The organism is Ruegeria sp. CDSA246, from assembly GCF_059611225.1.
In genome coordinates, this window is record NZ_JBXWPD010000014.1 from 1 (window position 1) to 57671 (window position 57671).

At 54.7% G+C, this 57671-nt stretch carries 48 protein-coding genes (1 of these 48 running past the window's edge); 22 read left to right on the forward strand and 26 right to left on the reverse strand.

Translation table 11 applies throughout. The features are described 5' to 3' along the window. Positions 1-380 precede the first annotated feature (380 nt). The 4 genes from xylA to xylF form a co-directional block, all read right to left on the reverse strand. Positions 381-1688, reverse strand: a complete 1308-nt coding sequence (gene xylA, locus AC2FI9_RS17235) for a xylose isomerase (RefSeq protein WP_496769336.1) — start codon at positions 1686-1688, stop codon at positions 381-383. Between the two features lie 8 nt (positions 1689-1696). Further along, positions 1697-2500 (reverse strand): ATP-binding cassette domain-containing protein, encoded by an 804-nt coding sequence (locus tag AC2FI9_RS17240; RefSeq protein ID WP_496738333.1) that lies wholly within the window; start codon positions 2498-2500, stop codon positions 1697-1699. Then, a complete protein-coding gene (locus AC2FI9_RS17245) occupies positions 2500-3798 on the reverse strand; it encodes a sugar ABC transporter permease (protein WP_496769339.1) in 1299 nt (432 codons plus the stop codon). Before AC2FI9_RS17245 ends, AC2FI9_RS17240 begins: the two co-directional genes overlap by 1 nt. Positions 3799-3861: 63 nt before the next feature. Continuing rightward, entirely contained in the window at positions 3862-4881 is a 1020-nt protein-coding gene (xylF, locus tag AC2FI9_RS17250) for a D-xylose ABC transporter substrate-binding protein (RefSeq protein ID WP_496769341.1), read from the reverse strand. Positions 4882-5032: 151 nt separating this feature from the next. Between xylF and AC2FI9_RS17255 the strand changes: the two genes are divergently transcribed. Then, positions 5033-6250, forward strand: a complete 1218-nt coding sequence (locus AC2FI9_RS17255) for an ROK family protein (RefSeq protein ID WP_496769343.1) — start codon at positions 5033-5035, stop codon at positions 6248-6250. Next, positions 6240-7751, forward strand: a complete 1512-nt coding sequence (locus AC2FI9_RS17260; protein ID WP_496769345.1) for a CRTAC1 family protein — start codon at positions 6240-6242, stop codon at positions 7749-7751. The genes AC2FI9_RS17255 and AC2FI9_RS17260 overlap by 11 nt, the downstream gene beginning before the upstream one ends. Here the strand turns inward: AC2FI9_RS17260 and AC2FI9_RS17265 are convergent, their stop codons facing one another. From AC2FI9_RS17265 to AC2FI9_RS17280, 4 genes are all read right to left on the reverse strand, one after another. Further along, the gene (locus tag AC2FI9_RS17265) at positions 7752-9053 is read right to left on the reverse strand and encodes a cytochrome-c peroxidase (protein WP_496769347.1); all 1302 of its coding nucleotides are present in this window, start codon (positions 9051-9053) and stop codon (positions 7752-7754) included. Between the two features lies 1 nt (position 9054). Then, entirely contained in the window at positions 9055-10002 is a 948-nt protein-coding gene (locus AC2FI9_RS17270; RefSeq protein ID WP_282120643.1) for an aldose epimerase family protein, read from the reverse strand. Beyond that, positions 9999-11456 (reverse strand): xylulokinase, encoded by a 1458-nt coding sequence (gene xylB / locus AC2FI9_RS17275; protein ID WP_282120642.1) that lies wholly within the window; start codon positions 11454-11456, stop codon positions 9999-10001. Before xylB ends, AC2FI9_RS17270 begins: the two co-directional genes overlap by 4 nt. A 231-nt stretch (positions 11457-11687) precedes the next feature. Further along, on the reverse strand, positions 11688-12467 hold the full coding sequence (locus AC2FI9_RS17280) for an MOSC domain-containing protein (protein ID WP_496769350.1): 780 nt from the start codon (positions 12465-12467) through the stop codon (positions 11688-11690). Between the two features lie 386 nt (positions 12468-12853). Between AC2FI9_RS17280 and AC2FI9_RS17285 the strand changes: the two genes are divergently transcribed. From AC2FI9_RS17285 to AC2FI9_RS17335, 11 genes are all read left to right on the forward strand, one after another. After that, on the forward strand, positions 12854-14173 hold the full coding sequence (locus tag AC2FI9_RS17285; protein ID WP_496769352.1) for an ABC transporter substrate-binding protein: 1320 nt from the start codon (positions 12854-12856) through the stop codon (positions 14171-14173). A gap of 79 nt (positions 14174-14252) precedes the next feature. Beyond that, positions 14253-15200, forward strand: coding sequence for a carbohydrate ABC transporter permease (locus tag AC2FI9_RS17290; protein WP_496769354.1), 948 nt, complete (start codon positions 14253-14255; stop codon positions 15198-15200). Then, positions 15197-16135: a carbohydrate ABC transporter permease gene (locus tag AC2FI9_RS17295; protein WP_010442361.1), complete on the forward strand. Its 939-nt coding sequence runs from the start codon at positions 15197-15199 to the stop codon at positions 16133-16135. The genes AC2FI9_RS17290 and AC2FI9_RS17295 overlap by 4 nt, the downstream gene beginning before the upstream one ends. Then, entirely contained in the window at positions 16132-16320 is a 189-nt protein-coding gene (locus AC2FI9_RS17300; RefSeq protein ID WP_058274732.1) for a hypothetical protein, read from the forward strand. The genes AC2FI9_RS17295 and AC2FI9_RS17300 overlap by 4 nt, the downstream gene beginning before the upstream one ends. 2 nt (positions 16321-16322) lie before the next feature. Then, positions 16323-17420 carry an ABC transporter ATP-binding protein gene (locus tag AC2FI9_RS17305; protein WP_496769356.1) on the forward strand — a complete coding sequence of 366 codons (1098 nt, stop codon included), beginning with the start codon at positions 16323-16325 and terminating at the stop codon, positions 17418-17420. Further along, positions 17413-18405 carry an ABC transporter ATP-binding protein gene (locus tag AC2FI9_RS17310; RefSeq protein WP_496769358.1) on the forward strand — a complete coding sequence of 331 codons (993 nt, stop codon included), beginning with the start codon at positions 17413-17415 and terminating at the stop codon, positions 18403-18405. The genes AC2FI9_RS17305 and AC2FI9_RS17310 overlap by 8 nt, the downstream gene beginning before the upstream one ends. A gap of 11 nt (positions 18406-18416) precedes the next feature. Then, on the forward strand, positions 18417-20039 hold the full coding sequence (locus AC2FI9_RS17315) for a dihydroxyacetone kinase subunit DhaK (RefSeq protein ID WP_496769359.1): 1623 nt from the start codon (positions 18417-18419) through the stop codon (positions 20037-20039). A gap of 37 nt (positions 20040-20076) precedes the next feature. Then, a complete protein-coding gene (locus AC2FI9_RS17320; protein WP_496725589.1) occupies positions 20077-21105 on the forward strand; it encodes a LacI family DNA-binding transcriptional regulator in 1029 nt (342 codons plus the stop codon). Positions 21106-21132: 27 nt separating this feature from the next. After that, a complete protein-coding gene (locus AC2FI9_RS17325; protein WP_496769361.1) occupies positions 21133-22188 on the forward strand; it encodes a sugar phosphate isomerase/epimerase family protein in 1056 nt (351 codons plus the stop codon). Further along, positions 22188-23342 (forward strand): Gfo/Idh/MocA family protein, encoded by a 1155-nt coding sequence (locus AC2FI9_RS17330; protein ID WP_496769363.1) that lies wholly within the window; start codon positions 22188-22190, stop codon positions 23340-23342. Before AC2FI9_RS17325 ends, AC2FI9_RS17330 begins: the two co-directional genes overlap by 1 nt. A gap of 130 nt (positions 23343-23472) precedes the next feature. Further along, entirely contained in the window at positions 23473-23934 is a 462-nt protein-coding gene (locus AC2FI9_RS17335; protein WP_496769365.1) for an SDR family oxidoreductase, read from the forward strand. 288 nt (positions 23935-24222) lie between these two features. Here the strand turns inward: AC2FI9_RS17335 and AC2FI9_RS17340 are convergent, their stop codons facing one another. The 17 genes from AC2FI9_RS17340 to AC2FI9_RS17420 all read right to left on the reverse strand — a co-directional run bounded on the left by AC2FI9_RS17340 (position 24223) and on the right by AC2FI9_RS17420 (position 45627). Then, the gene (locus AC2FI9_RS17340) at positions 24223-25278 is read right to left on the reverse strand and encodes an ABC transporter ATP-binding protein (protein ID WP_496769367.1); all 1056 of its coding nucleotides are present in this window, start codon (positions 25276-25278) and stop codon (positions 24223-24225) included. Further along, entirely contained in the window at positions 25278-26525 is a 1248-nt protein-coding gene (locus AC2FI9_RS17345; RefSeq protein WP_496769369.1) for an MGH1-like glycoside hydrolase domain-containing protein, read from the reverse strand. The genes AC2FI9_RS17340 and AC2FI9_RS17345 overlap by 1 nt, the downstream gene beginning before the upstream one ends. Positions 26526-26530: 5 nt before the next feature. Next, positions 26531-27739 (reverse strand): carbohydrate ABC transporter permease, encoded by a 1209-nt coding sequence (locus tag AC2FI9_RS17350; RefSeq protein ID WP_496769371.1) that lies wholly within the window; start codon positions 27737-27739, stop codon positions 26531-26533. Next, complete coding sequence (locus AC2FI9_RS17355) at positions 27739-28974, reverse strand: carbohydrate ABC transporter permease (RefSeq protein WP_496741223.1); 1236 nt, start codon at positions 28972-28974, stop codon at positions 27739-27741. Before AC2FI9_RS17355 ends, AC2FI9_RS17350 begins: the two co-directional genes overlap by 1 nt. A gap of 66 nt (positions 28975-29040) precedes the next feature. Beyond that, positions 29041-30396 carry an ABC transporter substrate-binding protein gene (locus AC2FI9_RS17360; protein ID WP_496741222.1) on the reverse strand — a complete coding sequence of 452 codons (1356 nt, stop codon included), beginning with the start codon at positions 30394-30396 and terminating at the stop codon, positions 29041-29043. After that, on the reverse strand, positions 30393-31487 hold the full coding sequence (locus tag AC2FI9_RS17365) for a LacI family DNA-binding transcriptional regulator (RefSeq protein WP_496725598.1): 1095 nt from the start codon (positions 31485-31487) through the stop codon (positions 30393-30395). Before AC2FI9_RS17365 ends, AC2FI9_RS17360 begins: the two co-directional genes overlap by 4 nt. Positions 31488-32141: 654 nt before the next feature. Beyond that, positions 32142-33095, reverse strand: coding sequence for a hypothetical protein (locus AC2FI9_RS17370; RefSeq protein WP_496769374.1), 954 nt, complete (start codon positions 33093-33095; stop codon positions 32142-32144). Then, entirely contained in the window at positions 33092-33685 is a 594-nt protein-coding gene (locus AC2FI9_RS17375; protein ID WP_496769375.1) for a hypothetical protein, read from the reverse strand. The genes AC2FI9_RS17370 and AC2FI9_RS17375 overlap by 4 nt, the downstream gene beginning before the upstream one ends. A 360-nt stretch (positions 33686-34045) precedes the next feature. Further along, a complete protein-coding gene (locus AC2FI9_RS17380) occupies positions 34046-34693 on the reverse strand; it encodes a glycine-rich domain-containing protein (RefSeq protein WP_496769377.1) in 648 nt (215 codons plus the stop codon). A 403-nt stretch (positions 34694-35096) separates the two neighbouring features. Beyond that, complete coding sequence (locus tag AC2FI9_RS17385) at positions 35097-36614, reverse strand: M81 family metallopeptidase (RefSeq protein WP_496769378.1); 1518 nt, start codon at positions 36612-36614, stop codon at positions 35097-35099. Then, positions 36611-38260 carry an amidohydrolase gene (locus tag AC2FI9_RS17390; protein ID WP_496769380.1) on the reverse strand — a complete coding sequence of 550 codons (1650 nt, stop codon included), beginning with the start codon at positions 38258-38260 and terminating at the stop codon, positions 36611-36613. Before AC2FI9_RS17390 ends, AC2FI9_RS17385 begins: the two co-directional genes overlap by 4 nt. 11 nt (positions 38261-38271) lie before the next feature. Continuing rightward, positions 38272-39195: an oligopeptide/dipeptide ABC transporter ATP-binding protein gene (locus AC2FI9_RS17395; RefSeq protein ID WP_496725604.1), complete on the reverse strand. Its 924-nt coding sequence runs from the start codon at positions 39193-39195 to the stop codon at positions 38272-38274. Beyond that, positions 39192-40172 carry an ABC transporter ATP-binding protein gene (locus AC2FI9_RS17400; RefSeq protein ID WP_496725605.1) on the reverse strand — a complete coding sequence of 327 codons (981 nt, stop codon included), beginning with the start codon at positions 40170-40172 and terminating at the stop codon, positions 39192-39194. Before AC2FI9_RS17400 ends, AC2FI9_RS17395 begins: the two co-directional genes overlap by 4 nt. Continuing rightward, positions 40169-41026: an ABC transporter permease gene (locus AC2FI9_RS17405; protein ID WP_496725606.1), complete on the reverse strand. Its 858-nt coding sequence runs from the start codon at positions 41024-41026 to the stop codon at positions 40169-40171. Before AC2FI9_RS17405 ends, AC2FI9_RS17400 begins: the two co-directional genes overlap by 4 nt. 12 nt (positions 41027-41038) lie before the next feature. Beyond that, a complete protein-coding gene (locus AC2FI9_RS17410) occupies positions 41039-41977 on the reverse strand; it encodes an ABC transporter permease (protein WP_170765187.1) in 939 nt (312 codons plus the stop codon). Positions 41978-42063: 86 nt separating this feature from the next. Beyond that, positions 42064-43629, reverse strand: coding sequence for an ABC transporter substrate-binding protein (locus AC2FI9_RS17415; protein ID WP_496769382.1), 1566 nt, complete (start codon positions 43627-43629; stop codon positions 42064-42066). A gap of 21 nt (positions 43630-43650) precedes the next feature. After that, positions 43651-45627: a CocE/NonD family hydrolase gene (locus AC2FI9_RS17420; RefSeq protein ID WP_496769384.1), complete on the reverse strand. Its 1977-nt coding sequence runs from the start codon at positions 45625-45627 to the stop codon at positions 43651-43653. A gap of 129 nt (positions 45628-45756) precedes the next feature. Between AC2FI9_RS17420 and AC2FI9_RS17425 the strand changes: the two genes are divergently transcribed. Next, positions 45757-46518, forward strand: a complete 762-nt coding sequence (locus AC2FI9_RS17425; protein WP_496769386.1) for a helix-turn-helix transcriptional regulator — start codon at positions 45757-45759, stop codon at positions 46516-46518. Positions 46519-47180: 662 nt separating this feature from the next. Here AC2FI9_RS17425 and AC2FI9_RS17430 read toward each other — a convergent pair. Then, positions 47181-47816, reverse strand: coding sequence for a TetR family transcriptional regulator C-terminal domain-containing protein (locus AC2FI9_RS17430; protein WP_496769389.1), 636 nt, complete (start codon positions 47814-47816; stop codon positions 47181-47183). Between the two features lie 127 nt (positions 47817-47943). Between AC2FI9_RS17430 and AC2FI9_RS17435 the strand changes: the two genes are divergently transcribed. The 8 genes in view from AC2FI9_RS17435 to AC2FI9_RS17470 are tightly spaced (at most 60 nt apart) and all read left to right on the forward strand, a layout consistent with a single transcriptional unit that may run on beyond the window. Continuing rightward, positions 47944-48813, forward strand: a complete 870-nt coding sequence (locus tag AC2FI9_RS17435; RefSeq protein ID WP_496706694.1) for an ABC transporter permease — start codon at positions 47944-47946, stop codon at positions 48811-48813. Continuing rightward, positions 48810-49598 (forward strand): ABC transporter permease, encoded by a 789-nt coding sequence (locus AC2FI9_RS17440; protein WP_496690593.1) that lies wholly within the window; start codon positions 48810-48812, stop codon positions 49596-49598. The genes AC2FI9_RS17435 and AC2FI9_RS17440 overlap by 4 nt, the downstream gene beginning before the upstream one ends. Continuing rightward, positions 49595-50692: an ABC transporter ATP-binding protein gene (locus AC2FI9_RS17445; RefSeq protein WP_496769392.1), complete on the forward strand. Its 1098-nt coding sequence runs from the start codon at positions 49595-49597 to the stop codon at positions 50690-50692. Before AC2FI9_RS17440 ends, AC2FI9_RS17445 begins: the two co-directional genes overlap by 4 nt. A 17-nt stretch (positions 50693-50709) precedes the next feature. After that, positions 50710-51771 carry an ABC transporter substrate-binding protein gene (locus AC2FI9_RS17450; RefSeq protein WP_496769394.1) on the forward strand — a complete coding sequence of 354 codons (1062 nt, stop codon included), beginning with the start codon at positions 50710-50712 and terminating at the stop codon, positions 51769-51771. 60 nt (positions 51772-51831) lie between these two features. After that, positions 51832-53892 carry an oxidoreductase gene (locus AC2FI9_RS17455; RefSeq protein ID WP_496769396.1) on the forward strand — a complete coding sequence of 687 codons (2061 nt, stop codon included), beginning with the start codon at positions 51832-51834 and terminating at the stop codon, positions 53890-53892. Then, positions 53892-55124 carry an aromatic ring-hydroxylating oxygenase subunit alpha gene (locus AC2FI9_RS17460; RefSeq protein WP_496769398.1) on the forward strand — a complete coding sequence of 411 codons (1233 nt, stop codon included), beginning with the start codon at positions 53892-53894 and terminating at the stop codon, positions 55122-55124. The genes AC2FI9_RS17455 and AC2FI9_RS17460 overlap by 1 nt, the downstream gene beginning before the upstream one ends. Continuing rightward, entirely contained in the window at positions 55117-56679 is a 1563-nt protein-coding gene (locus AC2FI9_RS17465; RefSeq protein WP_496769399.1) for a trimethylamine methyltransferase family protein, read from the forward strand. The genes AC2FI9_RS17460 and AC2FI9_RS17465 overlap by 8 nt, the downstream gene beginning before the upstream one ends. After that, a protein-coding gene (locus AC2FI9_RS17470) for an aminotransferase (RefSeq protein WP_496769401.1) crosses the window boundary here: on the forward strand, positions 56672-57671 show its 5' portion. It continues 362 nt past the right edge of the window; 1000 of the gene's 1362 nt are visible here — the first part of the coding sequence; its start codon is at positions 56672-56674; its stop codon lies off the right edge, out of view. The genes AC2FI9_RS17465 and AC2FI9_RS17470 overlap by 8 nt, the downstream gene beginning before the upstream one ends.

A 57671-nucleotide genomic window follows, 5' to 3' on the forward strand; every position in this document is an offset into this window, starting at 1 on the left:
TCAGTTTAAGACGCAGAGGCCAAAATCAATTGATGTCCAACATCGGGGGTGCCTTCCGATGTCGAACGTTCACCCCGTTTCTGGTCCAACTGTGACGGTTGGGTCAGGTTCGTGTGACGTTCAATAGTAAATGTGGAACGTCACTGATATTTGACTCAATCGACGGCCAAAACCTCATTAAATCGGTCAATCACGTCATTCATTTCTGACCCAAACGTCAAGCATTTGTGACCCAAAAAGAATTGCGGCCGTTTGACCAGATCAAGGAAAGGATTTGTCTTTATGGACGGGCTATGAACAAAACCTCCCCTCGCGTCCTCAGAACCGAGGGCGGCTTGGCGTGACTTTTGACAACAGCGGAAAATACCTAAGTTTGGCAGTTAAACAAATCTGTTCAAATAATTCTCTAGTATTTCCTGGCGTCCAGATTGCGGCTCTGGGTTTATTCCGTCACTTAAAACGCGAGCGAAAATTTCATCCAGGCTGCTGCTTAACATGGACTCCGCTTTTGGAGATTTCCAACCGGAATACCGTTGCGAAAGCGCGTTTTCCAAACCTCCATCTTCAATCATTGCAGCCGCTGCTTTCAAACCGCGCGCGCATATGTCCATTCCACCGATATGAGCCGCCACCAGATCGACGGCGTCAATCGATTGTCGGCGAATTTTGGCGTCGAAATTAGTGCCACCGGTGGTAAAACCACCGGCCTTCAAGATGTAATAGTAAGCTAGGGCAACTTCCGGTGTATTGTTCGGGAATTGGTCTGTATCCCATCCAGACTGATAGTCGTTGCGGTTCATATCAATCGAACCCAGCATCCCTTCTGCGGCCGCGACCGCAATTTCATGCTCAAAGCTATGCCCAGCAAGAATCGCATGGCCCTGCTCGAGATTCAGTTTCACTTCGTTCTCCAACCCGTACTTCCTGAGAAATCCGATGCAAGTAGCTGCGTCATAGTCGTATTGGTGCTTGGAAGGCTCCTGAGGTTTCGGTTCTACAAGAATTGTACCTTTGAACCCGATCTTGTGCTTGTACTCTACGACCATGTTTAAAAATCGGCCCATGTGGTCCAGTTCGGTTTTCAGATCCGTGTTCAGCAGGGTCTCATAGCCTTCACGTCCGCCCCAAAGAACATAGTTTTCGCCGCCAAGCTTGTGGGTCGCGTCGATACAGGATTTTACTGTCGCTGCGGCGTATGCAAAAACGTCAGGGTCTGGATTAGTACTGGCGCCGGACATCCAGCGACGATGGCTAAACATATTGGCCGTACCCCAAAGAAGCTTGGTGCCTGAAACCTGCATCTTTTCACCGATGTAATTGGTGATCTCTTCCAAGGCATTGAGGTTTTCAGCAAAGTTGCCTTGCTCGGGACGGATGTCAGCGTCGTGCCAGCAAAAATAGGGTTGACCCAAAAGTTCAAACATCTCGAAAGCGATATCGGCCTTCATGCGGGCCCGTCCCATGTCGTCCTGCGGATGCCATGGGCGCTCCAGGGTGGGTCCTCCAAAGGGATCCCCCCCTTCCCATGCAAAGGAATGCCACCAGGCCACTGCAAACCTCAGATGGTCTTCCATGCGTTTACCCAAAATCACTTCATCGGGGTTGTAATGCCGGAAGGCCATTGGGTTTTGACTATCCACGCCCTCATATTGGATCCGTTCGATCCCATTGAAAAATCCGCTTGTCATACCTGACCCTATTCTGCTTTTTGCGTTGGCTGTTTGCCGAGAATGATCATCGACAAAAGGTCGTCATCAGTGACGTCTGCGATATCGACCGTGCCAACCAGTTTTCCGTTCTTCATGACCGATGCGCGGTCGCACAGTTCCATGACGGCATGCACGTCATGATCGATCAGGAATATCCCAATGCCTTGCGCCTTTAGCTGGTGGATCAAATCCGCCACCATCTGAGTTTCATGCGGCCCAAGCGCTGCTGTCGGCTCATCCATGATCAAAATACGTGCGTTGAAGTAGACAGCCCGAGCGATCGCCACTGATTGTCTTTGCCCCCCTGACAAGGCGGAAACCGGATCATTGAACTTCTGAAAGTTCGGGTTGAGCTGCGCCATGATTTTTCGGCACTCGGCCTCCATGGCTGCGTCGTTGACCAAACCAAAAGGCGTCGTCATCTCGCGCCCCAGGAACAGGTTTGATGTCGCGTCCAGATTGTCGGCCAAGGCGAGCGTCTGATATATCGTTTCGATATTGTTTGCCCGGGCGTCACGGGGATTGCCAATCTCGACCGGCTTGCCATCGATCAGGATCTCGCCGTGATCCATCTGATAGGCACCGGACAATACTTTGATCAACGTGGACTTTCCGGCCCCGTTATGGCCAAGTAGACCAACGACTTCACCCGGATAGAGATCGACCGACACATGGTCGACGGCCTTGACCCCACCAAAGGAAATCGAGATATCGCGCATCTCGACCAACGGCGGCGCGCCTGAACCGCGCCCGGTGCCGGAAGGTTTTTTCTGCATATCCTGTGCTTGCATCATTTTGCCCCCAGTCGTTTGCGATAAACGATGTCGATATAGACAGCCAACACGAGGACGCTGCCGACCACGATGTTCTGAAACGGCGCGTCAACGCCAACCATTGCCATGCCCGATTGCAGCGCCTGCATGATCAATGCGCCAAGGATCGCGCCATAGATAGTGCCGATGCCGCCGGACAATGCGGTTCCTCCGATCACTGCAGCGGCGATGACGCGCAGTTCGTCCAGCGTGCCAATGTCGTTTGAGTGGTTTGCCAGACGCGCCGAGGCGACCACAGCAGAAACGGCGCACAGGAAGCCCATAAGCGCAAAAATCTTCACGGTCAGCAGCCGAGTATTGATGCCAGAAAGCTCTGCCGCATCCGGGTTTCCGCCGGTGGCAAAGATGTAGCGTCCAAACCGGGTTTTTCGCGCCACAATTGTCAGCGTGACGGCCACGATAATCAGAATGAGGACAGAAATCGGTATGCCGTATCCTACAACCAGCTCCTCTGGCATTGTCTCGCCGCGCGCTTCGAACATACGTTGCAGCCGGCGCGTCGGAATGGCGTAGCTGTTTACGATGTAAACGTACCCAAGGATAGCAATTGCGATTATCCCGGCCAGAGTGGCCTCGGCCCAAACAGGTTTTACCGGGAAACCATGTGACGCTTTTGCGCGGCGACCACTCCACAACGCCCAGATCGCGATCGCGGTGGCGAACAACCCAAACAGCCAGCTTGTCGACGTGCCCAGTGTTCCGTTGGTCCCGCCAAACATCAGGAATGTACTATCCAGAGGACCAATCGTCTGGCCGCTGGTCAGATACCACGCCACGTTTCTCCACACCAGAAATCCACCAAGCGTGACGATGAAGGCTGGTATCGTCAGATAGCCGACCATCCAGCCATGAAACGCACCAATCAGTGTGCCGACAAACAGGCCAACAACAATTGTGATCGCCCAGGTTGCCGGATTGTTCAAACCCATCCCAAGTATTTGCGGCAAAAGCTCGGTTTGCGTCATAGCCATCACAGCCGAGGTTGTTGCCAGCAGCGCTCCTACCGACAAGTCGATGTGGCGAGTGACGATAATGAACACCATTCCGCACGCCATAATGGCCACTGAAACCGTCTGGATGGAGAGGTTGAACAGGTTCCGAGGCGTCAAGAACCGTCCGTCCGTGAAGATGTTGAACCCGATACACAGGATGACAAATGCGCCGATCATTCCTAAAAGCCGCATATCCAGTTCCAGTTGCTGGAACAGGCTGGGTTTCGCTTTTTCAGGTATCGGCTGAGACGAAGTTTCGGTCATTTCCGATCTTTCATATTCAGCATTTGCCCCAGGCCCAGACTAAGAGGCCTAGGGCTGAGTGATTTAGTTACAAGGGGCAGGTCCGTTTTCAACGCCCTGGCAAAGATCTTCCAGCGGGATCCATCCGGCATCAACAACCACGGACAAGTTGCCCTTAGTGATTGGAACAGGCGCTAGGAAAACCGAGTTCATCTCGGTTCCACCTGGTGACGTCCAGCTCACTGCACCTTCGACATCAGTAGGGCTTGTCCCACCGCTCAACGCAACAGCAATTTCGCCAGCGGCCTTTCCAAGTTCGCGAGCATCCTTCCAAACCGAAACCGTCTGAGTTCCCAATGCGACACGGTTCAATGCTGCGTGGTCGCCGTCCTGACCGGAAACCGGAATGCCTTCCATGCCCTGCGCGGTCAGCGCAGCAACAACACCGCCTGCAGTACCGTCATTCGACGCAACGACTGCATCCACGTTGTTCTCGTTCGCGGTCAGGATTTGTTCCATGTTCCGCTGGGCGTTCGCGGGCAACCAGCCATCGGTATAGGCTTCACCAACGATTACGATGTCACCGCTGTCCACTGCTGCTCCGATAATTTCCTGCTGTCCACCCCGCAAGAAATCTGCGTTCGGATCAGTAGGAGAGCCCTTGATCATCACGTAGTTGCCTTTGGGCATGGCCTCAAAGACAGCCCGAGCCTGCATTCTGCCGACTTCCACATTGTCGAAAGTCAGATAGAACGCACGGTCATCCTCAATCAGGCGATCATAAGCAATGACCGGAATACCTTCGTCAGCCGCAGCCTGAACAGCCGGTCCGATTGCTTGCGCGTCTTGGGCCAAAATAATAAGCGCGTCTACACCTTGGGCGATCAGGCTTTCGATGTCCGATAGCTGCTTTGCGGAAGACGATTGCGCGTCCGCCGAGATGTACTCGGCACCCCCTGCTTCAAGCGCCGATTTAATAGCCGCCTCATCCGTTTTCCAACGCTCTTCCTGAAAGTTCGACCAGCTTACGCCAATTACTGGCTCTGCGAATGCGGTCGAAGCCAACAAAGTGGCCACAGCCGAAAAGCTGAGAATTCTCTTCATGATTTCCTCCCATTTGCCGAGCCATCGCATTTCGATTCGCGGCTCTCACAAATTTGAATACCATATTTATTTCAGCCAGTAAAATATTTACTCTACAAGAGGCAGGCAAATTCAAATAGATTGGACCAACAGCAAGATTCGCGAGGACAAGATGCTGAAAAGCAAAGCCTCTCCGGTTTCTTTGGAACAAAGAAATACGACCCGCCTGCGGGTATTGGAGCACATCAGAGCCAAAGGGTCCGTCTCGCGGATCGATATTGCATCCGCCTTGCAAACCAGCCCTGCGACCGTCACCGCTGCCACGGCTGATCTCATCTCGGCCGGGCTAGTCAAAGAGATTGAAAGCCAGGCACAGTCCAAGTCGGGGAAGAGAGGCAGACCCAGAGTATTGCTGCAATTGGACGGCCAGATGTATCTTGTAGCCGGTCTCAAGGTGGCTCGGCAAGTGATCTCGGTTATCTTGGTCGACTTTGAAGGAAACGAAGTCGCATCCCATAAATATGCTTTGGATCACGCCAGGATGTCGCCGCAAGAATTTGTATCGGCGATCCGCGAAGCTCTTGAAGAAACCTGCAATCAGATCGATCGTTCTGTCGCTCATTTGGCAGGTGTTTCTATCGGGGTGGCTGGACTGGTCGATGCAAACAAGAATTTTGTGCACTGGTCTTCTTCGATTACTAAGAGAAACATTGATTTTAGCCACTTGCTTTCAAATGCGCTGCCCTGCCCCGCATTCGTCGACAACGACGCCAATCTTGTCGCCAAGGCCGAACAGCTTTTTGGCTTGGGCAAGGGTTTAAAGAACTTCCTCGTTGTTACGATCGAGCACGGTGTTGGCCTTGGCATCGTATTGGACGGCAAACTATACCGCGGAGAACGAGGTTGCGGCGCTGAGTTTGGGCACACCAAAGTTCAACTTGACGGGGCCCTATGCCAATGCGGGCAACGCGGGTGTCTAGAAGCCTATGTGGGCGACTATGCTTTGATCCGCGAGATGACGGTAACTGGTCATACCAACGACATGGACTCCATTTCCGACATTCATGACCGCGCCAACTCGGGTGACGCCAGAGCTTCGTCGGTGCTTGCCCGCGCAGGTCAGATGTTTGGCCTCGGGATTTCCAACCTGATCAACTTGTATGACCCAGAGTGCATTATCGTCTCGGGGGCACAAATGAGCTTTGAGCATTTGTGTTCCAACGAAGTTATGACCCGCATTCAAAGCGGCGTTGTGAATGTCGATGCACCTTTACCCCAGATCAAAGTTCATCACTGGGGTGACATGATGTGGGCCAAGGGGGCGGCAGCCTATGGAATTGAACAAATCTCAATTCTCAAGGTCAAGGAGCTGACGTCGAATGCGTCTTGAGTTTGCGATATTTGCGACTCTGGGCACAGTTGCGAATGCGGGCGCTGTTATTCCCCAGTTTACAAATGTGGAAGTACCAAAACATGTCTATGATGGCGGGTGGGAGCATTTTGTCGGCGGTGGTGTGGCCGTTTTCGATTGCAATGGGGACTCGCTGCCAGAACTCTTTTTGGCTGGCGGTTCCAACCGATCTCAACTGTTCATCAATACCTCGAAGGAACAGATAGCATTTCAGGCAAAGACGCCTGAAGATCTTTCGCTGGCCGGTGTGACCGGCGCCTACCCTCTCGACTTTGATAGCGACGGGTTAGTAGATCTGGCGATTTTGCGTGTTGGCCCAGACCTGCTTCTTCGGGGCCATCCCGACTGCCAATTCAGCCCTTTTACTGAACTCGGGTTTCAGTCCGAGGATCACTGGACCACAGGGTTCTCGGCAACATGGGAAAGCGGGCAAGCTTTACCGACCTTGGCGTTTGGCACCTATGTTGATCGGTTTGATCCCGAAGGTCCCTTTGAATCCTGCGGCCCAACCCTTTTGTACCGTCCAGAAGGCGACTCGTATCGTGAGCCGCTGCATCTTGAGCCCGGCTACTGCTCACTTTCCATTTTGTTTTCGGACTGGGCCCGAACTGGCCGCGCAGATCTTCGCGTCAGCAACGACCGCCACTACTATGTTCGCGGCGGTCACGAGCAGTTATGGGCGATGGAACCTGAGCCTCGGCAATACTCAGAAGGCGAAGGCTGGCTTCCATTTTCGATCTGGGGAATGGGGATCGCCTCTCGGGACCTTACAGGAGATGGATTTCCCGAAGTTTATCTGACCTCTATGGGTGACCAGAAACTCCAGATTTTTGACCCAGTGACAAACGGCCCGACCTGGCGCGATGCAACTTACGAAAAGGGTACGACCGCTCATAGACCGCATATCGGCGGAGACGGAAGGCCATCCACCGGGTGGCACGCACAGTTTGGCGACGTCAACAACGACGGCCGGGACGATATATTCGTGGCCAAGGGAAACGTAGAACAGATGCCCGATGCGGCTCTGAACGACCCCAATAACCTACTACTACAGAACTCCGACGGTCAGTTTATTGAAGCTGCAGCAGATGCCGGCATCGCTTCGATGACTAAATCACGCGGCGCGGCCCTTGCCGACCTAAACAATGACGGTCAGTTGGATCTTGTTGTCGTCAACCGAGGTTCTGAGCTCGAAGTCAGCCAGAACTCTTCTCAGGGTGGCAACTGGCTATTGATTGATGTCACTCAGGATCAATCCAATCAATCAGCAATTGGTGGATTTATTGAAGTCAAAACCTCGCTGGGCGTTCAGACCCGCGAGCTCACAATCGGCGGCGGTCACGCTGGTGGTATCGCTGGGTTTCAGCATTTTGGACTTGGGAGTGAGGACCAGGTGCAGGTTCGTATGATCTGGCCGGATGGATCGAAAGGCGAGTGGTTGGACTATCAGCCCAACCAAATCATACGTCTTTACCGCTGATTACTTGTCGACCGGCAACCCGCTTGGAACTTGGTCGGGCACACCTAGCCGCTCTGCCGGGTCTTCAAGGCTTGCCAGAAATCTGAGAAGAGCGTCGATTTCCTGATCCGTCAGGCTTATTTTCGACAAGCCGTTGCTTTGGGCAATCGCCTCCACGTGCTGATGGTCCGACATTGCCCTTTGATCTTTGGGGCCCGGGAAGTCCGGCAATGCGGCCAACTCGATCGAGTAGTTTTCCAACGACGAAACCGCGTCCAGATGATGCCGTACGATGTCCTCAAGTTCGGCAAAAGCTCCGTTGTGTCCGTAAGGAGCTGTCAGTGTCACGTTACGCAAAGATGGCGTGCGGAAAGCAAACGCGTCGTCGGGATCACCGGTCACGCGAAGACGCCCGTCGTCCCTGACATGGTTTTCAAATCGCGCCGCCTTTCCCGGGCCGATCTGCGGCATTGCGATCGAATGAAACTTGTGATCCGTCTGAAACCAGCCCGAATGGCAGTTGCTGCAGCCAGCCTTTCCATAGAACAGGCCCATGCCAATTTCGGCCTCTTCTGACAATTCAGCCTCACCTCGCATCGCACGATCGAAGAGGCTGTTATCCGCGCGCCACTCGAACGCGATGAAGTCTGCGATTACGTTGGCAATTGCCGTGAACGTAACTCCATCATCCGGCGCTATATCCTCAAACCTCTGCTCGTACTCTGGAATGGCCGCAACACGTTCTGCAATCAGATCCCACGCACCGCCTTGCTGTGTAAGAAAGCCAAGGCGAACCGACTTGCTCACATCATTCTCAGAATAGTGACCCGCCATTTCGTCTGGCGACAAAACCGGGAACATGGCCTGTGCGGCCAGCGCTGAATTGAAACCAGACCGCATATGAGTACCCAACGGTGTTCTGATACCATCAGGTTGCGTTGGGTCTGCCTCTAGTCGCCCATCATGGAAAAACGTCGTGAACTCAGTGGCCCCGAGGTTCCAAAGCCCTGGTGAGTTTCGAGGAATACGTTGTTCCGGGGTATTCCCTGGGTCCAATGTCCGCTCTGGACCCAACCCAATTCCCCCTTCCCCTATACCAAGGGAAACACCGTCGGACGTGCCAAGCCTGGGATGATGACAGGTCGCGCAGCTGATATTCCTGTTGCCAGACAAGATCGGGTCATAGAACAGCAAACGCCCCAGCTCAGCACTTGCAAAGTCGGGTTCGAGGAACTCCGGCAGAGAACCAAGCGATTGGGCACGCGCACCACCCACCGCTGAGATTGTTGAGCCGATAATCAAGAATAGCGAAACTGCTCTCATGTCATTCCTCAGAAACTTCTAGAATAAGTTCCTGCCGATACGGATACTCCGGAGTATAGATGATTGAAGGAAACGACGAGATATTCGGTGCGTTGGGGTAACCCGATGGCTCGATACACACACCACGCGAAGTGCGCCGCAGTTTTGTCAGCTCATAGCCCGAATACACCTGTGCTCCCGGTTGGTCAGAGTAGACTGTCAACGCAAGGCCAGAAGGTGAAGTGAGTTCCGCCACCGGAGCCTTTGGGCCGCGATCATGATCAAAGCAAAAATAATGATCGATCCCTTCGGGAGCACTGCCAATCGTTTTGGGCTTTGAAAAATCCAACGCTTTGTCGGTGGTCGCAAGCACCCTGCCCGACGGGATACCCTGATCGTCGATTTTCAGATACCGATTTGAAGCGAGTCTAAGCTTGTGCCGATCTACGCCTTCCGAGGCGCCCAAAGTGTAGAAATTGTGTTGCGCAATGCTTATTGGCGTCGGCCGGTCAGGTTGTGCAGCTATTGAATATACCAAGCGTGGACCCAGCAGGCATATCCTGACCTCGAACCTGATCTCACCCGGAAAGCCGCCCTCACCGTCGCGAGAAACATAGCTCAGAAAGACTTCGTTCTGTGCAATCGGTTCGAGTTCCCAAAACTGTTTAGACAGCCCATCGTCCCCGCCATGAAGTGTGTTTTTGCCCTCGTTGGCGTTCAGCTCAAAACTGGCGCCATCCAAGTCAAACGTCGCGCCGCTGATCCGGTTGGCAACACGCCCTACAATTGCGCCCAGGTAACGCGTATCGGTGAGATACTCATTTGGGTCCTCGAACCCAAGGATGAGCGGGACGTCCTTGTACCACCAACCCTGCGTGATTGCCCCATAGTTCAGGACCGAAACACGCATACTTCCATCGGTAAGAATAGCAGTTTCAATCTGATGGGGCTTACCCGTTTCTGGTTTCATCTTACCGCCAGCGGCGCAAGCGCCTCATAGAATTGCTTATATCTCCGGTATTCATTTTCGTAGACGTCAATCAGATCGCCGCGTGGTTCGATGCGTTCCTGAATATCCGGCGGTGTCATGACTTGCGCCGGCTCAGCGCCGTTGGCAGCACATATCGCGAGGCGCGCAGCGCCCAAAGCGGCACCGAATTCGCTGCCTTTTGGCAAATCCAGTGGAACTTGCAAAACAGTAGCCAAGGTTTCCAGCCAGAACCGAGATCGTGCTCCTCCCCCCACTGCCATAAGGCTATTTGGCTGGGTTCCGGTGCTCTTCAGTGCTTCTAGGCAATCTCTCATTCCAAAGGAAACACCCTCCATTACGGACTGGGTCAACTCAGCTGGTTCCGACGAGATGTCCACGCCCAAAAACGCGCCTCGAATATGGCTATTGTTATGCGGCGTCCGTTCTCCTGACAGATATGGCAGGAAGGTGATCGCTGTAGGTCCATTCAGTTTTTCAGGCATAGCTGAAGCGAGTCTTTCCACGGGTTCGCCCAGATTGCGAGCAAGCCAGTTCATGCTGTTCGTTGCTGAAAGCATAACACCCATTTGTATCCACCGATCAGGAACCGCATGACAAAAACAGTGCACGGCTGTTTCCGGATCAGGAGCATAGGCTTCCCGCGCAACAAGCAATACGCCAGACGTTCCGAGTGAGACAAAACCGGTGCCGTCGTTGATGCTCCCGATCCCGCAGGCAGCGGCAGCATTGTCGCCAGCACCTCCAGCCACGACAACCGGATTCGAAAGCCCCCACTCCTGCCTCAATCGGGTCTTCAACTCTCCACCCGGATCACTGCCTTCGACCAAGCGCGGCATCTGCTCGACACGCATGTGACCTATGGCTAGCGCCTTTTCTGACCACTGCCGAGTGTCAACGTCCAGCCAGGATGTTCCTGCGCCGTCAGACATGTCTGAAACATATTCGCCAGCCAGCCAAAACCGCAAATAATCTTTCGGCAGCAATACCTTGCCGACCTTTGAGAACACATCCGGCTCATTCGCACGCAACCATTCGAGTTTCGGCGCCGTAAACCCCGGGAATACGATGTTTCCCGATATTGCGCGCATCTCTGGTGTTTGATCTAGTGTCCCCGCTTCGTCGGCTGACCGAGTATCGTTCCAAAGAATACAGGGCCTCAATACTTCGCCATCATGATCCAGTAGTGTAGCGCCGTGCATGTGTCCGCTTAGGCCAATACCTCGCAATTTTGAGAATGCTTGCTGGTTGCCAATGCGAAGCTTCCCAACAACCTCTTCGCAAGCGTTGGTCCAATCCAAAGGATCCTGCTCAGACCAGCCAGGCTTAGGCGTCGAAGTGGAAATGCTGACTTCGGCATCACCGACAACGTGTCCTGTGTCATCTACCAGAATCCCGCGGAGACCTGACGTTCCCAAATCTAAGCCCAGATACATTGAGCACCACCCGCCTATATATTTTAATGATTAAAATTATTTGAAACAGGGATCTTGTCAAGGCTCCGTCAAAGGAGTGCCCTCCAATCGTATCTGGATCAGAAAGCACGAACGCGACAACCTTCGATACCCAGGATAGCCAAAAGAAAGACAGAGCAAGAGTTGAGTTTAATCGTTTGACCGAATATGGCTCAAACCTCTTAGAAAAACCACTTTGCCAGGAGGCAAGGTTTAAGCGAGTATTTCCCCAGTTTGACCGACCGTTAGCGTTCCACCATTAACCACTTCGACATAAACGCCCATATCCATATGGCCCATCAATTTCCGAATAAGGTAGGGTATATTCAAGTCGCGCTCGGCCGTTTTCGGGTTCACTTCAGTTGCTGCACACCTTTTCGTGCGTGAGAGTATCTTCAACTCGACATCGCCAAATCTTAAAACTGATCCAACTGCATCCAGCTCAGCAAACGAAGGTAAACCGTCTATCTCAATATTCGCTCGGAAGCGCGCCGGGTGGATTTCCGCGTTCAGTAGTTCGCCCAACTTTTTCACAGAGGTCAGATTCAAAACGGATATCGCGTTCATCATTTGCGTTGATACGACAGATACATCTGTAAACCTATGAGGAGCAGAGGAGACAAACTTTGGCAGCTCTGGATCTTTTAAATCGATCTCTGAAGAAAGGTACTCTGCCGCACTCCTCCTATCTTCAGACTCTCGCATGTCAAAGCGTCGTGTCTTTCCATTCGCATTGATCTCAAGTGCCTGGGACTCAATTTCAAAACCGGTCTGAATGCCTGCCAGTGCAGCCTCGTTCAACAAAACGACAAAACGATCTTTCGGCAGTGGCATTGGGTTCTGCATGTCGAAACCGGAGTTGTAGCGAGCAAATCCGAACAGGCGATCGCCCGGAATGCCCCCTCCTGCTCGCAGCGCCACTGTTCGCATAGGCTCGGAACTCAAGCCTTTTATTGGGTAGCGGTTCAATCGGACGATGGAGAGATTGTTCATACGTCTGCACCTGACCACAAAGAGTTATGCACGGTCCCGAGTTGTCCACGCTATTTGAAGTTATCTCGAGTGCTCAAAGGCGTCGACCAAGTAATCTTTGAGCGCTTCAGAAGCGGGTTCGCTGAACCTGTTGGCCGCATGACGGCTGCGCCCATTTAAGTCGATATGACCATACAATACCTCGCTGCCGAAAATACATGCGCATCAAGCCCAAAGAATAATTTCTTTAGGAATCAATGACTAAGAGACAAAATTGGCGATCTCTTTCGGGTTTATGAGGTACGAACCTCAAAATTTTCTGGACTTGAGGTGCGTACCTCAAATAGCCTTGGAGGTATGCCGCGATTCGCACATCCTCGATTGACGGCGAAAAAAGGGAGGAATGGATGACTTACACAAAACTGGCTTCGGTCAGCGCAATAGTCCTTGCCGCTACTACTCTTTCTACCAAGGCAAATGCTGAAGATCTGACACTATGTTGGGCGGCATGGGACCCGGCCAACGCGCTTGTCGAACTATCAAAGGAATTCGAAGCAGAATCCGGCCACACAATGAATTTCGAATTTGTTCCTTGGCCAAATTTTGCGGACAGGATGCTGAACGAACTGAACTCCGGCGGTAAGCTCTGCGACCTGCTGATTGGTGACAGCCAATGGATCGGCGGTGGCGCTGAGAATGGCCACTATGTCCAGCTGAACGACTTCTTCGATGCTGAAAGCATAAGCATGGACGATTTCGCACCTGCAACAGTTTACGCTTATTCGACCTGGCCCAAGGGTACACCAAATTACTACGCGCTTCCCGCGATGGGCGATGCGAATGGTTGGTTCTACCGCAAGGATTGGTTCGAAAACCCTGAAATCCAAGCCGCGTACAAAGAAGCGACTGGTCAGGACCTACGCGAGCCTCAGTCTCAGAAAGAGTTGTTGCAGATCGCACAGTTCTTCCAAGGTCGTGAAATCGACGGCAAGACTGTGTATGGGGCTGCAATCTTTACCGAGCGCGGCTCGGAAGGGATCACCATGGGTGTCACTGGGGCCCTGTATCCGTGGGGTTTCAAATACGAAAACACTCCTGGATCATATGATATGGAAGGTGCTGTAAACTCACCGGAAGCGGTTGAGGCTCTGGAGTTCTATAAAGAGTTCTACAAAACGGCGACGCCTCCGGGATACACGAACTCTTACATGGGTGAGAGCTTGGATGCATTTAAATCCGGTCAGGTCGCCATGGCTATGAACTGGTTCGCGTTCTTCCCGGGTCTTTATGCCGATCCCAATACCGGTGGTGACAAGATCGACTTCTTCGTGAACCCACCACAAAATCAGGCAGGCTCGACACTGGGCGGACAAGGTATTTCTGTTGTCAGCTACTCTGACAAACAGGACGCCGCGCTTGAGTACATAAAGTGGTTCGCGCAGCCGGAAGTTCAGGCCAAATGGTGGGAACTTGGCGGTTACTCGGCACATAACTCGGTGCTTGGAGATCCTGGTTTCGTGGACAGCCAACCGTTTGCCGGTGATTTCCTAGAAGCAATGGGTGGGGTGCAGGATTTCTGGCAAGAGCCTGCCTATGCGGAACTCCTGTTGGCAATGCAGAAACGCATCCACGACTACGTGGTTGCCGACCAAGGGACAGCTCAAGAAGCGCTTGATCTTTTGATCGAAGATTGGACGGAAGTCTTCGAAGACGAAGGCAAGCTGTAACCCGGACGCAGGCAGGAGCGGGTGCGAACCCGCTCCACCTTCTCCCGTGAGTCGTAAACCAACAAGAACTGGCAAAGAGATGTCTGACAGGACCGTAGATCGCGTTGCGCAGGCAACGCCCAAGCGAGTTGCGCGAAAAATTCGGGGGTTATCCGACCGCGCGATCGCCTGGATATTCATCTCCCCAACGATATTTCTACTGCTGGCGATCAATATCTTCCCGTTGATCTGGACCATCAAACTTAGCTTTACCAACTACAAGGCCAACCGGATTGGGCGTGAAGTCAAAGATGTCGGGCTCAGGAATTACGAGCGTATCCTGACCGACTCAGACACCTGGCTGAACATGCAGGCGACGGCGCATTTTCTATTCTGGACGATCTTCTTTCAGGTTCTGATCGGGTTCACTTTGGCGTGGCTGATCAACAAGAAGTTTAAGGGCAACGACCTTTGGACCACGATTATCGTATTGCCGATGATGCTGTCCCCGGCCGTTGTCGGGAACTTCTGGAAGTTCCTGTATCAGCCACAGATCGGCCTGTTCAACTACATCGTGTCGTGGTTCACCGGCAAAGAACCCTCGAGCTTTGAGATGCTTGGCTCAGTGACCCTGGCCCCGTGGGCGATCGTTATCGTTGACACCTGGATGTGGACGCCCTTCGTGATGCTGATCTGTCTGGCCGGGTTGCGCAGCATTCCCGACTATATCTACGAGGCTGCCGAGATCGACCGGGCCAGCAAGCTGCGGCAGTTCCTCACGATTACTATCCCGATGGTGTTGCCATTTCTGATGCTCGCGGTGCTGTTTCGTGGGATCGAGAACTTTAAGATGTTCGACTTAGTGGTTCAGCTCACCGGCGGAGGGCCGGGTTCTGTAACGGAACTCACCTCAATCAATCTCAAGCGGGAGGCGTTTGAGAAGTGGCGTACGGGCTATGCCTCGGCCTATGCGATCATCCTTTTCGTCACCGTGTTCGGCCTTGCGTCGATCTACGTAAAAGCCCTGAACAAGGTGAAACAGAGATGAGCAGCTTTTCCGTCACCGAACCTTCGAACCGGTCCAAGTGGATCGCAGGCTTCTTGGTCATCACTTATGCGCTGATCACGATGATCCCGTTGGTGTGGATCTTGCTGACTGGCTTCAAATCGCCAGCCGATGCGATCAGCTATCCACCCAAGGTGGTTTTTGACCCGACGCTAGAAGGCTATGTCAACCTTTTCACCACACGCACGCGACAAACGCAGGAGTTTCTGGAAGCCAACCCACCGCAGAATTGGGCCGATGAGATCGTACGCCAATATGACATGGTGATCGTTGGACCATCCAAGTTCGGTGAGCGCTTTATGAACTCGGTCATCATCGGGTTTGGATCAACGTTCCTGAGTATTTTTCTTGGCACTTTGGCGGCCTATGCCTTCAGTAGGTTCAAGGTCCCGCTCAAGGATGACCTTCTGTTCTTTATCCTCAGTACGAGGATGATGCCTCCGGTGGCGGTCGCTATTCCTATCTTCCTGATGTTCAGAAATCTTGGGCTCAGCGATACGCACTTAGGAATGATCCTGCTGTACACGGGCGTGAACATCTCTCTGGCAGTGTGGTTGCTGAAAGGATTCATCGACGAAATCCCAAGAGAGTACGAAGAAGCCGCTCTCATAGATGGCTACACACGCTTTCAGGCATTTTACAAAGTGGTGCTGCCACAAGCCGCGACCGGCATAGCCTCGACAGCTATCTTCTGCCTCATCTTCGCATGGAATGAATATGCATTTGCCGTACTGCTTACCTCAGCAAATGCGCAGACCGCGCCGCCATTCATCCCAACCATTATCGGTATCGGCGGTCTGGACTGGCCTGCCGTGGCAGCTGGAGCAACGATCTTCCTGATCCCGGTTATGATTTTCACCATCCTGATGCGCAAACACCTGCTGCGTGGGATCACATTCGGAGCCGTACGCAAATGAGCGAGTTTCTTACCGGATTGATGCGGCTTCGCCGTGGCCCATGGGAAATGGTCGCAACCATCCTTATCGCACTGGGTGTCTTCATGCTGATGCAGCCCTTTGTCCTTTGGGCTTTCACCTACTCTTTCATCGTAACGCTGATCGGAACCGTTATGTTCATCATCGTCAGCCACTTCCCGGAGTAGAAATGGCCCAGATCATAGTCAAAAACGTAAAAAAGATGTTCGGCGATTTCACGGCTGTACGCGAAAGCTCGTTCACGATTGAGGATGGTGAGTTCTTCATGCTGCTGGGGCCATCCGGTTGCGGAAAGACGACGACACTGCGGATGATCGCGGGCTTGGAACTTCCAACGTCGGGTGAAATCTACCTGGACGGTGAAGAAATCAGCCAGCGGCCACCCTCAGAGCGAGACATTGCCTTCGTGTTCCAGATGTTCGCGCTGTATCCACACATGAATGTGCGTAAGAATATCAGCTACCCTCTGATATCACAGGGTATGCCGCGCGCCGCCGTACATTCTAAAATCGAGGAAGTCGCGGGAATTCTAGGGATAAACGACATACTCGATAGCCCTGTAGGTGGACTTTCAGGCGGCGATCGGCAGCGCGTAGCGCTCGGTCGCGCGATTGTTCGTGACCCCAAGGCATTCATGATGGACGAACCTCTTGGTGCACTTGATGCAGAGTTTCGTGAACACATGGCCGAAGAACTGCGCGCGCTTCATGACCGTATGGGTGCGACCACTGTTTACGTTACACATGACCAGTTGGAAGCCATGCAAATGGGCGACAAAATCGTAGTGATGAACAATGCTGTGATCGAGCAATTCGGCACGCCTCAGGAGATTTACGACAAACCCGCTACGATGTTTGTAGCTAACTTTATCGGGTCTCCTTCGATGAACTTCTTGCCATTTCAGGGAAAGGTCGAACCTGGCACTGAAATGGTTGGCCTGAACGGGCATGACGAACCTGTTCCCAAACTGATGGAAGGGGCTGAAGGTGACTTGGTTTTTGGTGTCCGCCCCGAGCATGTTTTTCTATCGGATGCAAGCGCCTACCGGGCCAAGGTCCTGGCCGCAGAATATTTGGGAACCACCCAGATAGTGACATTGCAAAGCCCGAACGGTGAGCTGAAAGCCCGGATTGATGCACGCGAAGTCGTTAGCCCTGGCGAGACCGTGGGATTGGAGTTCCGCTCACCCGCAGTAACCCTTTTTGAAAAATCTACCGGACGCGCGTTGAGGTCCGCTCTGAACGACGAGGTGCTGAGCAATGGCTGAAGTCGTTTTGGAGAGTATCTCAAAGTCATTCGGCAATCTTAAAGCGGTGGATGATATCTCAATGACGATCCCCAACGGTGCCTTTGTGGTGTTGTTGGGCCCGACCGGCGCGGGAAAAACAACAACACTGAGATTGATATCCGGACTTGAGAAACTGGATTCAGGAACAGTGCGCATTGGCGGGCGTGACGTTGGAATAGATACACCTGCCCAGCGCGATGTGGCGATGGTCTTCCAGCAATACTCGCTGTACCCGCATATGACAGTGCGTGAAAACCTGTCTTTCCCTTTGCGTTCGCCGATCCTGAAGACGCCAGAGGATGAGATCGCCAGGAAAGTCAACGAAGTCTCGGAGATCCTCCAGATCCCACACAAGCTGGACAACAAAGCCACAGAACTGTCCGGCGGCGAAATGCAGCGGGTGTCAATTGGGCGGGCGCTGGTGCGTGACCCCCAGATATTTCTGATGGATGAACCCCTCAGTTCTTTGGACGCCAAGCTTCGGGCGGATTTGCGGGTCGAATTGAAAAGAATTCAGGCAGATCTGGGATCGACCTTGCTCTACGTGACCCATGATCAGGTCGAAGCGATGACAATGGCGACCCATATCGGCGTTTTGGAAAACGGCAAGTTGGTTCAATACGGGACACCCCGGGACATTTATGAAGACCCCGGCAGTGTATATGTCGCCAGCCGGTTGGGTCTGCCACGGATCAACATCCTGCCGTCCGAGTTGTTCAGAGGCGACCACAAAGGCCCGCAGATTGGTCTTCGCCCAGAAAACATCATCGAAGGCGAAGGCAGCGAAGCGCGTGTGATACGTGCCGAACACCTGGGGGATCAAACACGACTGCACCTGGACTTAAACGGTCACATGGTAGTGACCTTGATTGAGGTCCATCAGGACTATCCATCTGGAAAACTTATAAAAATCCGCCCACACAACCCGTTGTATTTTGACGCGTCCGGCGCGCGAGTGAATTAAGGAGCAAAAGCATGGCCCAGTTCCTCAACACAAAAGAAACACTGGTGACAGAGGCCATAGACGGTCTTCTCGCGTCATCAGGAGGACGGCTTACCCGATTGGATGGATACCCGCACATCAAGGTTGTCTACAGGTCGGATTGGGAAAAGTCGAAAGTCGCCTTGGTTTCCGGCGGCGGGTCTGGTCACGAACCTGCCCACGCAGGGTTTGTCGGCGCCGGAATGCTCACGGCAGCAATCTGCGGAGAAGTGTTCGCCTCGCCATCGGTCGAGGCGGTTTTGGCTGGCATTCTTGCGGTTACGGGCGAGGCTGGGTGCCTGCTTATTGTCAAAAATTACACCGGTGATCGATTGAACTTTGGACTGGCGGCCGAACGCGCCCGTGCGTTGGGCCGCAAAGTAGAGATGGTCGTAGTTGATGATGACATCGCCCTGCCCGACCTTCCGCAACCACGTGGCGTGGCAGGTACATTGTTCGTGCACAAAATAGCCGGAGCGCTTGCCGAAAGTGGTGCTGATCTCGACACCGTCACCGCCGCAGCAAGACGCATCATAGCCAAGGTCGTCAGCATCGGTATGAGCCTGGACACCTGTACCGTTCCTGGGTCTCCGAAAGAGGACAGGATTGCGCCCGGCAAAGCAGAGCTTGGCTTGGGCATCCACGGTGAACCCGGTGTACAGCAAGTCGAATTCTCGAATGCCGTATCGGCCATGTCCACAGTGGTGGAGAAGCTAAAGCAAAGGATGGGATCCGGGGATCGTGTGGCGCTGGTCAACAACCTTGGGTCCACAACACCGCTAGAAATGGCTGTCCTCACGCATGCCCTGTCTGAAACAAGTATCGCCCTCCATATCATCGGCCCGGCACCAATGATGACATCGCTGGATATGCACGGGTTTTCTGTTTCCATTCTGCCTGTAGATCGGGACGATTTATCGGCACTCGAGGCTCCTGTTGATCTGGCGGCTTGGCCCGGCGTCAATTCCATCGACCCGATAAAAGTAGCGCCCTTGCCTGATGGCCTGACCCCGATCGATCCAATTCCTTCGAACAACCCTGCCACAAGGGAAACGATCGCTCGTTTGTCTGAACTTCTCATCAACGCAGAGAAGAACCTGAACGAGTTGGACGCGAAATCCGGAGATGGCGATACGGGAAGCACACTCGCCACTGCCGCAAGAGCATTGCAAGGTAGCCTTGACCGCATGCCGCTTGCTGATCTGACGCAACTGTTTCCGGCACTAGGCAATGAGTTGAGCCAGACAATGGGTGGTTCTTCCGGCGTTATACTCGCAATTTTCTTCAACGCAGCTGGCGATGCCTGTGCGAGCGGGGCTTCGATACCGAAGTCTTTGGTCGTAGGCCTGAATCGCGTCAGCCAGGTTGGGGGTGCCAAGGTCGGTGACAGGACAATGATTGACGCACTGGCACCAGCACTTGCCGCACTACCATCTAGTCTGACGCATGCAGCCGAGGCTGCCCGCGAAGGCGCGAACAACACCGCAAATATTCGCCGTGCGAAGGCGGGCCGCGCGGCCTATGTTCCCGAAGAAAACCTAGTTGGACATAACGATCCCGGCGCTGAAGCTGTTGCATTGTTGTTTGAAGGCTTAGCACGGGAGATTGAGGGCTGAGGAACACGTGGAAGATCAAAAACAAAAACTAAAATTGGTGAAAAAGCCAACCGTCAATGACATCGCTCGCGTGGCGGGTGTCAGCCTGGCGACCGTTGATCGGGTCTTGAACAGGCGCCCCGGCGTGCGAGCAGTGACTGTACAGAAAGTACAGAAGGCGATTGATGAGCTGGGGTATGTGCGCGACACCGCCGCAGCCAACCTGGCGCGAAACCGCGTCTACAATTTCCTCTTTGTTTTACCAGACACGGACAACGAGTTTGTGGAGGCAATAAGCAGTCAGATCGCTGAACAAACACGTGACCAATTTATCCAACGGACGCGCATTGCAGTAAAGAACGTCGCTCCGTTCGAGCCGCAAGATATCGTCAATATTTTGGATGCTGTCGACAGTTTGGACGTTGACGGAGTCGCCGTTTTCGGGCCCGAGACCCCTTCTGTCCGCGACGCTGTAAAAAGGCTCAGGGAAAAAGGCGTTCCGGTTGTTGCCTTGGTGTCTGACTTGCCAAGTTCTGAGCGAGACCACTTTGTCGGAATTGATAACGTTTCGGCAGGACGAACCGCAGCTCAGCTGATGGGAAGATTTGTCCATCGCGAAGGCAAGGTCTTGGTTCTTACAGGATCCCGTTTGGCGCGTGACCACCTGGAGCGTCGTCAAGGCTTTGACCTTGTTGTGGCTGAGGAATTTCCGCACCTCAAAGTCGTAGCGTCTGTCGAGGGCCGGGATGACCCGGATCTGATTTACAGGATGATGCCCGAAATCTTTGAAACCTATCCGGATCTGGTCGGAATATACTCGTCAGCAGCGGGCAATGCGGGCCTCATTCAATTTCTTTCAGAGAACAAACTCAGCAAAGATCTGGTGATCATAGCTCATGAGCTTACTCCGCTCAGTCGTGAGGCGCTTAGGCTTGGCACATTTGACGCCTTAATCTCGCAAGACACCGGGCACATTGTTCGCTCTGCCGTCCGTCTATTGCGCGCAACTTCGGACAAGGTTCCGTTCAACAAAGCACAGGAACGTATCCGTATCGACATCTATCTGAAGGAAAATTTACCGCCATAGAGGCTTAGGTTTTGGGGAGGAAATTTTATGAAAAAAATTAAAGGTCCAGCTTTGTTTCTTGCGCAATTCGCGGGGGACGAAGCGCCGTTCAATTCGTGGGACGCGATCACTAAATGGGCGGCGGACTGTGGATACAAGGGCGTTCAGGTTCCTAGTTGGGACGGCCGGTTGTTCGATCTGGAACAAGCCTCGTCCAGCGCCAGTTATTGCGATGATTTTAAAGGCATAGCCAAGGAAAATGGCATCGAAGTCACTGAACTTTCAACCCACCTTCAGGGCCAACTTGTGGCCGTTCACCCGGCCTATGACAGCGCGTTTGATGGTTTTGCAGCCGAAAGCGTCAGGGGAAACCCGAAAGCCCGGCAAGAATGGGCGGTAGACCAAGTCAAAAAAGCGCTATCTGCTTCGAAAAACTTGGGTATTTCAGCGCATGCGACATTCTCAGGCGCATTGGCATGGCCTTATGTCTATCCTTGGCCGCAGCGCCCTGCAGGCTTGATCGAAACGGCATTTGAGGAGCTTGCTCATCGTTGGGTGCCAATACTGGATCACGCCGAGGAATGCGGCGTTGACGTCTGTTATGAAATTCACCCAGGTGAGGACCTCCACGACGGCGTGACGTACGAGATGTTTCTCGAACGGACAGGAAATCACCCACGCGCTTGCATGTTGTACGACCCGTCGCACTACGTGCTGCAATGCCTCGACTATCTGGACAATATCGACATCTACAAAGATCGGATCCGGATGTTCCATGTCAAAGATGCCGAGTTTAACCCGACCGGCCGCCAGGGTGTTTATTCCGGGTATCAAAGCTGGGTCGATCGTGCCGGGCGCTTCCGGTCGCTTGGTGATGGCCAGGTAGATTTCGGGGCGGTCTTCTCAAAAATGGCCGCGAATGACTTTGATGGCTGGGCTGTGGTCGAATGGGAATGCTGTCTCAAACACCCCGAGGATGGAGCGCGTGAAGGCGCTCAGTTTGTGTCAGATCACATTATCCGTGTGACCGAGAAAGCCTTTGATGATTTCGCTGATGGTGGGGCAGACGAAGCAGCCAATCGTAAAATGCTGGGGATTGAGTGATGGTCACAGGACGCAATGAAGAAACTTCCGGCCGCATTCGACTTGGCATGGTTGGCGGCGGGAACGACGCCTTCATAGGCGGCGTTCATCGAATAGCGGCGCGATTGGACGACAAGTTTGATTTGGTTGCCGGTGCTTTGTCTTCGACGCCAGAGAAATCTCTTGAAAGTGGTCATGCATTAGGGCTCGAACGGGTCTATGAAGACTTCAAACAAATGGCGATCAGGGAAGCCCGGTTGAAATCTGGGATCGAGGCGGTCTCAATCGTCACGCCAAATCACGTTCACTATGCAGCCGCACGTGAGTTCCTGAAACGCGGTATTCATGTAATTTGTGACAAGCCACTCACCTCGACCCTTGCCGACGCAAAGAAACTGGTCAAAGCAGCAGAAAGCGCGAATGCTTTATTCATTTTGACCCACAATTACACGGGCTATCCGCTGGTTCGGCAGGCACGTGAAATGGTCGCTAACGGAGATATTGGCAAGATCCGCGTTGTTCAGGTTGAGTACCCGCAGGACTGGCTGACCGAGCAGCAGGATTTCAAACAGGCTGAGTGGCGAACCGATCCAGAACGCTCGGGCGCGGGTGGTTCAACCGGTGACATCGGAACTCATGCTTACAACCTCGCTTGCTTTGTAACCGGGCTGAAAGCGGAAAGCCTCGCGGCGGACTTGCAGGCCTTTGTGCCGGGGCGCAAAGTCGATGATAACGCGCACGTCTTGCTTCGCTTTGAAGGCGGAGCGCGTGGTATGCTGTGGTCTTCTCAGGTGGCTCCCGGCAATGAAAACGCACTTCGTTTGCGCGTCTACGGCGAAAAAGGTGGGTTTGAGTGGTCTCAGGAAGATCCCAATTATCTTTGGTTCACGCCATACAACAAACCCAAGCGTTTGATCACCCGAAATGGAGCTGGAGCTGGTGACGCAGCCAATCGGTTGAGTAGAGTTCCTCCGGGACATCCCGAGGGATACCTTGAGGGGTTCGCGAATATCTATGGAGAGGCAGCAGAGGCGATCCAAGCCTTCCGAAATGGGATTTCACCTGACGTGTCGGTTGTTTATCCAACAGTTCATGACGGACTCAATGGTGTTAAATTTGTGGCTGCATGCGTGCAAAGTTCTTCAAGGAATGCGGCTTGGGTCAATTTAACTTAAAATCTGGTTGTGGGCATAAGGCAGAAATCTTGGAAGGCAGCGCGGGTATCTGCCAATAATCGAAGCGCACGCAACCTATAGATGAACACTCCTGAACAACAAACCGCGAACGTCCCTGAATGGGCGATATGTGAAGCGACCTTTAGTTGAGTGGGCCCCGCATCTGCGGACCAACGAACCATCACTTCACCGCGCCAGATATGTTGCCGCGCGAGAAGTGTTGCCCATGTTGGTCAAAGGCGGCTCCATCACGTTCTTTTCGGGCGTGCTCAGCCGCCGCCCATCCGCCGGGGCCACGGGCTTGGGCGCAGTTAACGCGGCGGTCGAAGCCCTGGCGAAAGGGCTGGCGCTGGAGTTGGCTGGTCGGGCGCGGGTCAATTGCATCAGCCCCGGCATGGTCGCAACCGAAGCCTACGCCGCAATGGCGGAAGATGCACGTGAAGTCATGTATGCACAGACAGGTGACCGCCTGCCCGTAGGACGGGTCGGCCAGGCAGAGAGTATTGCACAAGCCGTGGTCATGGCTATGACAAACGGGTTTTTAAGTGGCTCAATTCTGGATGTCGATGGCGGCCACCTTGTGCGTGATTGAGAATTGACCCATCTCCAACGTTAAGAACAGGGCTTGCCAATAATATTGTGACAGGACCAATCAGGGTCTTGGCTCAGCTTTTCGGCCTCTTCTTCTGACGCGGCCTCGCTCGGATCTTCGAAGAACCCGCAACACCGACATCCGAGTAGGTCCCTCGATTTGGGCTGACAACAGCAACCCGCTTTGAAAGGGGTGGCTTCGGCTTCAGTTCTTCAGGTTCGGCTGTGCACTCCCTGTGTTCTCGAGCGTCAAAGGCCAAGAATGTGTAATAGGTACCGGTGCGTTCAGCTATCCAAGCCCCAGAGCCTGCCCGTCTTTATCAAAAAAATGCAGATTGTCGGTTGGGAAGTGCAGACCAATCTGGGTGCCCGGTGTAAGGTCCGTATCGCCGTTCAGACGGACTGTGGCCTTGTCTTCGCCTCCACAATCCACAATCAGGAAAGTATCTGCACCCAGGTATTCGATCACCTCGATGACGCCGTCAGTTTGACCTTCGCCCGCAGCACCCACCTGAATGTGTTCGGGGCGGATGCCAAGCTTTGTGGCGGCTGCAGATCGTGAAAACGGGCCACTGCGGCCGTGCTCAAGTTGGAAACTGTCACCGTCGGTCGTGCAGGGCAGGATATTCATCTTTGGACTTCCGATAAACTGGGCCACGAACAGGTTCGCAGGGCGTTCATAGAGTTCTCGCGGCGTACCGACCTGAGCGATCTTGCCGTATTCTAAAACCACGATGCGGTCGGCCAATGTCATCGCTTCGACCTGGTCGTGCGTCACGTAGATCATCGTGCGCTTGAGGCTTTGGTGCAGCTTGGCGATCTCATACCTCATCTCGACTCGCAGGGCGGCGTCAAGGTTGGAAAGCGGCTCGTCAAACAGGAAAGCGGTGGGATCGCGGACGATGGATCGGCCGATAGCCACCCGTTGCCGCTGACCACCAGAAAGGTCTTTTGGTCTGCGTTCCAGGAACGGTCCAAGCTTGAGAACCTCTGCTGCGCGGTTGACCTGTTCGGTGATTTCCGCCTTGGGAACACCGGCAACCTTCAAAGAGAACCCCATGTTCTCGGCGACTGTCAGATGTGGATACAGCGCGTAGGATTGGAACACCATCGTCAGGCCGCGCTTTGAGGGCGGGTGATCCGTGACATCGCTGTCATTGATCTGCAGCGACCCGCGCGAGATATCCTCGAGCCCGCCGATCATGCGCAACAAAGTGGATTTACCGCAGCCCGATGGGCCGACGAAGACGATGAACTCGCCCTCCTCGATCTTGAGGTCCACGCCTTTGATGACCTGGGCCGAGCCGAACCATTTTTCGACTGATTTTAGTTCGATGCTACCCATCAGGCCCTCCCTGCCCAGTGAAGCCAAACCGCTGCCGTCCAAGAGAACGCCTTACCGCCAGCCGGGCTCCCGGTTATTGGATCGAAGTATTCTGCGAAACCGAAGCCCGAGATCAGATCTCCGGTTTTTTTGCGCAACTGATCTGCTTGCTCGGTGTGACCCAGATCCTGCAACCCGAAGCCAATCATCATGTTCATGAAGGCCCAAGTGGGCCCGCGCCAATAGCGGCGCGAGTCGAATTTCGGCATTTCTGGATCATAGCTTGGAACCGGATAGGGCACGGTTTCCAGCGTGGTTTTCAACCGTTTCAGCATCTTGCCTGATTCAATACCGGCATACCAGCACAAGTAAGACGCATTCGATACGCTGCCTGCCATCTCGCCGGTATGTGCGTCGCGCGCGTCAAAGCTGCCCAGCTCTTCGTTCCAAAGTGAGCGAGCACCAACTTCCAGTATTTCGATATCCGCGCTTAAGCCTTCAGCTGCCAGATCAAGCTGCTCACTGATCACCAACAAGTCCCGCGCGGCCCGTAATGTGGTGAATGTCATCGTCGGATCGGCCACCCGGAACGGGTTCAGCGACAGCAGTTCCTGCTGATCCCACCCAGCATTTCGACCGATCTGTACCAGCTTGATGTATCGGTCATAGTCGAACTTTGTCGGGCGGTCCTCGCTGTTTACATGGCTGGTATCGCGGCGTTGATAGTCTCCCACATCTGACGCATCCATGCGCGCCATAGAGTTGTCCCAGTCAGGCGCGTTGTCGCGACCCGCTTCCCAAGGGTGTGTTGTGCAAACAGCCCCGAATTCATCCAATCGCCATTTCATGATCCAGTGGTGCCAAGCTAGCATCTTGGGGAATAGCGCCTTCATCCGCGCGTCTCCAAACGAAGTATCCTGTTCCCAGATTTTGCGCGCCATCGTGGCCGCAATGGGTGGTTGGATAATGCCCGAGGAGGGGATTGGACCGTTGCAGCCCCAGACATCCGGGCCGGGAAAATACCCCTCGTCTTGCTGGTGGAACAGGATGTGCGGCACCATGCCGTTGTCCCATTGTCCGGCAAACAGCGTCTCGATCTCAGCCCAGGCGCGGTCAAGGTCGAACTGGGCAAATCCAAGCGCAGTAATCGCGCTGTCCCAGTTCCATTGGTATGGGTACAGCCCTTCGGTTGGGATCGTGTAACCGCCGCGATCATTGGCGATCAGGATATTGCGCGCCTCGCGGTCTGGGTTTGTGTGTTGGTTCATCTCGGTCATCCTTTGACAGACCCCGCTGTGAGGCCTTTGGTCATGAAACGTTCAAGCCCCAGGAACAGCGCCATGATCGGAACGGTGGCGATCACCGCACCGGCCATCAGGTGCTGACGGGGAATTTCTGAGGAGTTCAGCATCGTGACCCCTCGGGTCAGGGTGAATTTCGACGGGTCGTCCAGAAGCATGAAGGCCAGCAGGAACTCGTTCCAGGCAATCATGAAGACATAGAGCGAGACCGACGCCAGCGCTGGCAAGCTCAGCGGCAGGGTGATCTTCCAGATCACTGCCAGACGGGACAGGCCGTCCATCAGGCCTGCCTCTTCCACCTCGATCGGCAGGCCGCGGAAGTAACCTTGCAGCATGTAAAGCGCGACGGGGATTGTCGTGACCGGGTAGATCATAACGATGCCTAGGATCGAATTCCGCAGACCAGTCAGCGAGAATGCAATATAGATCGGAAGCGCCAGAACGATCATCGGCACCATGTAGATAAGCAGGATCGAGCGAGAGAACGCCTTTTGCCCCTGAAACCGGAAACGAGCCACGGCGTAGGCACCGGGTACGCTGAACAGTAGCGTGATGAACACGGTCAGCACCGAAACACAGAAAGACGTCCAAAGATAGGTGCCGAAATTGAAGTCGCGGAACAATTCAGTGTAGCTGCGGAACAGGGCGGTTCCCTGGGTTAGGTCCACCGAGAAATCCAGCGGGTTCTGCAACAATGCTTGCTGGGATTTCAGGCTGGTCATCACCATCACGTAGAAGGGGATGATCACGATCGCCGTGAAAAAGATATAGCCGAAACCGGTGCAGAACCGGATCACCGCGTCCTCGTATTCATGGCGGGTGAGCTCACCGATCGGTGTTTCCTTCAAAATCGCCGCCATCGACAGATGCATCACGACGGCAATACCGATCACAGTTACCAGCACGGCCTGCGTTGACGTGTCAGAGCCAATCAGAACCGGGCCAAATCCGGTGAGGCTGGACAGGCCCAACAGTGCTGAGATGCCCAGACGCGCGGGCGCGCGCTGTCGCGGGAACCGGACATATACGAGACCCGCCAACGCGCCCCATATCAGGCTCAGCAAGACCTGCGGCCGGAATGCGTCGCCTGTTGAGAACGACATGGTGATGGCGGCGGTGGTTGCGATCACCACCATCCAGAGCGCGCCCAGAACCGGGCCGGTAACATACCCTTTTCGCATCACAGACCCTCCTCTCGGCTGATGAAGCGGAAGAAGACAAAGCTGAAGGCAATCAGGCACATCAGGATCACCACGGCCACCGCCGCCCCTGCCCCGATGTTCGAGATCGCAAAGGCTTGTTCATAGACATTCACAGTCAGCGTGCGGGTGCCCGCATTGCCGCCGGTCAGCAAGAAGATGTCGTCGAATTTGTTGAACGTCCAAATGAAGCGCAGAAGGAACAGCACTGACAGAATGCCCAACAGTTGTGGGATGCTCAGCAGCCAGAACTTCTGGAACGGCGAGGCCCCGTCCATATCCGCCGCCTCGTACATGCTGCTGTCGATGGATTGCATTCGCGCCAGAATGAACAGGAAGGACAGCGGGAAGTAGCGCCAGATTTCGAACACTGTCACCATGATCAACGCCAAGGGGCGTTCGCCGAAAAAGTTGATCGGTTCACTGCTCAGCCCCATTTGAACCAACAGTGCATTGGCTGAGCCTGAGAACGGATCAAACAATGTAACCCAAGTGAACGCCACTGCGATCACCGGAGCGACATACGGGAACAGGTAGAGACCGCGTATGAACCCTTGGCCGCGGAAACTTTTGTTAAGCAGCAGGGCCGCGAACAACCCCATGACCAATGCCCCGATGGTTCCGAAGACGGTGTAGAACAGCGTCACCCAGAGCACGCCCCAGAACTCTGCCCCATCGAAGACACGGGCGTAGTTTTCCAGGCTGAATTCGAGGTTTGTCAGCACATTGGGGCCGCTGCCTGTGACACCAGGTTCCGACCCTTCGACCAACTCTTCGAACGCGTCAGGGTCGCCGTCAACGGTTACCGGAATACGAATTCTCTCGCGTTGGCCGCCATCCAAGATACCAAAATCGCAGAACAGGTCTTGCCCGTCCAGCACACACGGTTCCGCGATTTCATCAGTGGGTGTCATGCCCTCAGGCAGCACATCACTCAGAGTGACGCCGCCAATAGCAATCTCCTGACTGGAATTGCGCAGGCGATACTCGATCCGCAGATCATCGCCCGATCCACGCAAGCTTTCTCGGACAACCGGCGCAGGTGGGCGCAGGTCGGACAGGGTAAAAGGCTTGAAGCTGATCCAGATGATCGCCAGCAGCGGCAGGATCACAACAAGAGACACGCTTATCACGGTCGGAGCCAGCAATGCCCAAGCCAGGCGCGCTTCGCGCTTGGCAAGAGCCCCGGTTCCGGTCGGTGGGGTGGCCGAAGACATAAGAGACCTCAGAGGGTTGGGTGCAGCGGCGAAAATGCCGCTGCAGTTGCCGGTTGAGACAGAGTTTTACTGAACCTTGGCAAGCTCTTCGTTCATGGCTGCGACTGCGGCAGCAGCGTCAATCTCATCGTCGATATATTGACGAACGACACGGTTGATGGCCTGAGAGTTGATCATCTTCGACGCCAGAGAGAGCTGCCCGTCGGTTACACCCCAGCGCTGCGCGACATCCAAACCTCCGACGATCTCATCAATCATGGCCTGATCGTACAGTTCACCCAAAGGTGCTTTGCGATCCACACCTACCGGCAGTTCCGCCCAAGCGTCGGCAAAAGCTGTTGGATTGTCAGCATTTCCGCGACGTACCGGAAACTTGCCTTCGGGTGCGATGGCCAGAGTTTGCGTATAACCGTCATCCATCGCGAACTTCACAAAGTCCATCGCAGCGTCGGTATCGGCATCACTGGTGATCCCGAAATACCGCACGTCACCCCAGGCTGCACCGTCTGGATTGGATGGACCGGAGAAATTGGTGACGATCCCCGTTTTGGTTGCCAGCTCGCTCGACGTCGGGTCGTCGGAAATGGTCGGCGGGGCGCTGTCACGCAGACCGGCCAGTTCGTCCAAAATGAACGGCGACCAGATGATCATTGCGGCCTTGCCATCGAAGTACAGCTCGCGGGACTGCTTCCAATACAGCTCACCGGGGGGCGACGCTTTCGAGATCGCCTTATAGAAGTCCAGGACCTCGGTGGTTTTGGCTTCGTCCAATGCTTGGAAGCCGTCCGGGCCTACAGGGCTAACGCCGTTGGCAAGGAACACATGTTCCAGAACCTGGCTCATGAAATTCTCATCAACCTTGGTCGCGGCAACAAATCCGTACATCTCTGGCGGGTTGTGCAGTTTCTCCAAAGCAGCCAAAACGTTGGCGAATGAACTCGGGGCATCCAGTCCGGCTTCGTCGAACAGATCCTTGCGATATACGACCATCTGTGTCCAACCATCGACTGGCACGGATGCGGTTTCATCGTTGAAGGCTGCCATAGTCAGCGCACCGGGCGCGAAGGTATCGGCCCCCAGCTCTTCGATCACTTCGGTTGCGGCTTCGGTGTCCAGAATACCCGCTTCTGCCCAAGGCAAGGCGTATTGCAGCGGATGGTAGACCACGTCCGGCAAATCTCCGGCCGCGAAGGCCGCAGTAGCACGAGTGCCCAGGTCTGTTTCGGTTACCGGGATGACCTCAACTGTGGTGCCAGTTTCGGCTTTAAATTGATCCGCCATTTCCTGCTGCTTCGCCAAGCGTTCAGGCTGTTCCTCGGTCGTCCAAAAGCGAATTGTATCTGCTTGCGCAGATACCGCCGTCAAGACAATCGCGAGTGATGTTCCAAGCAGCAATCGAGATGCATTTGGTGAATGTTTCATAGGCGGTCTCCTCCCCGGTTATGATCATTGGAATTTCGTATTTTTTGCGCCAGCTCTTCAGGCGTCAGCCTTGGTGGCCCGTCAGATTTCCGTTCAATAAGAACTGCTTCTCTGATTTCGCGTAGATTTTTTGGTTCTTCACCTCTGGTCTGGCGTATGAGTAATGTAGCAAGACGCTCACCAGCACGCTGCGAGTCCACACTAAAGGTCGTCAGTCCTGGATTGACGTATTGGCATTCGGGAATGCCGTCATATCCAAGGATTGAAACGTCTTTTCCGATTTCAAGGCCAAGCTCAGCGCAAACTGGATAACACCCTAAAGCAGCTAAGTCGGTCGCAAACACGATCGCGGTTGGCGGGTGTTCCAAATTTAACAGCGCCCGCGCTTCGATCGCCCCTTCTTCGCGTGTCCGGGCACCTTCTCGGATCAATTCGGGATCATCCCGCAAACCCGCAACTTTTTGACCTTCGAGATACCCGTCGCGGCGCAGGTGGCTGTAGTTGAACTTCGGATCACTGCCGACATAACCGATACGGCTATGGCCAAAGCTGACCAAGCGAACGACCGCATTCCGGATTGCCGTCTCACCGGATATATCAAACCATGACATATCATCCATAGGATCCGATTGGCCGTATTCTGTCCGCCCGTATAGGATAAATGGGACCTGCAATTCTTTGAGGTACTTTACCCGCGCGTCGTCCACTTCGGTCCGGGGCAAAATGAAACCATCTGCCTTGCGTTCTTCGACAAGACGTCCCAACACATTGAGCATATCTTTCCCGGACTTTGCCGTGGAAATTGTCATTGTCCAGTCCGACGCACTGGCTGCTTCGCAAGCGCCTGCCAGAAAATCCTGAAGAAACGGGTTGTGCTGGTCCGGTTCTTCGCTGTTGATGACCATCGCAATAGCGCGAACTTTTCCTGTTCGAATAGCCTGCGCGTGACTGAGCGGGCGATAGCCCATCTTTCTTGCCGTGACCTCAACTCTCTTTCGCGTGACTTCTGAGATGTCTGAATACCCGTTCAATGCGCGCGATACCGTGCTCTTTGAAAGCCCGAGATGATCCGCCAATTCGTCGAGTTTCACCCGCCGTGGCGGTGAGGGGTTCCTAGACTGAGATTGGCGATTTTGCAGATTGGGATTCGTTGTCATCCTACTACTTGTTCGCTTCGAAACCGGTTTCGGCAACAAAAAAAGTCGAACGACCTCTCAGGTGACTTGATTGAAACGTTAAACGTACTGTGTTCCGACGTTCACGCCACCATCTCGACGCTTCGGTGAGTTGACGAAACCCAGTCCGCGCCGGCGAGCATTCCAGTGGCACGCAATGGTCGCTCCGGCTCGTAAATCTGGACCAGGGTTATTCACCATCCGCATTCGTACACGCGGCTTTAGGCAATCATCTTAGGCGCGTTATTTACACTCGCTCCCTGTTCCCACATGTGTCGCGAAATCCGTAACTGTTTCAGCGTGCTTGTTAGCCTATTTCTGGAACTCGCACGAAGAACCGAATAGATGGTTAAAGGCTCGGGGATTTTTCCTTTATCTCTCGACGTAAGCGCTGAAGGCAAAAACCGAAGGTCAGCTATTGGACAGCCTGATCGATCAGATTGCACCCGTAGCGAAAGGGCCTCTCCGGTTGCCAGAGCCGATGCACAAATTCTTTTGCAAAGCCGTCCTATTCCCTTCGATTGATTTTGAAGACCCAATCCGATATCCAGTCCGGCTGCGTGTTCAGTGTCAAAGCAGAGCCCAGCCCAAGACCAGCAAACCAAACGATGGAGGGTGCCATGTAGTTCTGAAACTGCATGAAAGGCCAAAGACATGGCCCACTACAAACGCAAACGTCCCCGCACCGTGCCTGGGAACGGGTACTCGCTCTTGGGTCTGAGCCGTCGTCTCGGAAAAGACCTGGATGATGTCCGGTGGCTCGGCAATTGGCCGCGCGGCCACGACATCATCTTTCACACACGTCCAACAAGACGCAAATCCAAGGCCCTTGCGCTTGGCATCCTGAAAGGCGCTGATCCTGATGACATTGCTTGGCCGGATAGCCGCAAACCCCATCACTACTACTGGTGAGCATGCACGGCGGAGCATCAGCTTGGCTCCGCCACTTGCTTTTCTTGGTTCAAACAGTCGTTGGTATTTTCGGGTTGGTCTGACGTGTAACCCCTCATCGTCAATTCCCGAACAATATCTCGTATCTCTTTCGGATTCCTGGCAGTAGTCGAGAATTTCCTTACGCGTCGCAGCATCGAACGGCGGCCCAGCGAGGATTTTGCGTATTGCCCGGCGCTTGCTCTCGTGTTCGCGCGCAGGGAGTCCGTGGCATCGCAAAGCGGCGAGCAGGCTGCCCCGGGTGCCACTGGGGACACCATGCATCTCAGTGGTTGGCAGGCCGTTCGTAAGGCGCATGTGCTCGGCATACAGGTCGATGACGTTGACGGGCAGGTCCCACCCCAATGCCCAGAACGCCTCGATCTCGGCGGCAGCGAAGTAGGCCACCACTAGGCTGTTTGGACCGGTCGGGAACGGGGCCTTTTGGCCCAGTTCGTCTCCGAACCGACTCGTGACTTCCCCGGTCCATAGGTCCTTTGCCACAAGACAGATCACACGCATGGTGCCGTCATCCATCGGGATGAACTCGAAGTCGACCGAGATCGGGCGTAGGGGTAGGTACACCGTCTTCACTTCTCCCAGCGCCAGGCTTTCAGAACCGGGTGGTCAATGTCGACAATCAGGGCCTTTCGGAACGCCAACCACATGATTGATACGCGTTCCACATCTTCCGGCCAGCGTGGTTTCTTGCGTTGAAACTCTGCAATATGCACGTCGTACTGGCCCGCATCGCGGCCCCAAGTCATACGGACCCATTGGCCTTGGCCGTCAACACAGGCTTCATGCTTGGCTTCTGTAGCCGAGTGCATGTTTCCGTCGATGTCCGCCTCTTTAACCAGCAGGAGTTGGAGCTTCATGTTAGCGGTACAGATTAGATAGCCAGTCATGAATTGCAGGCCGCCTGAACCTTCCAACTCGTCCGCAATATCGAGTGTCAGGTAGTACGGCATCCGTTCCATATCCTCGCTGGTAGGGTCTATGAAAACCGGGATACCCGGGAAGACGCCGTCATGGTGAACGCGGAACCACACCTTTGTCTTGGTGAGAACCGGTATTGGCGACGGTTGCCGGATGATGGAGGGTCTGTCGCCGGACTTAGCGCGTTCCGCACGAACCTGCTCGGCTTGGGCGAAGACATCCTTGGCGCTTGACTTGCTTTGCATTTTTTAGCGGTTTTGCACGGCTGGAATTTTTTCGAAATTACCTTGGGGTTTTTCGGGCCGTCACAGTTTTCTGAATCGCTCATGATGCACCTACCGCATGAGCGTTTAGCCAGTCGTCAAGATCGGTTGTTTTGTAGACGATACAGCCCGCTATTTTAATGAAACGAGGCCCGCCCGACCGATTGCTTTGCACTCTAAGTTTAGCGAGTTTTGACGTTGATATGCCGCAATAGGCGGCGGCTGCATGGCAGCGGAGGTATGGGGTCGCGATTTTGGGTCAATCCGATCAAGGACGAAATTTCCATTCTACGACCGTAATACGGCCCAGAGCAACCGTAGCCGGAATGAGCGACTGACGGCTCAATCGCCGCAGCCACCACCGTCGCCGGAAGCACAGTCACCTGCATCTTTGTCGGCAAAAGGGTCATCACTTTCAAAAATCAGCGTCAGCTCACTTCTGGAGGTCAGGCTATTGAGGGTGATAACAAAACAGACAAGCGGTACGCTTAGCCAAAGCACTCCAAACAAAAGATCGCCACTTTGAACAATGGAGCTGGCGCCGATGCAAATGAACACCAGCAAGAAGATCAGCATTGTGAAAGTACCAACTCTGTCTTTCCGCTTCCAAATCCCTTTTGGGGGTGTTCCAAACAGGTCCGAATAGGCTTTGACTGTGGCTTTATAGTCTTCCAGATGTTGGAGCCCGTGACCGCCGGGGTTGTGGTGTACTGGTTTGCCCAGCTTCTTGCAAAAGACATCCCAATAGTCGCGGCTGTGTTGCATGTGCAAATGCCAAATTAAATCGACCGCGCTTGAGGGAACGTTACGCTCTGGTCGCGTGGCACAAAGATACATGAACTTTTGATATTCGGCGATAGCCACATTGGCGGTATCGCGAGAGATGCGGTTTTCGGCCATTAGTTGTTCAATGAACGGCGAGCCTGCAGCATCATCAGGCATTTTATGCGTCTTAATCAGCTCCCATAGCTGAGTATTGAGAGAGGTCATCGGAGCCTCCTATGTTTTCTCTTTTTTCAATTTTTGACTAACGCACAAATATGACAAGTATGTGACACCTTGCCGATCTTCTCGGCATGTCGAAGCACTCACAGATTACGTTGGATGTCCCGCTCTTCGTTCGTCATCAAAACTTCCTCCACCCCAAATCAGGGAATTTACAGGAAGTGTCCCGAGAGCCCGTGAATACCCGCACACTTGTAAAAAGTGCCGCTTGGGACACCGTTCTCTGTTACACAATACCCCCACAATCAAGCGACAGAATTGAATCCTCGGAAATGCGGCAGTGATTAGCAACGGAATGAGGGCGCGATTTGGTATTCATTCTTTCATTGCCAAGCGATTATGTTCAAAAACTAGGGTAGCAACACACTGAGATTGGGTGGTTCAGAATTCAATAGACTTTCATTTTGTGTTGGCTAGAAGACGCACTGCGAGTGCTGGGCAACCTCCTGGTGATACAAGTGTAGGGGATTTTCTCGAGATCGCAGAGAAAGGCACCTGGCGAAGAGATCGAAAAAACATCGCTTGCAGTAGATTCGAAGTCTGCTCGGAAATGCGTCGTGCTTTTTACGCAAATCACTGAATAGTTTGTGGGATTCAGCCCTATATGGGTAAAATGCGCACGATCAAGGCATTGGTTGCGAATACTCGTCACAACGAGGTCAATCTCGGCCTCATACCCAACCAATCTTAGTGCTGCCGTCTTGCCGAGCGTCGCAACGCCGCCGCCATACATTTCTCCGGTATAGCGGCACGTGCCATCACCCACAGCAAGGACTTCAAACTCTGCCATGACCGGAACGTTGCCAGCCAGGTCAGACTTTGCGCCGATAGCCAAATTGACCAACGCGCCTTCACCTGCCACATGGGCCTGATTTGCACTTTCCGGATCATGGAACAGACCCATCAGTACGCCTTTTACCCCGCCTTCAATCAGTGCCGCCAACAGTCCAGTGGTGTCGGACGTCCCGCCTGCCCCAGCATTATCTTGAACATCTGCCAGAACGACTGGCCCTACCCGACTTTGACCGCATGTCGAAACTGCCTCCTCCAAAGACAACATCGTGCAATCAAGATCTGCTTCCCGGGCCGCAAACAAGTTGACGATTTCTTCAGCGGCGGCGGCGGCGCTATCGGCAGTGGCTGCATAAGCAATGCACGATGGCCCGGTGTCGGGGAAATCCGCTGCCGTGAATCCAAGAGCGATCTCCGCCAGAATTCCCTGCTGCTCCAACCTTGTCGGCTTTAGATAAATTTCATCGAAAGGAGGAGAACCAGTGTATTGTGCATGCAGAGGGATGAGGTAAGGCACGGTCCGGAACGCCTTGTATAGGGCTCCGCCAGTTAGCAATCGTTGCAAAACCGGAACGCATCTGGCACCTGTCTCTGCCATATCCAAATGAGGGTAAGTGCGAAAAACTGACAGGTAGTCCGCATGCGCCACCATCCGAGCCGAGACGTTGGCGTGTAGATCCAAACTTGCGACGACAGGGACAGTGGAACCCACAAGCTCTCGAATGCGGCGCAAAATCTCTCCTTCACCGTCAGCATGGCTTTCGGTGACCATTGCCCCATGGAGATCAAGATAAACGCCGTCAATCGGGCCTGCATCGCGAATGCCGTCCAACAGCATCCCGCAAATCGCCTCAAAGGCGTGATCGGTGACATGCGCGGACGGCTCGGCTGAGCACCACAGAATTGGCACAACCTCAAACCCAGCCGCTTTAGCGGTCGCAGCAAATCCTGCGATCGGTAAGTTCATGCCATCGCTTTCCAACAAGACCTTTTCGCCGCGCAACATTCCGGGCCAGGAATCCGCCATCTCGAACTCGTGCAGACCGGCCTTTGTCACACCAAAGCAGTTCGTTTCATGCTGAAACCCTGCGATCACAATACGCCTGATCGTCATTCCATACGCTCGATTACTTGTTCAGCATGCGGCACACCAAAGACAATTTGACCATTGCGGATCGTTTCAAGCACCTGTGTATCGGTCAGGTGCTCAGGAGCGATTAGTGGGTTACGCGAAAGGATAACGAAGTCAGCTACTTTACCCGGTTCGATAGACCCACGCTGATCTTCTTTGAAGACCTGCCAAGCGGCATCGATGGTCTGAGAACGCAAAGCTGACAGAACGCTGATCTTCTGATCCTCGCCCAGTACACGGCCTGAAGAGGTTTTCCGATTTACCGCGCAATGGGCCAGGTGGATCGGACGTGTTGGCGTGACCGATGCATCATTGTGGATCGTGTATCGCACGCCAAACCGTTCTGCTGATGCGGCCGGGGATATCCGCTCGGACCGCTCAGGCCCAAGGAAGGAGTCGTAATGGCGATCCCCCCAGAAATACACATGAGCGGGGAAGAAACTAACAGTAAGACCAAGCTGGGCCATGCGCTTAAGCTGATCATCCCGCAGGGCCTGACCATGGATGATAGTATGACGGTGATCTTGGCGTGGGTGCGCCTGAAGCGCTTTGTCCACTGCATCAATGAACATCTCGGCGCCGGCATCGCCATTGCAGTGGCAATGAATCTGCAAACCCGAACAATGGAGATTGCTGACATCAGCATCCAGCTGCTCTTGCGAGGTGTAAGTCATCCCACAAGGGTGTTCTGGATCAGACGGCTTGAAATACGGGGCAGTCAGATACGCGGTCTGCAGTTGAAAGGCCCCATCCGTGAACAGTTTGCGCGGACCTAGTGTGAAATGCGGGTTGCCGGGCCAGTTCGTGCCGATCCATTGGGTACTTAGCTCTGGCTCCAGATTTCCGACGGGTAACAGCTCGATATTAATTCCCGGATCATGATCGGCGGGCAGACTGGCGAAGTGATCCAGCATAGTTTGCGACGTCCAGGCATTTTGGGCATAGGTCACCCCATGGGTCAGATATTCGTCACGGCAGGCATCAAAGCCCTGCCAGAACCTTTCGCGGTCGATCAGGAAATCGGTATCGCCCATCTCGCCCATGGCCGATAACCCTTCGATCAATCCCGTTAGGGTTCCGGTTTCGGGATCACGGCCAAAGCGGCCGCCCTCTGGGTCAGGTGTGTGACGGGTTACACCGCGCCTTTCCAGCGCAAGAGAATTGGCCACACCATTGTGGCCCGAGGCATGGATTACCCAGATTGGATGACGTTGCGATACGTCGTCCAACTCGGCCCGCGTCGGCATGCGACCTTCGAAAATAGAGGTATTGTCAATCGACACCCCCATGATCCATTCACCCTCGGGCGTTGCGTTGGCCTTTTCCCGAAGCCTGTCCAACGCCTGCGCCATGGTCCGGCAATCCCCTAAAGGAGGCGACGACAAGTCAACTCGGAACAGCCGAATGAACCCCGTATCCGGGAAATGCCCGTGAGGGTCAATAAACGCGGGCATCAGAGTACGCCCCTGCAGGTTGCGTTCCTGAGTATCTGCAGGCATGCAAGCGCGCAGATCGGCCTCGGTTCCAACGTTCTTGATCTTGTCTCCTTCGGTCAGAACGGCCTCCGGCGAAGAATTCTGCGCATCCATAGTCAGGATTGTGCCGTTGAAAAAAAGTGTACTTGGCATTGGATTTCCTACTACGACAACGGCGCCAGACAACGCAGCCCGTGGCCGCCGTCCACTTCCCATTGTGGGGTCTGAGTGCAAATGTCCTTTGCAAAAGGACAGCGTTCACGGAATTCACATCCAGAGGGGCGTTTGAGCAGGCTGGGAGGCTCACCTTTTAGGGCGATCCGTTCCAACCGCGCATCCGGATCGGGTTCTGGGTTGGCGCTTAAGAGGCAGCGGGTGTATGGGTGGCGCGGATCGCTGAAAATCGTCTCGGTTGTGCCTTCTTCTACTAATCGACCTAGATACATGATGCCCATTCTGTCGGCCACGTGCCGTACAACGCTGAGGTTATGGGTGATGATTACCATCGCCAGTCCCAGCCGTTCGCGCAGATCGTTGAGCAGGTTCAAAAGTTCACCCTGCACCGACACGTCGAGGCCTGCGGTCGGTTCATCCGCGAGGATCAATTTCGGCTCCAACGCCAGCGCTCGGGCCACGCCTACTCGCCGCGCTTGCCCACCCGACAACTGGTAGGGATAGCGATCTGCAAAATGCGTGGGCAGATTGACCATTTCCAGCAGTCGCTTGGCTTCTGCATCCAGATCTTTGTCTTTCATACCCTGAATACGGTAAGGCTCAGTGATCAGGCTGCGGATTGTCAGACGCGGCGACAGGCTTCCCACCGGATCCTGAAACATCATTGCCATGTCTTTACGCAGCGGACGCATGACACGTTCCGGCGCGCCGCGAATTTCCTGCCCCTCAAAAGTGACTGAGCCGTCTTGCGCAGGCGCAAGACCCGCAATGGCGCGAATAACAGTCGTTTTGCCAGAACCGCTTTCGCCAACCAGCGCGTAAGTCTCGCCGGGTTGCACGGTAAAGCTGACACCCGCCAAAACATTGACTGGGCCATAGCTAGTTTTAAGGTCCACGACGTTCAGCAAGCTCATGTTGTGACCTCCTCGTGGTTTAGCCAGCATGCGGCGTGATGGCCTTCTTTCAATTGATCCAACGGCGGAACTTCGGTGGCGCACCGTGCCATCGCTTGATCACAACGATCGCGGAAGATGCAGCCACCCGGTAGGTTGGCCAGATCAGGCACTTCACCGGGAATGGTCGGCAAAACACGCGCTCGTTCTTTGATATGACCGGGGTCACATTCGATCAGGCGGCGTGTGTAGGGGTGTTTTGGGTTGTGAAAAATCTCACGTACGTCCCCGCTTTCGACAACCGCACCAGCATACATCACCACCACCCGGTCACAGAGTTCCGCGATCACGCCCAAATGGTGCGAAATAAACAGGATGGCACAGTGAAACTCGCGCTGCAGCTCTTGCAGGCGTTCGATGATCTGCACCTCTAACGTTGCGTCCAGCGCTGTCGTCGGCTCATCCGCGATCAAAAGGTCAGGTTCGGACATCAATGCCATTGCAATGGCGATCCGTTGGCGCATCCCGCCCGAGAATTCATGCGGATACTGCTTTAGGCGCGCCTCGGGATCAGGAATGCCAACAGCGCCCAGCATCTTGGCCGCGTGGGCCAGCTTGTCCGCCTTTGACTGTTTGGAGCGGTGCTGAATGTCCAGCATCTGCTGCCCAATGGTCAAAACCGGATTGTGCGTTTGCATCGGGTCCTGAAAAACGATGGAAATGTCCGCCCCGCGCAGATCGCGCATATGTCGTTCGGAGGCCTGCAGCAAATCTTGCCCCTTGAACCTGATCTCTCCTTCGCGGAACCGCGTATTAGGCGCTGTCAAACGCAGGATAGACGAGATCAGAGTGGACTTACCGCAGCCGGATTCCCCGACGATGCCAACGATTTCGCCCTTGTTGACGTCGAATGTAATGTCCCTCAGAGCTTTGAGGTCACCACGGCCTGTTTCGTAATCGACGCTGAGGTGGTCGATTTCCAGAAGTGTCTCAGTCATCGCTGCTTCCTCAGTTTCGGGTCAACCACGTCGCGCAGGCTTTCGCCCAGAAATGTGAAACCAAGCGTTGCCAAGATGATCGGCAGACCCCCGCCCACCACCAGCCACGGCGTTTGACGGATCAGAGAATAGCCATCCTTAAGCAAAGCACCCCAGCTGGGCGTCGGGGGTTTCACACCCAGCCCCAAAAAGGACAGGCCCGCCTCCAGCGCGATGACTGTCGGGATATCCATCGCCGCCAGCACAGCTAGAACGCCGATGATATTGGGCAGCATATGCACGCCTAGAATGCGCGCCATGCTGGCTCCCATCGACCGCTCGGCCAGAATGAATTCAGAATTGCGCAGGGTCAGCGTCTGGGTCCGGGCCACGCGCCCATAGGTCGGGATTGAGGTTGCCATGACCACGAACACCACAGTTTGCAGACTGGGTCCGACAAGAGCCACAACGGCCAAGGCGAACATCACCGTCGGAAAGGACCGGATGGTATCGAAGAACAACATCAGAAGGTTATCCAGCCATTTCGGCCCATACCCGGCAATCATGCCCAATGTCAGGCCAATCGCCATTGCACCGAACACGGCCGGCAATGCAACCTTGAGCGCAACCTGCCCCCCCGCGATGACCCGCGAAAACGTATCGCGCCCCAATTGGTCTGTACCCAGCAGATGTGCGGCGGACGGTCCTTGCAAGCGGGATTTGATATCCATCGCAATCGGATCATATGGAACGATCCAATAGGCGAAGATTGCGCAGAACACGATTACGCCGACGATGATCAGGCCCATAAGTCCAAGCGGGTCACGGGCGACGCCGATGATGATCTGCCCAAGTTCGGAACGAGATTTTTCCATAACGCTCCCTCCTCAATGAGCCGTGCGTGCGCGTGGGTCGAGCAACGCATTGATCAGGTCTGCCAACGCGGTCGACACCACGAACAACGCCGTTGATATGAGGACCGAACCCATAACAATCGGGTAGTTTCGGGTGGTGATGCTATCGATCACCAGTTTGCCCAGACCCGGTCGGGCAAAGACAATTTCTGCAAAAACGGCGGAGCTGAGAAGAAAGCCCATCCCTACCCCGATCACGGTAACGACCGGCAAAATGGCGATCCGCAGTGCATAAACCATGACCACGCGACGCTCGGCGATCCCAAAGGCGCGCGCGGTGCGCACATGGCTTTCGCCCATAACCTCGAGCATCGAAGCGCGTACAAGTCGAGCAATATAGCCGACCCAGCTGAGGCCGATCGCAAAGGCTGGCAGAACCAGATGGTCGAGACGGTCCCAGAACCCCTCTCCGGCACCGATGGCGGGAAACCATTGCAAATGCACGGCGAATACCAGCAGCGCTAAAAGCGCGACAACAAAGGCCGGGGCAGCCACGAAGCTGACGGATATTGCGGCGGCGATCCGGTCGATCAGCGTGTTGGGATGCGCCGCCGCATAGGCACCAAGTGCGATGCCCAGGCTTGCAGACCACAGGATTGACGCAAAAATCAGTTCCAGCGTGAACGGCAATTGCTGGAACACGATATCGGTCACGGAACGGCCCGAGAAAACATCGGTTCCAAGGTCACCCTGCAAAAGGTTTCCGTAAAAGATCAAAAGCTGTTTCCAGATCGGTTGATCAAGCCCCAGCGCCGCTGTGAGTTGGGCCTGAAGTTCGGGCGTGGCACGCGGGCCCAGCATGATCTGGACCGGATCGCCAGGCACGGCGCGGATCATCAGGAACATGACGGTGACCGCCACGAACAGGATGAGCAGCGACAGCCCGAAGCGACGGGTTGCGAAATTCAGCATGGCCAACTGGCTCCTTAAGGCTTGATGGCGTTAGTATTGGTACGACGGACATTTCCAGCCCGCCGTACCCATTCGAACTGGGGTGGTCAGGTCGCCTTGCCGAAATAACGAAGCAGGGACAGGCCATCTGGCCGCAGCGCTGGAATGACACGTGCGCTGTGAATAACCGGTGTCGCCTCGTGTGTGATAAAGCGGTAAGCACCGCTTTCCTCCATCAGATCCTGCGCGCGCTGATACATTTCCGCCCGCTTGGCGACATCCGTTTCAGCTGCAGCCGTTTCATGGATTTCGTTGAATTCAGGACTGTCAAAGCGTTCCCAGTTCCACTTTCCGATCTGTTCAGGCGTGAACCACGACGTCGCATAATACGGATCGGGCGTCATCGAATAGCGGTTCAAAACAAGCTGCAGGTTTTCATTGTCACCAGACGCCCAGAACGCCCCGGATTCCAGAACGTTCACCTCAACCGTGATCCCGATCTGCGCGAGCGTGGCCTGAATGATCTGAGCGGTTGTCGTGAACGTCGTCTTGTTCAACGTGTCGAGGGTCAGTGTAACGTTGGTTTCACCGGATTCCGCCAGCAGTTGCGCCGCTTTCTCAAAATCCGCCGCCGGTGGCACCAGCGAAGAAGCCCGATGCCCGGCGAGGCCCGGTGCGATGATGCCGGTCGCTGGTTCGGCAGCGCCAAAATAGGCGGCCTCCAGAATGCTGGGTACATCCACTGCGTGCTGAATCGCTTGCCGCAGTTTTTGATTTTGAAGCTTCGGATGCTCGACGTTCATGCCCATCCAGACATAGTAGAGCGAGGGCTTCTCAACCAACGATCCGCCATTGGGCACCCCGGCACGATACCGTTCGACCGAACCCAGCGACACGCGGGTGACGTCCAGTTCACCGGCCTCAAAAGCGATCTCGGCGGTGTTTTCATCGTCAATCGGATAGATCTCGACGGTGTCCCAAGTGGGCGCGTCCCCTTTCCAGTCGGGGTTGCGCTTAAGAACCGTCTTTTCCTTGGGCGACCAGCTGTCCCGCAGATATGGGCCGGACTCTGCCACCGGATCAGCGCCGATCCGGCCACCGGCGGCTTCGACAGCGGCCTTCGACACGATGTTGCCGGTAATGTAGGGAAGGGCGATCGACCAGATCGGTGCGAACGGTTTGTTCAGCACGATCGTGCCTTCGCGTTCGCTGGTCACGTCCACGTGGCTGAATGACCCCAGATCGGGCTTGTTCGGACTGTCGGTTGCGTCGTCCACGATCCGTTCCATGCTGAACTTGACGTCCTCGGCGGTCATGGCGCCAAATCCATTGGTGAACCCGATATCGTCACGCAACGCGAACTTGATATGGGTCGGATCAACCTGCTCGATCATCGTGGCGGCATCCATCTGCCAGCCCCATTCCTCGCCTGGTTTGTACTGGATCAGCTTGTTGTAGATCGAGGCATGAACCTCTTCTTCAACGACACCAACAGAATGGGCCGGATCCATATTCTGCGCATCGCCATAGGCTCGCACCCGCAGCACGCCGTCATCTGCAGCAAGCACACGGTTCGCCCATCCCATCGGAAGCGCCGTAGCGGCCCCAAGCGCGGTTGCGCCCTTCAGAAACCCCCGGCGGCCTACATTGGCCTTTGTCCATTCGATCTTCATAGTATCCTCCCTTAGATTAAGTCACAGAAGCCCGCGCGGAATGGTTTCGGACCATTCCTTCGTCAGAACTTCGATTTCATCCGCGCCTTCGGTGGCGCGTAGCTTGCGGTCGAGATAAAAATTCTGTGCATCGCAGGTCATCCGGCATTCGGTTGAGATGGCGACCTGCCAATCCGCTCGTTCGAAGGTGAAATTCCAGGCGGTCTCGAAACATGCGGATGCCGGATCATCGGGGTGAATGCCGTAGTGCATGCGCACGTCACTACCGGCAGTCAGATCATGGTAGGGATCGCGCGCTTTGCCATAGTCATCAAATGTCTCCAGAACGATCCGACCATCGTCAGTCATGATGCGTTCGGATTGCGCGGATGGCAGACGCAATTGTTCAGCGGCAAGAACCGGATAATCCTGTGCCGGACCAGGTTCCGAGGCTTGAACTTCGTGCGTGACTTCGCGCACCGGCAGATGCAGGGCGCACTCCTGTAAGTGCAAAGTCACCTCGGCCGAACGGGGCGATGGCCAAACGATCGGCCAGTACGACGTCGTCAGCGCCAGTCGCAACACGTGGCCCTCGCGCAGATGATGCGCGCACTCATTTAGGGCAATCTCGGCCTCATAGATTTCACCCGGTTGCAGGGTTTCGGGCGCTTCGTGGCTGCGGTAGTGGCACAGGTTCAACGGACGATAGCTGATGCGCTGCGATACTCCTTCGGGCGAGACATCGCACAGCCTTGCGACAAGCTGGGCAACGGGTTGATCCACCGAGAATCGAAACTTTAGCTTTGCGCGGCCCAACAGCTCCAGCGGGGCTTGCAGCGGTGCGCTTTCAAAACACACCGACAGGGCATCATCCCTTGCCTGGTCGCCTGCAAGTTCATTGTCGATCCGCATGCCAGCGCAGAAATACCCGCCTTCCCGGCCGACATGACTGGGCGAGGCTATTGCAACCGTATCTGTCGCCGGTTCCTGCAAAAACCCGCCGGGTGTCAAATGCCAGACCTGTTCGGACACGTACGGCGACGGCCAGGTGGTTTCGGCAATCCAACGACCTCGCCGGGCAGAGTTGTGCGCCGTCGGGTTAAAATGCTCCTGCATGTACGTCCGGTACGCGGGCAGGTCCTCGGCCCCATTTTCCTGCCCCTTCAGCCAGCGGTCAAACCAGCCGATCACTTCGGAATGAAAGTCTGCAGGATCAAGTTTAGAGATGTGAGGATAACGGTGTTCCCACGGCCCGATGATGGCTTTGGTTGGCACCGTCAGACTTGCCGCCAAAGCCGGGGGCGCATTGACATAAGCATCTGCCCAGCCGGTGATTGCCAAAACGGGGGTTTGGATCGCGGACCAATCCTCGCAAACCGATCCATGTTTCCAAAACGCGTCACGCGTTTGATGGCGCAGCCAATCTGCGGCAGAGAATGGAACGTTTCTTAGCCGAGCCAGCCAGTCCTCTCGCCAGTCTGCACGAAGGTCCGGATCAGCGGGGCGGGTCAAATAGGCAAACATCTGGCTGCCCCAGTTCATGTTGTCACTCAGCAGGCACCCGCCCATAAAATGGATGTCATCCGCATAGCGATCCACGGTCGAGGCGACGCTGACAACGGCCTTCAACGCAGGTGGTTGCCGAAAGGCCAGTTGCAGGCCGTTGAATCCGCCCCACGATATTCCGATCATCCCGATATGACCGTCGCACCAATCCTGCGCGGCGATCCAGGCCAGGACCTCTTCACCATCGCGCAGTTCCAGCTCGGAGTATTCGTCGTCGAACTGCCCTTCGCTGTCCCCGGTGCCCGCGATGTCGACCCGGACGCAGGCATAACCTGCGTCGGCAAATACGGTGTGGGTCGTTTCATCTCTTGGCGCGGTGCCGTCGCGTTTGCGGTAAGGCAGGTATTCCAGAATTGCAGGGGCGGGACTGGATTCGGGCAACCAGATGCGCGCAGCCAACCGTCGCCCGTCGGCGAGCGTGATCCATGTGTTTTCGATGGGTTCAATTGGCATCTGGTCGCTTGTCTGTTGCAAAGTGATGCCGAAGAAGAAACCGATTTGCAGATAAAGCAAATTGTGTGATCTTGCGCGAACTGACGCGAATTGTCGTGATATAGCGTCAGAACGCGAAAGGTTTTGCCTATGTCAGAGAATTTTTCTGCCAACCTGCGATCATTATGCGCAGAGCATGGGAACATTTCGCAGATTTGCCGAGATATCGGCGTCAACAGACAGCAGTTCAATCGCTACCTGAACGGCGCCAGCCTGCCCTCTGCCCACAACATGCGGCGTATTGCGCGTCATTTCGACCTGACAGAAGCCGACTTGTTCGCGGAAACAGCAAGTTTCGAACGAATGCTCAAGCGTGCTCTGCCACAAGCCGGGAATACACCTACGGACGCGTTTCTGGGCCCTTTTCGGGGCCAGCAGAAAAACCTGCGACGTTACGTAGGCTTCTATCATTCCTATTTCTGCACGCCGTCCTGGGAAGGTAAGATTTTTTGTTCCCTGATCCGAATTCAGGAAAGGGATGGGCTGTTCACTATACGATCCCGGGAAATTGCCACCTCGCCAGACAAGAGCACACACCAGATTTCGCGTTACTCTGGCCTTGTGACGATGCGGGGTAACAGGATATTCGTGACCGAACATGAGCTGGCGCGCGAAGGCAGCGTCGCCAATACGATTTTGTATTCCGCACACCGCCAGCAACTAAAATATCTGCGCGGCATGACCATGGGCGTCGCCTGGCGCCCATACCCGCACCCCTACGCAGCCAAAACAATCTGGAAGCGCTTGCACGAGCGCGTATCAGCACGCGAGGCCATTGCCTCCTGCGGTATCTACCCTGCCCAAAGCAATAGGATCGATCCAACTGTCCGGAAGCACCTTTACGAGATTTGAAGCGCCGAAGCGACACAAGCGGCGGCACATTTTCTTTGGTGCGGCATCCAATTCCGGTGGCAATTTTTGATCCAAGGTTCGCGAAATCTGATGTGTCGATCAGCCTGATAACGCGACTTCATTTCCTACCGCTCTGATTCCAGGATTTGAAGCCCGAGATAATTTAGCGCCAGCTTTGCAAGAAGGCCCTGTTGACGCCATGGCATGAACCTTCTCCACTGCTTTAGCCAACACTAACCTAGGATCAGGACTCGTTGTTGCTTCATAGCTATCAACCTTGAAAAGTTCTCACCAAAGGCAGAAACCGCTACGATGTTCGGAGGTCTTCACGCTTTTTGCCTTTGATGGTTCCATGCCCCATCGCTAATTCTCTACAAGATTGGGCGGCAGCACTATTGGGATCCAAGCGGCAATCGACTGGGAATACGCAATTGAAAGGCTTTGGCTACGAGAGGGGCTGAAAGGGCCCCTAAAACAACCGACGAAAGGACGGCTCTGGGTGAATCCCTCTCGGGACATTGCGTTGCAATGCCCTGCTGGGCGATGGATAGGTCGCGTGTTCGGCTGGATGGCGCTTAGTAGCTGGGGGTATCACCAGTACCAGTTGTCGGCTTTCCAAGAAGGGGTTTTGTCTCTACGTCAAATCTGAGCGTCGCCAAGGCTCATAACATGAATTTGCCTGGGAAAAGCCCGCCTAAAAACCTTCGAATAAGTTCCGCAGAGCGTCGTCGCGAAAACATCTGCATATCGGTCAGGTAATTTACCCACATACCTTCCAGCAAGGCCAGAGTTCCGCTGGTGGCATCATCCACCAAGTTCGGATCTTGCTCGTTTTGTTGGGCTATCTCCAAGAACGCACGCCGCAAAGTCTCGACAAGTTTGGGGTCCTGAGTGCTGCTGTATCGGGCAATACCTGGATGTGAACTTGCGATGCCTCGGAATGCATGCCAGATTTTCGTACTTCGTGGATTGAGCAAAGCTTCGGACAGATCCGCCTCGATCACAGCCATCACTCGGTCTTCGGGCGATGCATCCGAGCCCAGATCGGTCATTCTGTCCATCTCGGCATAATACTCAGTACTGAAATGCTGGGCCGCAGCGGTCAGCAAATTGTCCTTCCCCCCGAAATGCAAATGGATCATTCCGCGCGACAGACCTGAGCGCTCGCAGATGCGACTGACCGAGGTATCGGTAACTCCAATATCAGCAATTGTATCCAGTGTCGCCTTAATCAGAAGCTGCCTATTGGCTTCCGGATCGCGCTTCGAACTACGCTTTCTTCCTTTAGGATCTGTCACTCTATTCAATGATTCCATTATCTTAGGGTCTTCTCATATGGGCCGCTCACAGGGAGATTGACACGAAAGGCCTTTCTGGCGCAACATTAAATGGACGATCGTCCATTAGCGACTCGTAAGTACCGAGATGGGAGATAGGGTGATTTTTCGTAGCGAAGCGTCCCGGGGTTATACCCTAAGCGCACCAGCCACGGCATACGTGGGGTTTCTGGTGGCGGCGCCTTTGGTGATCCTGATCGCCTATTCGTTCTGGACCCAAACCTACGTAACGCTCGACAAGACACCGACGTTGAAAAACTATAGCGACGCGCTTGCTGATCCGCTGGTTCGACACTTAATGCTAAGGTCGATCTGGATTGCCGGAGCAGTTACGGTAGTCACTGTCGCATTGGCCTATCCCATCGCCTACTTCATCGCGATGAAGGCCCGGAAAAAGACTATCTGGCTTCTGCTCATCACCATTCCGTTCTGGTCCAGCTATCTGCTGCGCGTATTTGCCTGGAAACTCATCCTTGGGTTCAACGGGGTGATGAATTCTGCACTGATGATGCTTGGTCTGATCGACGAACCGCTCGACTTCCTGCTGTACAACGAATTCGCTGTCGTGCTGACGCTTGCTCATGCGTGGGCACCTTTTGCGATCCTGCCGATCTATGTCTCGTTGCAGAAGATCGATCCAAGTCTGTTGGAGGCCGCCACAGACCTCGGCAACAGTCCTTTGCAACGCTTCATGCGGGTGACGCTGCCGCTGACGATCCCGGGGATCATTGCGGCTTGCCTGATCATCTTCATTCCGACTGTCGGCGACTACGTAACGCCCGCACTGGTCGGCGGATCGGACGGGAAGATGATCGCTAATCTTATTCAGGTGCAGTTCGGGGCTGCCAACAACTGGCCCCTCGGCGCCACACTTTCGCTGATCGCGATGCTGTCGGTTGGCTTCGTCGCCATCGTGTTTGTCATTACCGCCACCCAGCTTGGGAGGAGGATCAGATGAAGCGCCCCTCGACGCTGACAGCCTATGCTTTTCTGTATTTGGTCTTTCTGTACCTGCCGGTTCTTTTCCTACCTTTGTTCTCGTTCAACAGCGGTACAATCGTTGCCTTTCCGATCAAGGGCTGGACGCTGGACTGGTATCGGAAGCTGGGCGAACAGGATACGTTGATTCAGGCCCTTTGGAATTCGCTGGGTGTCGGCACGGTCGTCGCACTTCTATCCACCGCTATGGGGCTGTTCGCTGCGCGCGCCTTTGTTCGCTATCGTTTTCGGGGTCAGCGTGCAGCTGAAGGACTGGTGATGCTGCCGTTGGTTATTCCGGGCATTATCGTGGCCTCGTCAATGCTGGTCCTGTTTCTGTTTCTCGGTCTCAAGCCGTCTTTGCTGACCGTTGTTCTGGGCCATACGTTCCTCGCCTTGCCATTTTCCGTTTCGATCTTGAAGTCCGCGTTCGATGACTTCGACGCTTCGCTGGAAGAGGCATCTTACGATCTGGGCGTCGGCGTGTTCGAAACCTTCCGCCGCGTGACGCTGCCGGTCGTTTCCCCTGGCATCGTAGCCAGCATGCTGGTCACGTTCACTGTCAGCTTCGATGAGTTCGTCCTGGCCTTTTTCCTGTCAGGCAACCAGCCAACCCTGCCGGTCTATATCTGGAGCCAGATCCGTTTCCCTGCCAAGCTTCCCAATGTGCTGGCGCTTGGCTCCATCTTGCTGCTCACCTCGGTTCTGCTTCTGGTGCTGGCCGAGTATTTCCGCCGCCGCTCATCCGCATCAGAGGTCCGATGACAGACAGAAACATCATAGAACTCAGGGGCGTCGAAAAGCGCTATGGCACATTCCTGGCGGCCAGCGGGATCAATCTCGATCTCAAAGAGGGTGAGTTTTTCTCACTCCTAGGCCCCTCGGGATGCGGCAAGACTACGGTGTTGCGGATGATCGCGGGCTTCCAGGAACCGACCGAGGGCACCGTGCTGATCGACGGTCAGGATATGGAAGGTGTGCCTGCCAACAACCGCCCAACGAACATGGTCTTTCAGAGCTACGCCATCTTCCCGCACCTGAACGTCGGAAACAACGTGGCCTATGGCTTGCGGGGCAAGGCGCCCAAGGCTGAGATTGACCAGCGCGTGGCCGAGGCCCTGGAAATGGTCGAGCTGGGCGGTCTTCAGGATCGCGGTGCAAGCGAATTGTCGGGTGGGCAGCGGCAAAGGGTGGCGCTCGCCCGCGCGCTGATCATGCGACCCAAGGTGTTGTTACTGGATGAACCTTTGTCAGCGCTCGACAAGAAGCTGCGCGAACAGATGCAGTTTGAAATGCGTAATCTGCAGCAATCGCTTGGCATCACCTTTGTGATGGTCACCCACGACCAATATGAGGCGATGACCATGTCCGATCGTATTGGCGTGATGTTCAATGGACGGCTTAAGCAAGTGGACACACCGACCACGCTTTATGCCCGTCCTTGTGATCAGCAAGTGGCCAGTTTCATCGGTGAAATGAACATACTGCCTGCCCAGTTGTTGGGTGAAACCGGCGATATGTTGTCGATCGATGCAGCCGCCTTCGGGCGGATTGAGATTGAGAGAAACCCCAACGTTGCGACCAGCTCTAAAGACATGAACATCGGTATTCGCCCGGAACAATTGGAAATCGCTGCTGAAAAGCCCGAAGACTATCCATCAACGGTTCAAGGCACTGTCAGCAACGTCGCATTCTATGGCGAGAACATTCACTACCACATTCAGGTGGCGGGAGCTGAGAAACCAATCTCGGTCTCAGTTCCAAACTATTTTCACACGGTCGATTTCAAACGCGGCGACGCAGTTTGGCTGGGGCTTCAGGGGGCAAGCGTGATCGATCTAGGTACATACACAAAGTAAAATAGTGGGAGGATAAAATGAGACTTCAGGGAATTGCGGCCTTCGCATGTGCGACGGCGATAAGTACGGGAAGTGCCATAGCAGGTGGCGCCGATCTGACGGTTTTTGACTGGTCGGGATATGAAGATCCCGGGTTCTTTGCCAGCTACATGGAAAAATACGGGAATGAGGCACCAAGCTATTCCTATTTCGGAAGTCAGGAAGAAGCCTTTACGAAACTGAGTTCGGGTTTCACGGCTGATCTGGCGCATCCTTGTTCTGACGCGGTCCGGAAATGGGTCGCAGCCGACCTGATCCAGCCGCTGGATGAAAGCAAACTGACCAACTGGGCCGATGTTCTGCCCGAGATCAAGGAAGTCGACGCCATCGTCCTAGACGGCAAGCTTTACATGTTGCCGTTCGAGTGGGGGAACACGGGCCTTATCTATCGCACCGACAAAATCTCAGGCGACGATATCTCGCTGCAAATGCTGGCGGACCCGGCTTATGCAGGCAAGATCGCCGTCCCGGATGCCGCGTCATCTGCGTACGCCCTGGCTGCGCTGGCCACTGGAAACGCCGACGATTATACCAATCTGAGCGACGAGCAGTTCAAGGAAGCATCTGATTTCCTGCGCTCGATCCACCCGAACATGCGCTTTTACTGGTCCGATGCGGGTCAATTTGATCAGGCTATGACCAGCGGTGAGATCGAATTGGGTTGGGCCTGGAACCAGTCAGAACTGAATCTGATCTGGAACGAAGTGCCTGCCGCGATGATGCGTGATGTCGATAAGGGCATCGCGACCTGGGCGTGCGGTTACGTGCATCTGAAGTCTTCCACGACTCCGGTCGATCAGGTCTATGATCTGTTGAACGCGCTCACTGACCCTGCCAGCGGTCAGTACATCATCGACAACTGGGGCTACCCACATTCCAACGCAAAATCTTTCGAAGTTGCCGATCAGGCCAACATCGAAGCCTATGGTTTTGCGGACCCTAAAAGCTTCTTCGAAGGCAGTTTGTTCTTTGATGCGGTGAATCCCGAGCTTGAGGCGAAAATGCTGGCCGAATTTGAACGGATCAAAGCCGGCTTCTAACACAACCACATTTCCGGGGCCTTACGGCTCCGGATCCCAGATACAGGAAAACGCGTGAACATGTCGAACGCGAACCCATATGCTCTGCTTTTTGAACCGGTTCAGATTGGACCAGTCACAGCCAGAAATCGCTTTTATCAGGTGCCACATTGCACCGGGCTGGGGCATGTCCGACCGCGGGCGGATGCCGCCGTTCGTGGGATGAAAGCCGAAGGTGGGTGGGCGGTGGTTTCCAATCAGGAGACCGAGATTCACCCAACCTCAGACCTGTCTCCTTACGCCGAGGGGCGGCTATGGGACGGGCGCGATGTTCCCGCATTGCGGCTGATGACGGATGCGGTACATGCGCATGGTGCGCTGGCAGCTATCCAGCTGGTGCACAATGGCAACCATGCGCAGAACCTGCTGACCCGGGCTCCGGTTCTTGCACCTTCCGAGATGTCTGTCGATACGACGCATCCCAAGCAGGCGCAGGCCATGGATAAAGCTGATATTCGCGAGTTCCGCCGCTGGCACCGCGAGGCCGCCCTGCGCGCGAAAGATGCCGGATTTGACATCATTTACGTCTATGCCGGACACAACATGACGTTGGCGCAACATTTCATGCTGCCGCATATGAACCAGCGTAGTGATGAATATGGCGGGTCGCTTGAAAATCGCGTGCGCCTGACACGCGAACTGCTGGAAGATACCCACGAAGCTGTAGGTGACAGCTGCGCTGTGGCGCTCCGTTTTGCCATTGATGAGATGGTGGGCGCTGACGGCATGCAGGCTTCAGAAGAAGGCCGTGCCGTGGTCGAGCTTTTGGCCGATCTTCCTGACCTATGGGATGTGAATGTAGCCGACTGGTCCAATGACAGTGCGACAACCCGTTTTCAGCCAGAAGACGGATATCAGAACGCGTTTCTGTCGCACGTCAAACAGATCACACGGAAACCTGTGGTTGGTGTCGGTCGCCTGACGTCCCCCGACATGATGCTGTCGATGGTCAAAAAGGGAATTGTCGACCTCATCGGAGCCGCACGACCTTCCATTGCGGACCCATTCATTCCGAAAAAGATTGAAGACGGCAGGATCGACGAAATTCGCGAATGCATCGGCTGTAATATCTGCGTCTCATCTGACAATCTGGGCATCCCGATCCGCTGTACTCAAAACCCGACCATGGGTGAAGAATGGCGACGCGGTTGGCACCCCGAGATCATCGCGCCGAAGAAGAGCAACGCGGATACTTTGGTTATTGGCGGTGGCCCCGCCGGTCTTGAATGCGCCACGCAATTGGCAAGGCGAGGATATCAGGTGACCTTGGCCGAAGCCTCAGCTGAATTTGGTGGACGTGTTGCCAAGGAAAGCAAGCTACCCGGCCTTGCGGCCTGGTCGCGCGTTGTCGACTATCGGCTGAGTGATCTAAAACAGCGCAGCAACGTTCAGTTGTTCACTGACAGCAGACTTGATGGCGATCAGGTGGCAGAGCTTGGCGTCGAACACGTCTTTGTTGCCACCGGCAGCCATTGGCGTACTGATGGCACGGGGCGCAACACCCAGCGCCACCAACCCACGATTAAGCCCGATGCCATAGTGCTGACGCCTGATGATATTATGAATGGCCTTCTGCCCCCGGTTGGACCGGTGATGATCTATGATGATGACCATATTTATCTGGCAGGGGTAATCGCTGAAAAACTGGCGACCGCCGGATACCAGGTGGTCTTCGTCACGCCAGAGAGTTTAGTTTCAACTTACGCCGTCAATACTTTGGAGCAGCCTCGTATTCAGGCCCGCCTGATCGAGCTTGGTATCGACATTCGCTGCAATCAGGTGCTGACGGCGGTTGAAGGTGACATCGCGCGCATCGGGTGTGCCTTTACTGGACGCGAAACGGGTGTTCCGTGTGCCTCGACAATTCTGGTTACCGAGCGCCACCGAGAGACAGCGCTTTATGACAGCTTGCACGGGATCGGTTTGAAAACCCTCGAACTTATTGGCGATGCCGCGTCTCCGGGGTTGATCGTGGACGCAGTCTTCGCAGGCCACCGCGCCGCCCGCGATTTTGAACGCCCCAAGGTAGAAGCAGACAAGGACTGGTTTCGCCGCGAGATAATCGATTTGGAGGACACGTGATGAACAGCCGACCGTTTGAATTAGATGGATTGATGGCCTCGCACCAGCACGGCCACGCGCTGCCACGTGAATTCTATACCTCGCAAGACATCTATAATTTTGACATTGCCCAGGTCTGGAACCGCAACTGGCTTTGGGCCGGGCATGTCAGTCAAATCCCAAACCCCGGTGACTACTTCCTGTTCGACTATGGCCCGGAGAGCATTATCGTTGTTCGCGACCGCGAAGGCGAAGTTCGCGCCCATTTGAATGTCTGCCGCCATAGGGGTTCTCGCGTTTGCACTGAACAGTCCGGCAACGCCCGTGTTCTTGTTTGCCCGTATCACGCTTGGACATATGAGCTATCGGGAAAACTTCGTGCGGGCCACAATATGGGGGAACATTTTGACCCATCCAAATTCGGACTCTTTCCCGTTCAGGTGAGTGTCTTCAAAGGCCTGATCTTTGTCTGTGCCGATGCAAACACGCCATCGCTAGATCCTGTCCTCAGCCAGCTTTCGCCACTCGTCGAACCCTATGGTTTAGACGATTTGAAAATTGCGCATACGGCGTCATTTCCAGTTCCGGCGAATTGGAAACTGGCGGTTGAGAACTATCTTGAATGCTACCATTGCGGACCAGCACACAAAGAATACTCTCGCTCTCATAGCTTGAAATCGCCACAAGACATGGCTGGCTTGGTCGAACCGCTAAAGGCAAGGGCTGCTGAAGTCGGCCTGTTACCTGATGAATTGGCGCTTGTTGGCGAGGCTGCGCCCACCCCGTTCACCAGCGGGTACTATCGGCGCTATCCGCTTTATCAAGGCTATAGAACCGGCAGCAAATCGGGCGAGGCGCTTGCGCCATTGCTTGGAATGCTGAAAGGCTATGACGGTGGCGCAACAGACTTTGATGTTGGCCCGTTGAATTGGTTCCTGATCTATTCGGATCACATGGTGGGTTACCGCTTTGTTCCACGTGGTCTGCAGGAAACCGACATTCAGGTGGTCTGGCTGGTTCGCGCTGATGCTGAAGAAGGCCAAGATTACAACAAAGAAGACCTGACCTGGCTTTGGCATGTCACCTCTTTGGATGACGAGCGCATTATTCGCCACAACCAGTCCGGCGTGAATTCTCAATACTTCCAACCGGGCCCCTTGGGCGAAATGGAAACCTCGATCCAGGATTTTTACGATTTCTATTTCACCATGATCAGCCCGGAACCAGAACAAAGGATGGCCGGTCATGGCTGAGGCAAAATCACGCCGTCGCGGCGGCGGCGGACGCGCCGCGCGCATAAAGGTGCAACAGGCGACCACGGGCAACGAGGCTGTGCGTGGAGGCTTAAGCGGCGGGCGCTATAAGCCGTTGACCCAATCAGATATGGAGAACATCCACCAAGCGGCCCTGACCGTTCTGGAAAACACTGGCGTCACCGACCATTTCCCGGAACTGCTTGATCTGGTGCTGTCCAAGGGCGCGGTGATGAATGACCTCAATCGACTGTGCTTCCCCCGTGCCCTGATGGAAGACATTCTGGCTGGTGCTGCCAGGGAATTTTACGTCTATGCCCGAGGAGAACGTGAAGGCAAAGACGACATGCATTGCAAGGCGGAGAGTGTCTATTTCGCCAACTCTGGCACCGCCGTCACCACCTTCGATTCCGAGACCAAAACTTATCGCCCTTCGGTCCTGCGCGATGTTTATGATTTCACTCGTCTGGTTGACCGTTTGGACAATATTCATATGCTGGGCGACACGGTGTTGGCCACCGACGTGACCGATGATTTCGCTCACGACATGAACACCATATATGCGATGCTCGCAGGTAGCCAAAAGCCTGCCTGTCTGACCTTTCGCGACCGCAGCCATATCCCGCATGCCATCCGAATGTTTGATTTGGCTCAGGGTGGTGAAGGCGCTTTCATGAAAAAGCCAAGCGTCATTTTTGGTGGCTGCCCCATGGTTTCGCCCCTGCGGATCGGTAAGGAAAACATGGAAATCCTGATTGATACCGCCAAGCTTGGTCTGACTGTCGATCTGGCTGTGCCTCCTCAGGCCGGGGCCACAGCCCCCGCGACGCTTGCGGGAACACTGGTTCAAACCGTGGCCGAAACACTGGCCTGCGTTGCCATTGTAAACCTCATTACGCCGGGCTGCCCGGTCTGTTTTGCCGCCTGGCCCTTCATCACGGACTTGCGCAGCGGGTCGTTTACCGGCGGCAGCGGTGAACAGGCTCTCATCGGGGCAGCGGCCATTCAGATGGGCAATTTCTATGGCCTGCCCACATCCGTTGGCGCAGGCATGACCGATGCCAAAATACCCGACGCGCAATACGGGTTGGAAAAGGCGCTGACCTTCACACTTGCCGCACATGCCGGTGCCAATCGCCTTTGCGAGTTTGGCGGTATGATCGGCAGCCTGATGGGATGCAGTTTTGAAAGCATGGTTATCGATGACGAAGCGGGTGGTATGATCCTGCGATCATTACGCGGGATAGAAGTCACAGATGAAACCATGGCGGTGGATGTGATCCACCAATGCGCCATTGATCCAGGTCATTTCCTCGGCAACCCACACACGCTGAACTATATGAACACCGAATTTGTCTACCCGCGGCTCATGGATCGTGAGCGTACAGATACATGGGAAAACGAAGGCAAAACTGATCTATTGGACCGCGCCCGTGACAAGGCCAATTCCATTCTCGACAGCCATTTTCCCAACTACTTCGGCGCTTCAGACGCTCAGGTGCGCGAAGAGTTCCCAATTGTGATGAGCGCAGAAAGTATGGCCCGCCGTGGATAACTCTAACGCCAAGCACTGGGACAACGACCATTTCCTGCACCCGTGGGAAGGGATGGCAACTTTGGGCGAAAACGACCGCACTTTTATCGAAGGTGCCAGCGGCATCCATGTGGTGAACGAAAAAGGCGAACGCTTGATCGATGGACCGGGCGGCATGTGGTGCACCCAGATCGGTTATGGGCGCGAGGAGATGGCCGAGGCCATGGCTGAGCAGGCTCGGAACCTTGCCTATTTCTCGCCCTTTAACAACTCCAACTCGACTGCCGCGCGGTTCGCACGCGAAATCGCCAAACGGGCGCCGGGCGACTTGAACAATGTCTTTTTTACCACCGGCGGTTCCACTGCGGTGGATACGGCCATCCGCTTTGTCCACTTTCGAAACAACCTTTTGGGTCTGCCCGAGAAAAAGAAGATCATTTCAAGGCAAAAAGCCTATCACGGAAGCACTTATCTGGCGGCCAGCGTCAGTGGAAAAGAGCGTGACAGGCTTTGGTTAGACAAGGCGGATGACCTCGCACATTTCCTGCCTGACGTGAATCCGCTCTACCGTGCAACTAGTCAAAGCGAAGAGAGCTTTCTGAAAGAGAAGGTTTCCGATCTTGAAAACGCCATTGTGGCACTTGGTCCAGAAAATGTTGCCGCTTTTATCGCCGAACCTGTTCTGGCATCTGGCGGCGTGATCGTACCGCCAAAAGGATATCACGAAGGCTGCCTAAACATCTGCAGGAAGTATGATGTTCTATATATCTCGGACGAAGTGGTGACAGCTTTTGGGCGATTGGGTCATTGGTTTTCGTCTGATGCAGTTTTTGGCATTCAGCCAGACATAATCACCTGTGCCAAAGGAATGACATCCGGGTATGCACCTATGGGCGCCGCGGTTATCTCGGATAGATTGATCGCCGACGTTGCGGGAAAAGATGCTACCTTTTCTAATGGTTACACCTATTCTGGCCACCCGGTCAGCGCGGCCGCTGGTCTAAAAAGTATGG

What these genes read in the sequence shown, in the direction of transcription:
- AC2FI9_RS17255 (WP_496769343.1), top strand. Translation starts at nt 5,033, where the DNA reads ATGCTGAAAAGCAAAGCCTCTCCGGTTTCTTTGGAACAAAGAAATACG.
- AC2FI9_RS17455 (WP_496769396.1), top strand. Translation starts at nt 51,832, where the DNA reads ATGTCGAACGCGAACCCATATGCTCTGCTTTTTGAACCGGTTCAGATT.
- AC2FI9_RS17295 (WP_010442361.1), top strand. Translation starts at nt 15,197, where the DNA reads ATGAGCAGCTTTTCCGTCACCGAACCTTCGAACCGGTCCAAGTGGATC.
- AC2FI9_RS17460 (WP_496769398.1), top strand. Translation starts at nt 53,892, where the DNA reads ATGAACAGCCGACCGTTTGAATTAGATGGATTGATGGCCTCGCACCAG.
- AC2FI9_RS17375 (WP_496769375.1), bottom strand. Translation starts at nt 33,685, where the DNA reads ATGCAAAGCAAGTCAAGCGCCAAGGATGTCTTCGCCCAAGCCGAGCAG.
- xylB (WP_282120642.1), bottom strand. Translation starts at nt 11,456, where the DNA reads ATGTATCTGGGCTTAGATTTGGGAACGTCAGGTCTCCGCGGGATTCTG.
- AC2FI9_RS17400 (WP_496725605.1), bottom strand. Translation starts at nt 40,172, where the DNA reads ATGACTGAGACACTTCTGGAAATCGACCACCTCAGCGTCGATTACGAA.
- AC2FI9_RS17305 (WP_496769356.1), top strand. Translation starts at nt 16,323, where the DNA reads ATGGCCCAGATCATAGTCAAAAACGTAAAAAAGATGTTCGGCGATTTC.
- AC2FI9_RS17465 (WP_496769399.1), top strand. Translation starts at nt 55,117, where the DNA reads ATGGCTGAGGCAAAATCACGCCGTCGCGGCGGCGGCGGACGCGCCGCG.
- AC2FI9_RS17310 (WP_496769358.1), top strand. Translation starts at nt 17,413, where the DNA reads ATGGCTGAAGTCGTTTTGGAGAGTATCTCAAAGTCATTCGGCAATCTT.
- AC2FI9_RS17290 (WP_496769354.1), top strand. Translation starts at nt 14,253, where the DNA reads ATGTCTGACAGGACCGTAGATCGCGTTGCGCAGGCAACGCCCAAGCGA.
- AC2FI9_RS17405 (WP_496725606.1), bottom strand. Translation starts at nt 41,026, where the DNA reads ATGGAAAAATCTCGTTCCGAACTTGGGCAGATCATCATCGGCGTCGCC.
- AC2FI9_RS17440 (WP_496690593.1), top strand. Translation starts at nt 48,810, where the DNA reads ATGAAGCGCCCCTCGACGCTGACAGCCTATGCTTTTCTGTATTTGGTC.
- AC2FI9_RS17340 (WP_496769367.1), bottom strand. Translation starts at nt 25,278, where the DNA reads ATGGGTAGCATCGAACTAAAATCAGTCGAAAAATGGTTCGGCTCGGCC.
- AC2FI9_RS17415 (WP_496769382.1), bottom strand. Translation starts at nt 43,629, where the DNA reads ATGAAGATCGAATGGACAAAGGCCAATGTAGGCCGCCGGGGGTTTCTG.
- AC2FI9_RS17265 (WP_496769347.1), bottom strand. Translation starts at nt 9,053, where the DNA reads ATGAGAGCAGTTTCGCTATTCTTGATTATCGGCTCAACAATCTCAGCG.
- AC2FI9_RS17445 (WP_496769392.1), top strand. Translation starts at nt 49,595, where the DNA reads ATGACAGACAGAAACATCATAGAACTCAGGGGCGTCGAAAAGCGCTAT.
- AC2FI9_RS17360 (WP_496741222.1), bottom strand. Translation starts at nt 30,396, where the DNA reads ATGAAACATTCACCAAATGCATCTCGATTGCTGCTTGGAACATCACTC.
- AC2FI9_RS17260 (WP_496769345.1), top strand. Translation starts at nt 6,240, where the DNA reads ATGCGTCTTGAGTTTGCGATATTTGCGACTCTGGGCACAGTTGCGAAT.
- AC2FI9_RS17270 (WP_282120643.1), bottom strand. Translation starts at nt 10,002, where the DNA reads ATGAAACCAGAAACGGGTAAGCCCCATCAGATTGAAACTGCTATTCTT.
- AC2FI9_RS17280 (WP_496769350.1), bottom strand. Translation starts at nt 12,467, where the DNA reads ATGAACAATCTCTCCATCGTCCGATTGAACCGCTACCCAATAAAAGGC.
- AC2FI9_RS17345 (WP_496769369.1), bottom strand. Translation starts at nt 26,525, where the DNA reads ATGAACCAACACACAAACCCAGACCGCGAGGCGCGCAATATCCTGATC.
- xylA (WP_496769336.1), bottom strand. Translation starts at nt 1,688, where the DNA reads ATGACAAGCGGATTTTTCAATGGGATCGAACGGATCCAATATGAGGGC.
- AC2FI9_RS17450 (WP_496769394.1), top strand. Translation starts at nt 50,710, where the DNA reads ATGAGACTTCAGGGAATTGCGGCCTTCGCATGTGCGACGGCGATAAGT.
- AC2FI9_RS17385 (WP_496769378.1), bottom strand. Translation starts at nt 36,614, where the DNA reads ATGACGATCAGGCGTATTGTGATCGCAGGGTTTCAGCATGAAACGAAC.
- AC2FI9_RS17395 (WP_496725604.1), bottom strand. Translation starts at nt 39,195, where the DNA reads ATGAGCTTGCTGAACGTCGTGGACCTTAAAACTAGCTATGGCCCAGTC.
- AC2FI9_RS17425 (WP_496769386.1), top strand. Translation starts at nt 45,757, where the DNA reads ATGTCAGAGAATTTTTCTGCCAACCTGCGATCATTATGCGCAGAGCAT.
- AC2FI9_RS17240 (WP_496738333.1), bottom strand. Translation starts at nt 2,500, where the DNA reads ATGCAAGCACAGGATATGCAGAAAAAACCTTCCGGCACCGGGCGCGGT.
- AC2FI9_RS17420 (WP_496769384.1), bottom strand. Translation starts at nt 45,627, where the DNA reads ATGCCAATTGAACCCATCGAAAACACATGGATCACGCTCGCCGACGGG.
- AC2FI9_RS17285 (WP_496769352.1), top strand. Translation starts at nt 12,854, where the DNA reads ATGACTTACACAAAACTGGCTTCGGTCAGCGCAATAGTCCTTGCCGCT.
- AC2FI9_RS17410 (WP_170765187.1), bottom strand. Translation starts at nt 41,977, where the DNA reads ATGCTGAATTTCGCAACCCGTCGCTTCGGGCTGTCGCTGCTCATCCTG.
- AC2FI9_RS17355 (WP_496741223.1), bottom strand. Translation starts at nt 28,974, where the DNA reads ATGTCTTCGGCCACCCCACCGACCGGAACCGGGGCTCTTGCCAAGCGC.
- AC2FI9_RS17325 (WP_496769361.1), top strand. Translation starts at nt 21,133, where the DNA reads ATGAAAAAAATTAAAGGTCCAGCTTTGTTTCTTGCGCAATTCGCGGGG.
- AC2FI9_RS17435 (WP_496706694.1), top strand. Translation starts at nt 47,944, where the DNA reads ATGGGAGATAGGGTGATTTTTCGTAGCGAAGCGTCCCGGGGTTATACC.
- AC2FI9_RS17330 (WP_496769363.1), top strand. Translation starts at nt 22,188, where the DNA reads ATGGTCACAGGACGCAATGAAGAAACTTCCGGCCGCATTCGACTTGGC.
- AC2FI9_RS17300 (WP_058274732.1), top strand. Translation starts at nt 16,132, where the DNA reads ATGAGCGAGTTTCTTACCGGATTGATGCGGCTTCGCCGTGGCCCATGG.
- AC2FI9_RS17315 (WP_496769359.1), top strand. Translation starts at nt 18,417, where the DNA reads ATGGCCCAGTTCCTCAACACAAAAGAAACACTGGTGACAGAGGCCATA.
- AC2FI9_RS17390 (WP_496769380.1), bottom strand. Translation starts at nt 38,260, where the DNA reads ATGCCAAGTACACTTTTTTTCAACGGCACAATCCTGACTATGGATGCG.
- xylF (WP_496769341.1), bottom strand. Translation starts at nt 4,881, where the DNA reads ATGAAGAGAATTCTCAGCTTTTCGGCTGTGGCCACTTTGTTGGCTTCG.
- AC2FI9_RS17245 (WP_496769339.1), bottom strand. Translation starts at nt 3,798, where the DNA reads ATGACCGAAACTTCGTCTCAGCCGATACCTGAAAAAGCGAAACCCAGC.
- AC2FI9_RS17350 (WP_496769371.1), bottom strand. Translation starts at nt 27,739, where the DNA reads ATGCGAAAAGGGTATGTTACCGGCCCGGTTCTGGGCGCGCTCTGGATG.
- AC2FI9_RS17380 (WP_496769377.1), bottom strand. Translation starts at nt 34,693, where the DNA reads ATGACCTCTCTCAATACTCAGCTATGGGAGCTGATTAAGACGCATAAA.